Origin of the sequence: Streptomyces spectabilis (assembly GCF_008704795.1) — a bacterium.
Classification (GTDB): Bacteria; Actinomycetota; Actinomycetes; order Streptomycetales; family Streptomycetaceae; genus Streptomyces; species Streptomyces spectabilis.
Genome location: NZ_CP023690.1, coordinates 2,674,706 through 2,730,962, shown reverse-complemented (window position 1 = coordinate 2,730,962; position 56,257 = coordinate 2,674,706). Strand labels below are relative to the sequence as shown.

At 71.6% G+C, this 56,257-nt stretch carries 53 protein-coding genes and 1 tRNA gene (2 of these 54 cut by a window edge); 26 read left to right on the top strand and 28 right to left on the bottom strand.

Going from position 1 to position 56,257, the window contains the following annotated elements; all coding sequences use genetic code 11:
* Positions 1–132: the final stretch of a lysine N(6)-hydroxylase/L-ornithine N(5)-oxygenase family protein gene (locus tag CP982_RS11785; protein ID WP_150510474.1), read on the top strand. Its footprint begins 1,314 nt before the window's first position; 132 of the gene's 1,446 nt are visible here — the last part of the coding sequence; its start codon lies off the left edge, out of view; its stop codon occupies positions 130–132.
* 50 nt (positions 133–182) lie between these two features.
* Here the strand turns inward: CP982_RS11785 and CP982_RS11780 are convergent, their stop codons facing one another.
* Both CP982_RS11780 and CP982_RS11775 read right to left on the bottom strand, forming a co-directional pair.
* Positions 183–575 carry a hypothetical protein gene (locus CP982_RS11780; protein ID WP_150510473.1) on the bottom strand — a complete coding sequence of 131 codons (393 nt, stop codon included), beginning with the start codon at positions 573–575 and terminating at the stop codon, positions 183–185.
* Positions 576–592: 17 nt separating this feature from the next.
* Entirely contained in the window at positions 593–2,398 is a 1,806-nt protein-coding gene (locus CP982_RS11775) for a bifunctional metallophosphatase/5'-nucleotidase (RefSeq protein ID WP_150510472.1), read from the bottom strand.
* A 143-nt stretch (positions 2,399–2,541) separates the two neighbouring features.
* Between CP982_RS11775 and CP982_RS11770 the strand changes: the two genes are divergently transcribed.
* The gene (locus tag CP982_RS11770; protein WP_150510471.1) at positions 2,542–3,246 is read left to right on the top strand and encodes an SIMPL domain-containing protein; all 705 of its coding nucleotides are present in this window, start codon (positions 2,542–2,544) and stop codon (positions 3,244–3,246) included.
* A 152-nt stretch (positions 3,247–3,398) separates the two neighbouring features.
* Positions 3,399–4,829: a pyruvate kinase gene (gene pyk / locus CP982_RS11765; protein WP_150510470.1), complete on the top strand. Its 1,431-nt coding sequence runs from the start codon at positions 3,399–3,401 to the stop codon at positions 4,827–4,829.
* Between the two features lie 10 nt (positions 4,830–4,839).
* Here pyk and CP982_RS11760 read toward each other — a convergent pair whose 3' ends face one another.
* Together CP982_RS11760 and CP982_RS11755 are read right to left on the bottom strand one after the other, a co-directional pair.
* Positions 4,840–5,628, bottom strand: coding sequence for a helix-turn-helix domain-containing protein (locus CP982_RS11760; protein WP_150510469.1), 789 nt, complete (start codon positions 5,626–5,628; stop codon positions 4,840–4,842).
* An 82-nt stretch (positions 5,629–5,710) separates the two neighbouring features.
* Positions 5,711–5,794: transfer RNA gene (locus tag CP982_RS11755), tRNA-Leu, on the bottom strand.
* A gap of 101 nt (positions 5,795–5,895) precedes the next feature.
* Between CP982_RS11755 and CP982_RS11750 the strand changes: the two genes are divergently transcribed.
* Positions 5,896–6,549 (top strand): ANTAR domain-containing response regulator, encoded by a 654-nt coding sequence (locus CP982_RS11750; protein ID WP_150510468.1) that lies wholly within the window; start codon positions 5,896–5,898, stop codon positions 6,547–6,549.
* A gap of 133 nt (positions 6,550–6,682) precedes the next feature.
* Here the strand turns inward: CP982_RS11750 and CP982_RS11745 are convergent, their stop codons facing one another.
* The 7 genes from CP982_RS11745 to CP982_RS11715 all read right to left on the bottom strand — a co-directional run bounded on the left by CP982_RS11745 (position 6,683) and on the right by CP982_RS11715 (position 15,911).
* Positions 6,683–7,399 (bottom strand): ABC transporter ATP-binding protein, encoded by a 717-nt coding sequence (locus CP982_RS11745; protein WP_150510467.1) that lies wholly within the window; start codon positions 7,397–7,399, stop codon positions 6,683–6,685.
* Positions 7,396–8,334, bottom strand: a complete 939-nt coding sequence (locus CP982_RS11740; protein ID WP_150510466.1) for an ABC transporter ATP-binding protein — start codon at positions 8,332–8,334, stop codon at positions 7,396–7,398. Before CP982_RS11740 ends, CP982_RS11745 begins: the two co-directional genes overlap by 4 nt.
* Entirely contained in the window at positions 8,331–10,151 is a 1,821-nt protein-coding gene (locus CP982_RS11735) for a branched-chain amino acid ABC transporter permease (RefSeq protein WP_184924949.1), read from the bottom strand. Before CP982_RS11735 ends, CP982_RS11740 begins: the two co-directional genes overlap by 4 nt.
* Positions 10,152–10,156: 5 nt before the next feature.
* On the bottom strand, positions 10,157–11,086 hold the full coding sequence (locus CP982_RS11730; RefSeq protein ID WP_150510465.1) for a branched-chain amino acid ABC transporter permease: 930 nt from the start codon (positions 11,084–11,086) through the stop codon (positions 10,157–10,159).
* 96 nt (positions 11,087–11,182) lie between these two features.
* Positions 11,183–12,418 carry a branched-chain amino acid ABC transporter substrate-binding protein gene (locus CP982_RS11725; protein WP_150510464.1) on the bottom strand — a complete coding sequence of 412 codons (1,236 nt, stop codon included), beginning with the start codon at positions 12,416–12,418 and terminating at the stop codon, positions 11,183–11,185.
* Between the two features lie 682 nt (positions 12,419–13,100).
* The gene (locus CP982_RS11720) at positions 13,101–13,574 is read right to left on the bottom strand and encodes a PaaI family thioesterase (protein ID WP_144002873.1); all 474 of its coding nucleotides are present in this window, start codon (positions 13,572–13,574) and stop codon (positions 13,101–13,103) included.
* A gap of 57 nt (positions 13,575–13,631) precedes the next feature.
* A complete protein-coding gene (locus CP982_RS11715; protein WP_150510463.1) occupies positions 13,632–15,911 on the bottom strand; it encodes an FdhF/YdeP family oxidoreductase in 2,280 nt (759 codons plus the stop codon).
* 184 nt (positions 15,912–16,095) lie between these two features.
* On the opposite strand from CP982_RS11715, the gene polA reads away from it, so the two are divergent.
* The 4 genes from polA to pgfA all read left to right on the top strand — a co-directional run bounded on the left by polA (position 16,096) and on the right by pgfA (position 22,746).
* Positions 16,096–18,825 (top strand): DNA polymerase I, encoded by a 2,730-nt coding sequence (gene polA / locus CP982_RS11710; RefSeq protein ID WP_150510462.1) that lies wholly within the window; start codon positions 16,096–16,098, stop codon positions 18,823–18,825.
* Positions 18,826–19,599: 774 nt separating this feature from the next.
* Positions 19,600–21,387 (top strand): lytic murein transglycosylase, encoded by a 1,788-nt coding sequence (locus CP982_RS11705; RefSeq protein WP_150510461.1) that lies wholly within the window; start codon positions 19,600–19,602, stop codon positions 21,385–21,387.
* Between the two features lie 214 nt (positions 21,388–21,601).
* On the top strand, positions 21,602–21,736 hold the full coding sequence (locus CP982_RS11700; protein ID WP_150510460.1) for an SPW_0924 family protein: 135 nt from the start codon (positions 21,602–21,604) through the stop codon (positions 21,734–21,736).
* 11 nt (positions 21,737–21,747) lie between these two features.
* Positions 21,748–22,746, top strand: coding sequence for a cell envelope lipid trafficking protein PgfA (pgfA, locus tag CP982_RS11695; protein ID WP_150510459.1), 999 nt, complete (start codon positions 21,748–21,750; stop codon positions 22,744–22,746).
* 3 nt (positions 22,747–22,749) lie between these two features.
* Here pgfA and hrpB read toward each other — a convergent pair whose 3' ends face one another.
* Both hrpB and CP982_RS11685 read right to left on the bottom strand, forming a co-directional pair.
* Positions 22,750–25,299, bottom strand: a complete 2,550-nt coding sequence (gene hrpB, locus CP982_RS11690) for an ATP-dependent helicase HrpB (RefSeq protein ID WP_150510458.1) — start codon at positions 25,297–25,299, stop codon at positions 22,750–22,752.
* 52 nt (positions 25,300–25,351) lie between these two features.
* Positions 25,352–26,167, bottom strand: coding sequence for a class I SAM-dependent methyltransferase (locus CP982_RS11685; protein WP_150510457.1), 816 nt, complete (start codon positions 26,165–26,167; stop codon positions 25,352–25,354).
* A gap of 379 nt (positions 26,168–26,546) precedes the next feature.
* On the opposite strand from CP982_RS11685, the gene rpsA reads away from it, so the two are divergent.
* Positions 26,547–28,055: a 30S ribosomal protein S1 gene (gene rpsA / locus CP982_RS11680; protein WP_144002865.1), complete on the top strand. Its 1,509-nt coding sequence runs from the start codon at positions 26,547–26,549 to the stop codon at positions 28,053–28,055.
* Between the two features lie 138 nt (positions 28,056–28,193).
* Here the strand turns inward: rpsA and CP982_RS11675 are convergent, their stop codons facing one another.
* Positions 28,194–29,150, bottom strand: a complete 957-nt coding sequence (locus CP982_RS11675) for a right-handed parallel beta-helix repeat-containing protein (protein WP_150510456.1) — start codon at positions 29,148–29,150, stop codon at positions 28,194–28,196.
* Positions 29,151–29,518: 368 nt separating this feature from the next.
* On the opposite strand from CP982_RS11675, the gene CP982_RS11670 reads away from it, so the two are divergent.
* From CP982_RS11670 to CP982_RS11655, 4 genes are all read left to right on the top strand, one after another.
* Entirely contained in the window at positions 29,519–30,457 is a 939-nt protein-coding gene (locus CP982_RS11670; protein WP_150510455.1) for a PAC2 family protein, read from the top strand.
* A gap of 23 nt (positions 30,458–30,480) precedes the next feature.
* On the top strand, positions 30,481–31,083 hold the full coding sequence (gene coaE / locus CP982_RS11665; RefSeq protein ID WP_170316404.1) for a dephospho-CoA kinase: 603 nt from the start codon (positions 30,481–30,483) through the stop codon (positions 31,081–31,083).
* A gap of 121 nt (positions 31,084–31,204) precedes the next feature.
* Complete coding sequence (locus CP982_RS11660) at positions 31,205–31,585, top strand: DUF3592 domain-containing protein (protein ID WP_150510454.1); 381 nt, start codon at positions 31,205–31,207, stop codon at positions 31,583–31,585.
* Between the two features lie 86 nt (positions 31,586–31,671).
* A complete protein-coding gene (locus CP982_RS11655) occupies positions 31,672–32,067 on the top strand; it encodes a tetratricopeptide repeat protein (protein WP_150510453.1) in 396 nt (131 codons plus the stop codon).
* A 14-nt stretch (positions 32,068–32,081) separates the two neighbouring features.
* Here the strand turns inward: CP982_RS11655 and CP982_RS11650 are convergent, their stop codons facing one another.
* The gene (locus CP982_RS11650; RefSeq protein ID WP_030683194.1) at positions 32,082–32,339 is read right to left on the bottom strand and encodes a DUF6343 family protein; all 258 of its coding nucleotides are present in this window, start codon (positions 32,337–32,339) and stop codon (positions 32,082–32,084) included.
* Between the two features lie 172 nt (positions 32,340–32,511).
* On the opposite strand from CP982_RS11650, the gene CP982_RS11645 reads away from it, so the two are divergent.
* Positions 32,512–33,417 carry an acyltransferase domain-containing protein gene (locus CP982_RS11645; RefSeq protein ID WP_150515428.1) on the top strand — a complete coding sequence of 302 codons (906 nt, stop codon included), beginning with the start codon at positions 32,512–32,514 and terminating at the stop codon, positions 33,415–33,417.
* A gap of 11 nt (positions 33,418–33,428) precedes the next feature.
* Here the strand turns inward: CP982_RS11645 and CP982_RS11640 are convergent, their stop codons facing one another.
* On the bottom strand, positions 33,429–33,845 hold the full coding sequence (locus CP982_RS11640; RefSeq protein WP_150510452.1) for an RNA-binding S4 domain-containing protein: 417 nt from the start codon (positions 33,843–33,845) through the stop codon (positions 33,429–33,431).
* Between the two features lie 137 nt (positions 33,846–33,982).
* On the opposite strand from CP982_RS11640, the gene CP982_RS11635 reads away from it, so the two are divergent.
* The 3 genes from CP982_RS11635 (at position 33,983) to CP982_RS11625 (ending at position 38,016) form a co-directional block, all read left to right on the top strand.
* The gene (locus CP982_RS11635; protein WP_150510451.1) at positions 33,983–35,356 is read left to right on the top strand and encodes a M20/M25/M40 family metallo-hydrolase; all 1,374 of its coding nucleotides are present in this window, start codon (positions 33,983–33,985) and stop codon (positions 35,354–35,356) included.
* Positions 35,353–36,921, top strand: a complete 1,569-nt coding sequence (locus tag CP982_RS11630) for a YfcC family protein (RefSeq protein ID WP_150510450.1) — start codon at positions 35,353–35,355, stop codon at positions 36,919–36,921. The genes CP982_RS11635 and CP982_RS11630 overlap by 4 nt, the downstream gene beginning before the upstream one ends.
* A 123-nt stretch (positions 36,922–37,044) precedes the next feature.
* On the top strand, positions 37,045–38,016 hold the full coding sequence (locus tag CP982_RS11625) for a glycoside hydrolase family 6 protein (RefSeq protein WP_150510449.1): 972 nt from the start codon (positions 37,045–37,047) through the stop codon (positions 38,014–38,016).
* A gap of 50 nt (positions 38,017–38,066) precedes the next feature.
* Here the strand turns inward: CP982_RS11625 and CP982_RS11620 are convergent, their stop codons facing one another.
* The 5 genes from CP982_RS11620 to CP982_RS11600 are packed head-to-tail and all read right to left on the bottom strand — an operon-like array spanning position 38,067 to position 42,242.
* A complete protein-coding gene (locus CP982_RS11620) occupies positions 38,067–38,510 on the bottom strand; it encodes a GNAT family N-acetyltransferase (protein WP_150510448.1) in 444 nt (147 codons plus the stop codon).
* Positions 38,507–38,917: a RidA family protein gene (locus tag CP982_RS11615; protein ID WP_150510447.1), complete on the bottom strand. Its 411-nt coding sequence runs from the start codon at positions 38,915–38,917 to the stop codon at positions 38,507–38,509. Before CP982_RS11615 ends, CP982_RS11620 begins: the two co-directional genes overlap by 4 nt.
* Positions 38,918–38,969: 52 nt before the next feature.
* On the bottom strand, positions 38,970–39,980 hold the full coding sequence (locus CP982_RS11610) for a TolB-like translocation protein (RefSeq protein WP_150510446.1): 1,011 nt from the start codon (positions 39,978–39,980) through the stop codon (positions 38,970–38,972).
* 2 nt (positions 39,981–39,982) lie between these two features.
* Complete coding sequence (locus CP982_RS11605) at positions 39,983–41,257, bottom strand: MFS transporter (RefSeq protein WP_150510445.1); 1,275 nt, start codon at positions 41,255–41,257, stop codon at positions 39,983–39,985.
* 22 nt (positions 41,258–41,279) lie between these two features.
* Positions 41,280–42,242, bottom strand: coding sequence for a metallophosphoesterase family protein (locus tag CP982_RS11600; protein WP_150510444.1), 963 nt, complete (start codon positions 42,240–42,242; stop codon positions 41,280–41,282).
* A gap of 225 nt (positions 42,243–42,467) precedes the next feature.
* On the opposite strand from CP982_RS11600, the gene CP982_RS11595 reads away from it, so the two are divergent.
* Positions 42,468–42,884, top strand: coding sequence for a hypothetical protein (locus CP982_RS11595; protein WP_150510443.1), 417 nt, complete (start codon positions 42,468–42,470; stop codon positions 42,882–42,884).
* A gap of 59 nt (positions 42,885–42,943) precedes the next feature.
* Here CP982_RS11595 and CP982_RS11590 read toward each other — a convergent pair whose 3' ends face one another.
* Complete coding sequence (locus CP982_RS11590; protein WP_150510442.1) at positions 42,944–43,417, bottom strand: DUF3574 domain-containing protein; 474 nt, start codon at positions 43,415–43,417, stop codon at positions 42,944–42,946.
* A gap of 233 nt (positions 43,418–43,650) precedes the next feature.
* Here CP982_RS11590 and CP982_RS11585 point away from each other — a divergent pair, with 233 nt between their 5' ends.
* A complete protein-coding gene (locus CP982_RS11585; RefSeq protein WP_150510441.1) occupies positions 43,651–44,673 on the top strand; it encodes a phosphatidylinositol-specific phospholipase C domain-containing protein in 1,023 nt (340 codons plus the stop codon).
* 41 nt (positions 44,674–44,714) lie between these two features.
* On the opposite strand, the gene CP982_RS11580 is transcribed toward CP982_RS11585, so the two are convergent.
* Positions 44,715–45,680, bottom strand: coding sequence for an endonuclease/exonuclease/phosphatase family protein (locus tag CP982_RS11580; protein WP_150510440.1), 966 nt, complete (start codon positions 45,678–45,680; stop codon positions 44,715–44,717).
* 131 nt (positions 45,681–45,811) lie between these two features.
* Here CP982_RS11580 and CP982_RS11575 point away from each other — a divergent pair, with 131 nt between their 5' ends.
* The 4 genes from CP982_RS11575 to CP982_RS11560 all read left to right on the top strand — a co-directional run bounded on the left by CP982_RS11575 (position 45,812) and on the right by CP982_RS11560 (position 49,600).
* Positions 45,812–47,173 (top strand): amidohydrolase, encoded by a 1,362-nt coding sequence (locus tag CP982_RS11575; protein ID WP_150510439.1) that lies wholly within the window; start codon positions 45,812–45,814, stop codon positions 47,171–47,173.
* A gap of 87 nt (positions 47,174–47,260) precedes the next feature.
* The gene (locus CP982_RS11570; protein WP_150510438.1) at positions 47,261–48,499 is read left to right on the top strand and encodes a cytochrome P450 family protein; all 1,239 of its coding nucleotides are present in this window, start codon (positions 47,261–47,263) and stop codon (positions 48,497–48,499) included.
* Positions 48,500–48,572: 73 nt separating this feature from the next.
* A complete protein-coding gene (locus CP982_RS11565; RefSeq protein ID WP_150510437.1) occupies positions 48,573–49,274 on the top strand; it encodes a DUF899 domain-containing protein in 702 nt (233 codons plus the stop codon).
* A 146-nt stretch (positions 49,275–49,420) separates the two neighbouring features.
* Complete coding sequence (locus CP982_RS11560) at positions 49,421–49,600, top strand: hypothetical protein (protein WP_150515427.1); 180 nt, start codon at positions 49,421–49,423, stop codon at positions 49,598–49,600.
* Between the two features lie 58 nt (positions 49,601–49,658).
* Here CP982_RS11560 and CP982_RS11555 read toward each other — a convergent pair whose 3' ends face one another.
* Both CP982_RS11555 and CP982_RS11550 read right to left on the bottom strand, forming a co-directional pair.
* The gene (locus CP982_RS11555; protein ID WP_372503350.1) at positions 49,659–50,114 is read right to left on the bottom strand and encodes a hypothetical protein; all 456 of its coding nucleotides are present in this window, start codon (positions 50,112–50,114) and stop codon (positions 49,659–49,661) included.
* Positions 50,115–50,250: 136 nt separating this feature from the next.
* Positions 50,251–50,829 carry an ATP-binding protein gene (locus CP982_RS11550; RefSeq protein WP_150510436.1) on the bottom strand — a complete coding sequence of 193 codons (579 nt, stop codon included), beginning with the start codon at positions 50,827–50,829 and terminating at the stop codon, positions 50,251–50,253.
* Positions 50,830–51,027: 198 nt separating this feature from the next.
* On the opposite strand from CP982_RS11550, the gene CP982_RS11545 reads away from it, so the two are divergent.
* From CP982_RS11545 to CP982_RS11535, 3 genes are all read left to right on the top strand, one after another.
* Complete coding sequence (locus CP982_RS11545; RefSeq protein WP_150510435.1) at positions 51,028–51,888, top strand: helix-turn-helix domain-containing protein; 861 nt, start codon at positions 51,028–51,030, stop codon at positions 51,886–51,888.
* 99 nt (positions 51,889–51,987) lie between these two features.
* Complete coding sequence (locus CP982_RS11540) at positions 51,988–52,203, top strand: DUF397 domain-containing protein (RefSeq protein ID WP_051855567.1); 216 nt, start codon at positions 51,988–51,990, stop codon at positions 52,201–52,203.
* Between the two features lie 104 nt (positions 52,204–52,307).
* Complete coding sequence (locus CP982_RS11535; RefSeq protein WP_150515425.1) at positions 52,308–53,141, top strand: SAM-dependent methyltransferase; 834 nt, start codon at positions 52,308–52,310, stop codon at positions 53,139–53,141.
* Between the two features lie 83 nt (positions 53,142–53,224).
* Here CP982_RS11535 and CP982_RS11530 read toward each other — a convergent pair whose 3' ends face one another.
* From CP982_RS11530 to CP982_RS11520, 3 genes are all read right to left on the bottom strand, one after another.
* A complete protein-coding gene (locus tag CP982_RS11530) occupies positions 53,225–54,712 on the bottom strand; it encodes a glutamate synthase subunit beta (protein ID WP_150510434.1) in 1,488 nt (495 codons plus the stop codon).
* A 174-nt stretch (positions 54,713–54,886) separates the two neighbouring features.
* Positions 54,887–55,366 carry an anthrone oxygenase family protein gene (locus CP982_RS11525; RefSeq protein ID WP_150510433.1) on the bottom strand — a complete coding sequence of 160 codons (480 nt, stop codon included), beginning with the start codon at positions 55,364–55,366 and terminating at the stop codon, positions 54,887–54,889.
* Positions 55,367–55,574: 208 nt separating this feature from the next.
* Positions 55,575–56,257: the 3' portion of a DUF2293 domain-containing protein gene (locus CP982_RS11520; protein ID WP_150510432.1), read on the bottom strand. It continues 10 nt past the right edge of the window; the window shows 683 of its 693 coding nt (coding positions 11–693); the start codon falls outside the window, past its right edge; its stop codon occupies positions 55,575–55,577.

Here is a 56,257-nt window from a genome sequence, read left to right as displayed (position 1 = left end):
ACCGGCAAAGAGCCCTACCCCCAACCCCAGCGCACCGCCTTCACCCACTTCGGACTCACCAAGCCGGAACACCGCGCCACCCCCCGCCCCGGCGGAGAACAGCGCGGCACCCTCGTCCACCTGAAGAACTGACCCCCCCCGGGCCCCTCAGACCTCAGACCCCAGACCTCAGAACCCAGACCTCAACCACCCGCCACCTCCGCCAACGCACCCACCGGCGCCACCACCCGCCCCGACCGCGGACACGCCCACACCGCCACACTCCCGACCACCCGCGCACCCAACGGATGCCCCAGCGGATGGTCGGGACACTCCGGCCACGTCGCCGGCAACAACCGCGCCGCCAACGCCTCCACCGCCCAGTCCTTCACCTGCTCCGCCAACTCCACCACCTGCTCCGCCGGACCCACACCCACGGGCACCGAAACCCCCACCCCCGAACCATCCGGCTCATACAGCATCACCAACGGATCCCCGTCGAAATCCACCTCCTCACGCACCACCGGCTGCACCACACACGTCGCCGACAGATCACGCCGCACCACCGCGAGCGCGGCAGCCAGATCCCCATTCATCGCACCAGCCCCCACCCTCAGAACACCGGAGTCCCCGCACGCGTCAACCGCCAGTCCACCCGCGCGAACTCCGCCGGATCCACCACACCCTTCGCCTTCACCCACGAGATGATCGTGTTACGGATCTCATCCGAATTCACCCACACCTGCTTGGCCTTCGCCACATGCGGGAAATTCCCGCCACCACTCGCCCGATAATTGTTCACCGCCAACACGAACTCAGCCGCCGGATCCACCTCCTTGCCCTCGAACCGCAACCCCACGATCCGCGACCCCACCGGCTGCGCGATGTCCACGTCGTACGACACCCCGTACAACGCGTCATAGTTGTAATCCGGCACACCCTCCGCATTCGTCAACTTCGCCGGATCCACCGGCACACCCGGCGCCGTCCGCACGTAATACCGCGCCGAGAACTCCAGATAGTCCTTCAACTGCGCACCCGTCAGCACACGCGCCTCCAGCGTGTTCTCGAACGGATACAGACCCGCCGCATCCCGGATCGTCACCTCACCCGCCGGAATCTTCGCCGTACGCGAGAAACACGAAGCCTGCGACAACACCGGCAACTTCGCGTACGCCCCGCCCGCAAGAGCCGCCCTCACCGTCTCCGCCTGCACATGACTGATCAAATCAATGATCGGCACATCCTTGTACGGACCCTCAGCCGTACTCATCGCCGCCTTCGACGTACCGATCACCTGATTCACATACGCCACGACCTTCTCGTGCTCATCCCCGAGCAGCCGCACGATCCGCCCGTCCTCCGCCACCTCATTGGAGTTCAGGACCTTCGCCCCCACCCTCTCCACCCGCCAACGACCCTTCGACCACACCACATCGAAGTCGAACAACGTCAACCGCTGCCCCCACTTCAACGGCTCCGACAACACGACCTTCTTGCCCGTCGCCTTGTTCTCGACCACATACTCCGGAATCTCCGTATGCGCGTGCCCCACCAGAATCGCATCGATCCCCGGCACCTGCTGCGCCACCAACGCCGCCGCGTTCTCCACATACGGCAACTGATCCCCGTACGACGACGTACCGCTCGACCCCGAATGCGCCGACACGATCACCACGTCCGCCCCCATCGACCTCAGCCTCGGCACCCACTTCGCCGCCTGCTCCTCAAGGCCCGGAAACGTCATCTTGCCCTGCACATGCGCCTTGTCCCAGATCGCGATCCCCGGATTCGTCAACCCCAGAACCGCCACCCGCACATCCCGCCCGTGCGGCGTACGCAACCGATGCATGCTGTACGGCGGAAACGCCGGCCGCTGCGACTTCGCATCCAGCGCGTTCGCCCCGAGCAGCGGGAAATCACACTGCTCCTGGAACTTCCGCAACACCGGAATCCCATAATTGAACTCATGGTTCCCGAGCGCCGCCGCGTCATACCCGATCGCGTTCATCGCCCGAGCCATCGGATGCACCGGACCCCGCGCAGCGGTGATCGGATCGACCTTCGCGTAGTAGTACGACAACTGCGTACCCTGAATCGTGTCGCCCGCATCGATGAGCAGCGTATTGCGCCGACCCTTCTCCTCGCGGACCCGCGACACCAACGTGGAAATCTTCGCCAGCCCCACATCGTTGTGGTCCTTGTCGTCGAACTCCCGGTCCGTGAAGTAGTCCCAGTTGAAGACGTTCCCGTGCAGGTCCGTCGTGCCCATCACGGTGAACGAGTACCGCCTCGGGCGCTTGCCCGGCGCCGTCCCGGGCGCCGCGACGGCCGACGGGGCCACCGCGCCGCCCGCCAGCGCCACCCCCGCACCCGTGGCAGCGGAACGACCCAGGAACCCCCTGCGGTTCAACGGCATCTCGAACTCCTCCAGTACGTACAACACGAACGAACAGCGGTAACGCGCGTAGATTCTGACCTGTCCACGTCGCCCCGCGACAGACCCGCCGGGTTTCGATCCGGTGACTGTCCCGCGTCCGGCCGCGATGCGACAGTGACCCCATGACCACCGACGAAACCGCACCCACCAGCCCCTACGGCACCCCCCACGCCCCACGCGTAGCCGTCCGCGGTGAAGCCCACCTCGAAGTCGACCCCGAAATCGCCCGCATCGGCATCACCGTCAGCGCCCGCGGCACCGACCGCCGCGACGCCCTGAACGACCTCACCCGCCGCAACAACGACGTCATCACCCTCGTCAAGACCTACGGCGAAGCCGTCGAACGCATCGAGACCGGCGCCTTCTCCATCACCCCCGAACTCACCAAACGCGGCAAAGGCGAACGCGTCCGCACCTACCACGGCCGCGTCCACATCAGCGCCGAACTCACCGACTTCACCGCACTCGGCGAACTCACCACCCGCATCGCCGACCTCGACCTCACCCACGTCGACGGCCCCTACTGGTCCCTGCGCCCCACCTCACCCGCCCACCGCACCGCACGCCAACACGCCGTCAAAGAAGCAGTCCAACGCGCCCGCGAATACGCCGAAGCCCTCGGCACCACCCTCGACGCCCTCATCGAACTCGCCGACATCGGCGCCGACAACACCCCCTCATACGGCTACCCCGCACCCCCCGGAATGGCCCGCGCCGCCTTCGCCGGCGGCCCCGAAGCCGCCCCCGCACTCGACCTCGAACCCCAACGCCAGTCCGTCTACGCCCAAGTCAACGCACGCTTCACCATGAACCCACCGCAACTGTGAGCCCACCGACCCACCCCATCGACCCTTGAACATGCTCATCAGAGCACGCGCCCGCACACTTCAACAGTTGTCAAGAGCCTTTCATCCAACGGTTGTTGAGTAGTCACGCCCAACCAATCCGCTACCCGCCAGTAAGGCCTACTGTCGAAGACATGCGCCGAGCGAAAATCGTTTGCACCCTGGGACCCGCCACCGACACCTACGACCAGATCAAGACCCTGGTCGAAGCCGGAATGGACGTGGCACGCTTCAACCTCAGCCACGGCACCTACGCCGACCACGAGGACCGCTACCGGCGCGTGCGCAAGGCCGCCGACGAGACCGGCCGCAGCGTCGGCATCCTCGCCGACCTTCAAGGCCCGAAGATCCGCCTCGGCCGCTTCACCGAAGGCCCCGTACTCCTCGAACGCGGCGACGAGTTCACCATCACCGTCGAACCCGACGTCCAAGGCGACCGCCACATCTGCGGCACCACCTACACCGGCCTCGCCGACGACGTCACCACCGGCGAACGCATCCTCGTCGACGACGGCAAAGTCACCCTCGAAGTCACCGCCGTCAACGGCCCCCGCGTCACCACCACCGTCATCGAAGGCGGCATGGTCTCCGACCACAAGGGACTCAACCTCCCCGGCGTCGCCGTCTCCGTCCCCGCCCTCTCCGACAAGGACGAAGCCGACCTCCGCTGGGCCCTGAACACCGGCTTCGACGTCATCGCCCTCTCCTTCGTCCGCAGCGGCCGCGACATCGACGACGTCCACCGCATCATGGACGAGGAGAACCGCCGCCTCCCCGTCATCGCCAAGGTCGAAAAGCCCCAGGCCGTCGACAACATCGACGACATCGTCGCCGCCTTCGACGGCATCATGGTCGCCCGCGGCGACCTCGGCGTCGAAATGCCCCTGGAACAAGTCCCCATCGTCCAGAAGCGCGCCGTCAAACTCGCCAAGCGCAACGCCAAACCCGTCATCGTCGCCACCCAGATGCTCGACTCGATGATCGACAACTCCCGGCCCACCCGCGCCGAAGCCTCCGACGTCGCCAACGCCGTCATCGACGGCACCGACGCCGTCATGCTCTCCGGCGAGACCAGCGTCGGCAAATACCCCATCGAGACCGTCCGCACCATGGCCCGCATCGTCGAAGCCGCCGAGGAAGACATCCTGGCCAAGGGCCTCCCGCCCCTCACCGAACGCAACAAGCCCCGCACCCAGGGCGGCGCCGTCGCCCGCGCCGCCGCCGAAATGGGCGACTTCCTCGGCGCCAAGTTCCTCGTCGCCTTCACCCAGTCCGGCGACACCGTCAAGCGCCTCTCCCGCTACCGCTCCCCGATCCCCCTCCTCGCCTTCACCCCCGACCCGGCCACCCGCTCCCAGCTCAACCTCACCTGGGGCGTGGAGACCTTCCTCGGCCCGCACGTCGACTCCACCGACGCGATGGTCGCCCAGGTCGACGAGCACCTCCTCAAGATCGGCCGCTGCCGGCCGGGCGACACCGTCATCATCACCGCGGGCTCCCCGCCCGGAGTCTCCGGCTCCACCAACCTGGTCCGCGTCCACCACATCGGCGAGGCCTCCCGCTGAACCGGGGCACTCAGTGCTTCGGCCCCACGTACACGTCCATCAGCGCCACGGAGGCCTTGCGGGCGATGGATATGTTGAACGGGTCGCTGCCCCGAGCCAGGCTCGTCCACCCGACTCCCACCTTGTCGAGGGTCTCGGTGAAGAGCCTCCGGATGTCGTCGGACTTGTTGGTGAAGAAGTACCGGGGGTACTCGTAGCGCTTCCGCTCACCCGCGACGATCCGGGTGGTCCAGTTCGTGACCCGACACCCGTCGGAGTGGATGAGCCCCCGGATGAACTCCCAGGGATACGAGTCGACGATGTCCTGTTGCCAGGATTCGAGCGCGATGGTTCGTTCGTGTTTTCTGCCGGGGCCGTGCTGCGGGAACATGCACCACAGGTGGTTCGAGTACACCTTCACGTTGCTGCAGCCGGTCCTGCGAACGCGGCAGACGGAGTTGTCCGGAAAGACGGCGCGCATCGCCTGCTCGCACAGGTCCATGAGCCCGACCCACGATTCGGTACAGGTGATCATGAGGCTGGGTACCCGGTGCCCGGAGTACTGGATAATGTGCCCGTCGCCGAGGTAGAGGCCGAGTAGATACGCATACGCCGGTTCATCGAGAGCCACGCCGTCGCAGTGCGGGCATTTCGGCTCGTGTTTTCCGGGGCACTCTCCCCGTTTGGAGCGATCCATGTGCCACCAATAGCCGATGGTGCCGACCGGCACTTTCAGCTGACGTGCGACGTCGGCGTTCCTTGCTCCCCCGCGTAAGAGCGTCAGCGCCTTCTGTCGCACCTCTGTGCTGTGGAAGTTCATGCGGCTACTCTGCGCGACTGATCGTCTCCGTGCGCAGCAAAAAGCGGAGGTTCACGAGAACGTGATCCTCCGCTGCAAGATGTGCCGGGTACGGGATTCGAACCCGTATGTCCTTTCGGACAGATGTGTTTGAGACATCCGCGTAAGCCTATTCCGCCAACCCGGCCAGGGCGCTGCGCGCTCCCGGGAAGCATACCGGTTCACCTCGGGGCGCCGCAGCTAGGTACCCTGACGAGGCAGCGCACCTGCCAGGAACGAGGAGCCCCCGTGACCCCGCCCGAGTCGCCCAAGGCCGTAGACGCGTCCGACGACAAGTCGCACGTCCCGCCCCTGACGACCCGTGTCGTCATCGCCGAGGACGAGGCGCTGATCCGTCTCGACCTCAAGGAGATGCTGGAGGAGGAGGGCTACACGGTCGTCGGCGAGGCCGGTGACGGCGAGACCGCGATCGAGCTGGCCCGGGAGCACAAGCCGGACCTGGTGATCCTGGACGTGAAGATGCCCGTCCTGGACGGGATCTCCGCCGCGGAGAAGATCGCGGAGGAGTCGATCGCCCCGGTGCTGATGCTGACGGCGTTCTCGCAGCGCGACCTGGTCGAGCGCGCCCGGGACGCGGGCGCCATGGCGTACCTGGTGAAGCCGTTCAGCAAGAGTGACGTCGTACCGGCGATCGAGATGGCGGTGTCGCGGTTCACGGAGCTGAAGACGCTGGAGAAGGAGGTCGAGGACCTCACGCAGCGCCTGGAGACGCGGAAGCTGGTGGACCGGGCGAAGTCGATCCTGCAGACGGAGTACGGCCTGACGGAGCCGGCGGCGTTCCGGTGGATCCAGAAGACGTCGATGGACCGTCGGCTGTCGATGCAGCAGGTGGCGGAGGCGGTCATCGAGGACGCCGAGGAGAAGAAGGCGGCGAAGGGCTGAGAGCGGCCCGATAGGGGCGCGGGGAACTGCGCGCCCGGCCCCCACCGGCGGGAAGCCGGATGAGAAGCGCAGCGAGGGCGGTCACCCCACACCGGGGTGGCCGCCCTCGCTGCGTAGGGCCCAGGGGCCAGGCTCAGTCCTCGCCGAGGTAGGCCTTGCGTACGGATTCGTCGTGGAGGAGGTCCTGCCCTGTGCCGGAGAGGGCGATGCGGCCGACTTCCATGACGTGTCCGTGGTCGGCGAGGGAGAGCGCGGCTTGGGCGTTCTGCTCGACGAGCAGGATGGTGGTGCCCTGGGATTTGAGTTCGCTGATGGTCTGCATGATCTTCTGCATCATGATCGGGGAGAGGCCCATGGAGGGTTCGTCGAGCATGAGCAGTTTGGGGCGTGACATGAGGGCGCGGCCCATGGCGAGCATTTGCTGTTCGCCGCCGGAGAGGGTGCCGGCGGCTTGTTTGCGGCGTTCGCCGAGGATGGGGAAGAGTTCGTAGGCGCGTTGGATGTCTTTGTCGATTCCTTCTTTGTCGTCGCGGAGGTAGGCGCCGAGGAGGAGGTTTTCGACGATGGTGAGGCGGGGGAAGATGTGGCGGCCTTCGGGGGAGTGGGCGAGTCCGAGGGCGACGATCTTGTGGGCGGGGATGCCGTGGAGGGGCTTCCCGTCGAAGCTGATCTTTCCGGCGGAGGGTTTGAGGAGGCCGGAGAGGGTGCGGAGGGTGGTGGTCTTGCCGGCGCCGTTGGTGCCGATGAGGGTGACGACCTGTCCGGCTTCGACGGTGAAGGAGATGCCTTTGACGGCTTCGATCTTGCCGTAGGCGACCCTGAGGTCTTCGACCTCGAGTAGTGCGGTCACTTGGCTGTTCCTTCCGGGCCGGTGGCGCGGGGGGCGCTGTCTTCCTCGTCGTGGGGTGTGTCCGGCGGGGTGTCGCTGAGGGGGGTGGCGGCTTCCTGGTGGGCTTCGGCCGCTTCCACTTCGGCGACTTCGGCGGCGCCGGGTGCGCCTTCGAAGGGGGTGCCGAGGTAGGCGGCGATGACGCGTTCGTCGGCCTGGACGGTTTCGGAGCTGCCTTCGACGAGTTTTTCGCCCTGGACGAGGACGGCGACGCGGTCGCAGAGGTTGAAGATGAACCGCATGTCGTGCTCGATGACGAGGATGGCGATGCCTTGGTCGCGGATGGCGAAGACGAGTTCTTCGGCGGCGCGGGTCTCCTGGGGGTTCATGCCCGCGGTGGGTTCGTCGAGGAGGAGCAGTCCCGGTTCGCTGGCGAGGGCGCGTGCGATCTCCAGTTTCCGCTGTTCGCCGTAGGGGAGGTTTCTGGAGAGGTGGTCGGCTTTGTGGGCGAGGCCGACGAATTCCAGGAGTTCCATGGCGCGGGCGTGTGAGGCTGCTTCGGCCCTTTTGAAGCCGGGGCCGCGGAGCAGCGCTGACCAGAGGCCTTCCTTCGTCCTGGTGTGGCGTCCGACGAGGACGTTTTCGAGGACGGTCATGTTGGCGAAGAGCCGGATGTTCTGGAAGGTGCGGGCGATGCCTGCGTCGGTGACGAGGTGGGGTTTGGCGGGCAGGACGGTGCCTTTGTAGGCGACGGTGCCTTCGGTGGGGACGTAGAGGCCGGTGAGGCAGTTGAAGAAGGTGGTTTTTCCGGCGCCGTTGGGTCCGATGAGGCCGACGATTTCGCCGCTGTTGACGGTGAGGTCGACGGAGCGTACGGCGGTGAGGCCGCCGAAGCGCATGGTGACGCCGCTGGCTTGCAGGACGGTGGTCGTGGTGGTGGTCGTCATGGTGGTCACGCCCCCGCCTTGCTGACGCCGACGGTGCCTTCGGGGAGTTTCTGCTGGTCGGGTACGTCGAGTTGGTCGGTCTCGTGGTATTCGAGCTGGGCGCGCTTGTTGGCGACGAGGCCTTCGGGCCGGAAGCGCATGAGCAGGATGAGGGCGAGGCCGAAGAGGAGGAGTTGGTAGTCCTCGAGGAATTGGAGTTTGGCGGGGATGAGGTAGAGCAGGGCGGCGCCGATGAGGGGTCCGCTGATGGTGCCCATGCCGCCGAGGATGACGGCGGCGAGGAGGAAGGCGGAGTTCGGCGGCACGGTGTTGGCGAAGAGGTATTGCTCGGGGGTGATGCTGTAGGAGACGTGGGCTTGGACGGTGCCGGCGAATCCGGCGAGGGTGGCGCCGAGGGCGAAGGCGATGAGTTTGACGCGGAAGCCGTTGATGCCCATGGCGGTGGCGGCGGTTTCGTCTTCGCGGATGGCGACCCAGGCGCGGCCGATGCGGGATTCGCCGCTGCGGCGGAAGACGAGGACGACGATGGCGGTGAAGAAGAGCATCAGCAGGTAGTAGTTGGCGGGCCTGCTGAGGGTGAAGCCGAGGACGTCGTGTTCCGTGCCGAGGTTCCAGCCGAGGAGTTCGAGGTCGGGGATGTTGGGGATGCCTTGGGCGCCGTTGGTGAGGTCGGGTCCTGCGCTTCCGTTGAGGTTGTTCATGGTGATGCGGAAGATTTCGCCGAAGCCGAGGGTGACGATGGCGAGGTAGTCGCCGCGGAGTCGCAGGGTGGGGGCGCCGATGATGACGCCGAAGACGAGGGAGGCGGCGGCGCCGGTGAGGACGGCGGCCCAGAAGGGGAAGTGGACGTCGAAGGTGGAGGCGGGGGAGCCGGAGACGAGGGCCGCGGTGTAGGCGCCGACGCCGAGGAAGGCGACGTATCCGAGGTCGAGGAGTCCGGCGAGGCCGACGACGACGTTCAGGCCGAGGGCGACGGTGGCGAAGATGAGGATGTTGACGCCGATGAGGGCGTAGCTGGCGTCGCTCTGGGTGAAGGGGAAGAGGGCGGCGGCGACGATGGCCGCGGTGAAGGTGACGTTGCGGTGTTTGGCGGTGAGGGTGTTGAGGCGGGGGATGAGTCCGGCGCGGTGGAGTGCGGTGGCGCCGAATCCGGCGGTGATGAGGAAGCCGATGAAGAGTTCGGTGTACGCGTCGATGCCGTAGGCGAAGACGTAGAGGCCGATGCCGAAGGAGGCGGCGATGATGAGGATTTCGACGGCGTCGGGGAGTTGTTTGGCGCGTGGGGGCGGGGGTGCTTTGAAGCTGTGGCGGAGGCGTTGCCAGGGGTTGGTGGTTTCGGTGTCGGGGGTGTCGGAGGGCAGGCCGAGGGCGCCGATGGCGGCGATGAGGGCGCCGATGCCGGAGACCCAGGCGCCGGGTTCGAGGTTGACGATGCCGCCGAGGTGGTCGGAGATGGCGCCCATGGTGTAGCCGGTGGAGCCGAGGACGCCGAGGGTGAGGAGGAGGACGGGGCTGTTGGTGCCGCCGGGGAGGAGCCAGCCGAGTCCGGGTGGGCGGTATCCGGCGATGGTGAAGACGAGGGTGAGGGCGGCGCCGGTGAGGGTGATGAGTTGGAGGCCGCCGGGGTAGCCGGTGACGGTGAGGTCGCCGGGGAAGTCGGTGGTCCAGGTCCAGGCGAGGAAGGTGCCGATGAGGGCGGTGGTGGCGCCGATGAGGACGAGGACGCGGGCGATGTTTTCGGGGAGGGGCAGGGTGGAGACGGGGGTGCCGGTGGTGGTTTTGGCGAGCCGCGGGGTGTCCGGGGTGCTGGGGGTTTTCGTTGTCATGGGTATCACGCCCGATCCGCGACGCGTTCGCCTAGGAGCCCTTGGGGCCTGAGGAGGAGGACGAGGATGAGGAGGGCGAAGGCCCATACGTCCTTCCATGCGCCGCCGCCGAACTGTTCCATGCCGGGTACGTCGCCCATGTAGCCGGTGGCGAGGGCTTCGGCGACGCCGAGGACGATGCCGCCGAGCATGGCGCCGTAGATGTTGCCGATGCCGCCGAGTACGGCTGCGGTGAAGGCTTTGAGGCCCATGATGAAGCCCATTTTGAAGCCGACTTGGCCGTTGTGGAGGCCGTATCCGACGGCGGCGATGGCGGCGAACGCGGCGCCGATGGCGAAGGCCATGACGATGATGCGGTCGGTGTTGATGCCCATGAGCTTGGCGGTGTCGGGGTCTTGTGCGGTGGCCTGCATGCCGCGGCCCGAGCGGGTTTTGTTGACGTACCAGCCGAGGATGAGCATGCAGGCGGGGGCGGCGATGATGAGGAAGAAGTCGCCGCGTTGGATGTCGGCGCCGAAGACGTGGACGGGGTCGCCGCTGAATTGCGGGAAGGAGCGGTCCTTCTTGGCTTCGGGGTACCACTTCCATACGGCTTGCTGGAGCAGGATGGACAGGCCGATGGCGGTGATGAGGGGGGCGAGTCGTGGTGCTCCGCGCAGGGGGCGGTAGGCGAAGCGTTCGGCTGCGGTGCCGACGGCGACGGAGCATATGATGCCGCCGATGATCATGAGGGGGATCGCGGCGAGCAGCGAGAACCCGTCGGGGAGCCACAGGGAGACGGTGAGGGCGCCGAAGCCCCCGACCATGAAGATCTCGCCGTGGGCGAAGTTGATGAGCTGGACGATTCCGTAGACCATCGTGTAGCCGATCGCGATGAGACCGTACATCGCGCCGAGGATGAGTCCATTGGCCAGCTGTTGCGGCAGTTCGTTCACCGCAGGGCCTCCGTTGGATGGTTCGGATATGGCACCGCGCGGGAGCGCTGGTTAGCGCGTCCCGCGCGGTCTTGAGTCAATGGGGGTGGGGTCCGTTTAACGGGGCTTGTAGGCCTCGCTGAACTTGGATTCCCACTTGTTGCCCTTGTTGACCTGGTAGGCGGTCATCATGGTGTTCGTGGTGTCGCCGTACTGGTCGAAGGAGACATCGCCGGTGACGCCCTGGAACTTGACCTTGCTCATCGCTTCGAGGACCTTGACGCGGCCGTCGGAGGGGAGTTTGCCGTTGTTGCCTTCGACGGCGAGCTTTACGGCTTCGATGATCGACCAGGTGGCGTCGTAGGTGCCGCCGCCGTAGGTCTCCATGTTTTCTTTGTAGTTCTTGTTGTATTCCTCGATGAACTTCTTGGCGGAGGGCAGTTCTTCGACGGGCTTGCCGACGGAGGTGCCGAGGTCGCCGATGGCCTTCTTGTTGAGCTTGGGGAATTCTTCGCTCTTCATGCCGTCGCCGCCCATGAGCGGGATCTTGGCGCCGGATTCCTTGAGCTGCTGGCTGAGGGGGGCGGCTGCGGGGTATTCGCCGCCGTAGTAGACGGCTTCGGCGCCCTTGCCCTTGACCTGGGAGACGACGGACTTGAAGTCGCGGTCCTCGGGGTTGACGTGGTCCTGGCCGACGATCTTGCCGCCGAGGTCGGTGAAGGTGTCCTTGAAGGAGGCGGCGAGTCCGGCGCCGTAGGTCTTCTGGTCGTCGATCAGGTAGACCTTCTTGATCTTCGCCTTCTGGAACAGGTACTGGGCGGCGAACTGGCCCTGGACCTGGTCGGTGGTGGCGGTGCGGAAGAAGGTCTTGAACTGGCGCTTCTTGTCGCCCTTCTTCCAGCCGTCGCCCTGGGTCAGCTCGGTGCCGGTGTTGGCGGGCGAGATCTGGGTGAGGTTGGCGTCGTTGAAGGGCTTCTGCATCGACTGGGAGACGTTGGAGTTCAGCGGGCCGACGACGCCGAGGACGTCGCTGTCGCTGATGAACTTCTGGGCGTTCTGGCCGCCGACGGAGGGCTGGGCCTGGTCGTCGAGGGGCTGGAGCTTGAACTCGACCCCTTCGACGGTGTTCTCCTTGTTGGCGGTCTTGACCGCCAGTTCGGCGGAGTTGCGCATGCCGATGCCGAGGGCGGAGAGGTCACCGGTGAGGGGGGCGTCGAAGCCGATGACGACGGTCTTCTTGTCTCCGGAGCTGTTGTCGTCGCCCTTGTCCTTGTCGCGCGACCCGCAGGCGGTGAGGGTGAGTGCCCCGGTGGTCAACACCGTGGTGAGGATGAGCGCGGAACGGTTTCGCACGAGTGGTCCTTTCCCCAGGCGCGGCCCTCTGCTGAGGTGCCGTGAAGATCGCCGGGCCGTACTGGTGGTGGTACAGGGCCGTGCAATTCAGTTCGCGCCCGGCGGCGCGGTGACTGGCCGTGACTCTAAGGGCGCATTTGATCCTGGAGGAGTGGTCGGACCTAGGCTGTGACGCTCTTGTTATGCCACGGAGTATTCCGCGCTGGAACGCAGGGGGTGGTTGTGGCGGAATCTGCACGCTTCGGCGTATCCGGCGCGGGGAGAGAAGGCAGGACTGTTTCCCTGTTTCACTCATGACGCCGGTGTTCGGGGCAGGTGGCACCGGAATGATCTTTCGCGCGGGCGGCGGCGCTATTCGATCTTGATTTCTTGATCGCGTCCGGATTACGGAGTGTTACGCCAACAAAAGGGAGGCGGGCATTCCGTGGCATGTTTCCGCGTTCGCGAATGTGGCGGGTCAGGAGTGTTTTAGCGGAGCACTCCTGTTTTTCCGGTGAAGGGGGCGCCGGCCGCGGACCGTGCGCGACGCCCGCGTGAGCCGCCGCGCGAGCGGGTGTCTGCGGCCGTCGTCCGGTTGCTTGTTGCTCCTTGCTTCGCCGCTTCGCAACGAACCCCGCCCACCTGCCCCCAAATCCGGGGCGGGTGGGCGGGGTTGGGCAACCCTCGGTGACGGAGGAGCGGGTCAGGCCGTGGGCTCGGGCGCGGGGGCGTCGCGCAGGAGGCAGGTGAGGCGGGCGGTGCACACCCGCTTGCCGCTCTCCTCGCTCACCACGACCTCGTACGTGGTCGTGGACCGTCCCCGGTGCACGGGCGTGGCCACGCCCGTGACGAGCCCGGACCGCACGCCCCGGTGGTGCGTGCAGTTCAGGTCGACGCCCACGGCGATCTTCCGGCTGCCGCCGTGCAGCATCGCGCCGATGGACCCGAGCGTCTCCGCGAGCACCGCGGACGCGCCGCCGTGCAGCAGCCCGTACGGCTGTGTGTTGCCCTCCACGGGCATCGTGCCGACCACGCGCTCGGCGGAGGCCTCCAGGATCTGCACGCCCATGCGGTTGCCGAGGTTCCCGGCGGAGAACAGGGCGCGCAGGTCGACGCCGAGTCCGGCGTACTCGTCGATGACCTCTTGCGGGAACTTCGTTGGCTGCTGCTCGCCCATGGGGCCGGGCTCCGTTCGTCGTCGACGTCTGAAGGACAGCTGTGGCTGAGCGAACGCTCAGTCGGTGGTCGATTGTTCCAGGCGTACGACGACGGACTTGCTGGCGGGGGTGTTGCTGGTGTCGGCCGTGGCGTCCAGCGGTACGAGGACGTTGGTCTCCGGGTAGTACGCCGCCGCGCAGCCCCGGGCCGTGGGGTAGTGGACGACGCGGAAGCCGGGCGCGCGCCGCTCGACGCCGTCCTGCCACTCGCTGACGAGGTCCACGTAAGCGCCGTCGGCGACGCCGAGCGCCCGCGCGTCGGCGGCGTTGACGAGGACGACGCGGCGGCCGTTCTTGATGCCGCGGTAGCGGTCGTCGAGGCCGTAGATCGTGGTGTTGTACTGGTCGTGGGAGCGCAGTGTCTGGAGCAGCAGGCGGCCCTCGGGCAGCGCCGGGTACTCGACGGGTGCGGCGGTGAAGTTGGCCTTGCCGGTGGTGGTGGGGAAGCGGCGTTCGTCGCGCGGGGCGTGCGGCAGGGTGAAGCCGCCGGGGCGGGCCACGCGCGCGTTGAAGTCCTCGAAGCCGGGGATCACGCGCGCGATGCGGTCGCGGACGGTGGCGTAGTCCTTCTCGAACTCTTCCCAGGGGGTTGCCGACGCGGCGCCGAGGACGCGGCGTGCCAGGCGGCACACGATGGCGGGCTCGGACAGGAGGTCCCGGCTCGCGGGCTTGAGGCGGCCGTGGGAGGCGTGGACCATGCCCATGGAGTCCTCGACGGTCACGAACTGCTCGCCGCCGGCCTGGAGGTCGCGCTCGGTGCGGCCGAGCGTGGGCAGGATGAGGGCGCGGGCGCCGGTCACCACGTGCGAGCGGTTCAGCTTCGTGGAGACGTGCACGGTGAGGCGGGCGCGCCGCATGGCGGCTTCGGTGACGTCGGTGTCGGGGGAGGCGGAGACGAAGTTGCCGCCCATGGCGAAGAACACCTTCGCCTCGCCGTCGCGCAGGGCGCGGATGGCGCGGACGACGTCGAGGCCGTGGTGGCGCGGCGGCGCGAAGCCGAACTCCTTCTCCAGGGCGTCGAGGAAGGCGGGCGCGGGGCGCTCGAAGATGCCCATCGTGCGGTCGCCCTGCACGTTCGAGTGGCCGCGGACGGGGCAGACGCCCGCGCCGGGGCGGCCGATGTTGCCGCGCAGGAGGAGGAAGTTGACGACCTCGCGGATGGTGGGCACGGCGTGCTTGTGCTGGGTCAGGCCCATCGCCCAGCACACGACGGTCCGCTCGGAGGCGAGGACCATGCGCAGGGCGCGCTCGATGTCGTCGCGCTCCAGGCCGGTGGCGGTGAGCGTCTCGTCCCAGTCGGCGGCGCGCGCGGCGGCGGCGAAGTCCTCGTAGCCGTGGGTGTGTTCGCGGACGAAGTCCTCGTCGACGGCGCCTTCGGTCTCCAGGACGAGCTTGTTGAGGAGGCGGAAGAGGGCCTGGTCGCCGCCGAGGCGGATCTGCAGGAACAGGTCGGTGAGGGCGGTGCCCTGGAGCATGCCCTGGGCGGTCTGGGGGTTCTTGAAGCGCTCCAGGCCCGCTTCGGGCAGCGGGTTCACCGTGATGATCTTCGCGCCGCCGCGCTTGGCCTTCTCCAGGGCGGAGAGCATGCGCGGGTGGTTGGTGCCCGGGTTCTGCCCGGCGACGATGATCAGGTCCGCCTTGTAGAGGTCTTCCAGGAGGACGCTGCCCTTGCCGACGCCGAGGGTCTCGGTGAGGGCGGAACCGGACGACTCGTGGCACATGTTCGAACAGTCGGGGAGGTTGTTCGTGCCGAGTTCGCGGGCGAAGAGCTGGTAGAGGAACGCCGCCTCGTTGCTGGTGCGGCCCGAGGTGTAGAAGACGGCCTCGTCGGGGGAGGCGAGCGCGGTGAGTTCCTCGGCGATGATGCCGAAGGCGCGCTCCCACGGCACGGCTTCGTAGTGGTCGGCGCCGTCCGCCAGGTACATGGGGTGGGTGAGGCGGCCCTGCTGGCCGAGCCAGTACCCGCTGCGGGTGGCGAGGTCGGACACGGGGTGCGCGGCGAAGAACTCGGGGGTGACGCGGCGCAGTGTGGCTTCCTCGGCGACCGCCTTCGCGCCGTTCTCGCAGAACTCGGCCTTGTGCCGGTGGTCGGGCTCGGGCCAGGCGCAGCCGGGGCAGTCGAAGCCGTCCTTCTGGTTGACGCGAAGGAGGGTCAGCGCGGTGCGCCGCACGCCCATCTGCTGCTGTGCGATGCGCAGCGTGTGGCCGATGGCGGGCAGTCCGGCGGCGGCGTGCTGCGCGTCCGAGACCTGCGGGGCGTCCTGGACCGGGTCACCTTTGGGCGGCTTGGTCGCCATGGCCTGCTCCTCTTCGAGCGCATGTGCGTGCGGTGTGCCTCTGATCCTCCCACGCGCCACTGACGGCGCCAGTGAGCGGGGGCGACCTGGGGAGGTGCCCGACGGGCGGCCCCGCGCCCGACACCGGGGCGGCCGGCGGCCCGGGCGGGGCCGAGTGTCAGTGGGGCGTGGCAGGATCGGGGGCGTGGCAGAGAAAGCATCGAAGAAGACCGAGAAGACGACCGCCGGCGATCGGCCGCGCCTGCTCCTGATGGACGGGCACTCCCTGGCCTACCGGGCGTTCTTCGCGCTGCCCGTGGAGAACTTCACGACGGCGACGGGCCAGCCGACGAACGCGATCTACGGCTTCGCGTCGATGCTGGCGAACACCCTGCGTGACGAGGCGCCCACGCACTTCGCGGTCGCGTTCGACGTGTCGCGCAAGACGTGGCGCTCGCAGGAGTTCGCGGAGTACAAGGCGAACCGCTCGAAGACCCCGGACGAGTTCAAGGGCCAGGTCGAGCTGATCGGCGAGCTCCTTGACGCGATGAGCGCGGTGCGGTTCGCGGTGGACGGCTTCGAGGCGGACGACGTCATCGCGACGCTCGCCACGCAGGCCGAGGCGGCGGGCTTCGAGGTCCTCATCGTCACGGGCGACCGGGACTCCTTCCAGTTGATCACCGACCACGTGACGGTGCTGTATCCGACGAAGGGCGTCTCGGAGCTGACCCGCTTCACCCCGGAGAAGGTTCAGGAGAAGTACGGCCTCACCCCGAGCCAGTACCCGGACTTCGCGGCGCTGCGCGGCGACCCCTCGGACAACCTCCCGGGGATCCCCGGCGTCGGCGAGAAGACGGCCGCGAAGTGGATCAATCAGTTCGGTTCCTTCGCGGAGCTCGTGGAGCGCGCCGAGGAGGTCAAGGGCAAGGCGGGGCAGAATTTCCGCGACCACCTGGACGCCGTGAAGCTGAACCGCCGCCTCACGGAGATGGTGCGCGACGTCGAGCTGTCCAAGACGGTCGCCGAGCTGGAGCGCGCTCCGTATGACCGCAAGGCGGTCGCGCTGGTCCTGGACACCCTGGAGATCCGCAATCCGTCGCTGCGGGAGCGTCTGCTCGCGGTGGACCCGGGCGCGGAGGAGGCCGAGCCGGCCCCCGTCGTGGAGGGCGTGGAGCTCGACGGGTCGGTGCTCGGCACGGGCGAGGTGGCGCCGTGGCTGGCCGAGCACGGCAAGGCGGTCCTCGGTCTGGCGACGGTCGACTCCTGGTCGCTCGGCACGGGTTCGGTCACCGAGGTGGCGCTGGCCGCGGCCGGCGGGGCGGCCGCCTGGTTCGACCCGGCGCAGCTGGACGAGGCCGACGAGAAGGCGTTCGCGTCCTGGCTGGCCGACGGCGGGAAGCCGAAGGTGGTGAACAACGCGAAGGGGGTGATGCGCGTCTTCGCCGAGCACGGCTGGAGCGTCGAGGGCGTCACCATGGACACCGCGCTCGCCGCGTATCTGGTGAAGCCCGGCCGCCGCTCCTTCGATCTGGACGCGCTGTCCCTGGAGTATCTGGGTCGTGAGCTGGTGCCCGCCGCCGAGTCCGACGGTCAGCTCGCCTTCGGCACGGAGGACGACGAGCAGGCCGAGGCCGAGACCCTGATGGTGCGGGCCCGCACGATCCTGGATCTGGGCACGGCGTTCGGCGAGAAGCTGCCGGAGGTCGGGGCGGCCGGGCTGCTGACCGACGTGGAGCTGCCGACGTCCGCGCTGCTCGCCCGTCTGGAGCGGCACGGCATCGCGGCGGACCGCGCGCATCTGGAGTCGATGGAGCAGCAGTTCGCGGGCGCCGTGCAGCAGGCGGTGAAGGAAGCGCACGCGGCGGCGGGCCACGAGTTCAACCTGGGCTCGCCCAAGCAGCTCCAGGAGGTCCTCTTCGGCGAGCTGGGCCTGCCCAAGACCAAGAAGACGAAGACCGGGTACACCACGGACGCCGACGCCCTCGCCTGGCTCGCCGCCCAGACGGACAACGAACTGCCGGTCGTCATGCTCCGCCACCGCGAGCAGGCGAAGCTGCGCGTCACCGTCGAGGGCCTGGTCAAGACGATCGCCGCGGACGGCCGCATCCACACGACGTACAACCAGACGGTGGCCGCCACCGGCCGGCTCTCGTCGACGGACCCGAATCTGCAGAACATCCCGGTGCGCACGGACGAGGGCCGGGCGATCCGCCGCGGCTTCGTCGTGGGCGAGGGCTTCGAGTCCCTGATGACGGCGGACTACAGCCAGATCGAACTGCGCGTGATGGCGCACCTGTCGGAGGACGAGGGCCTCATCGAGGCGTTCACCTCCGGCGAGGACCTGCACACCACGGTCGCCTCGCAGGTCTTCGGCGTGGACGGCAAGGACGTCGACGCGGAGATGCGCCGCAAGATCAAGGCGATGTCGTACGGCCTGGCGTACGGCCTGTCGGCGTTCGGCCTGTCCCAGCAGCTGAACATCGAGGCGGGGGAGGCCCGCGCCCTGATGGACACGTACTTCGAGCGGTTCGGCGGGGTGCGCGACTATCTGCGCCGCGTCGTCGACGACGCCCGCGCCACGGGGTATACGGAGACGATGCTGGGCCGCCGCCGCTATCTGCCGGACCTCAACAGCGACAACCGGCAGCGCCGTGAGATGGCCGAGCGGATGGCGTTGAACGCGCCGATCCAGGGCACCGCGGCGGACATCGTCAAGGTCGCGATGCTGAACGTGGACCGGGCGCTGACGCAGGCGGAGCTCACCTCGCGGATGCTGCTCCAGGTCCACGACGAAATCGTCCTGGAGATCGCGCCGGGCGAGCGGGAGGCCGTCGAGGAGCTGGTGCGCCGCGAGATGGCAGGCGCGGTGTCGCTGCGAGCGCCGCTCGACGTGTCGGTGGGTGTGGGCCCCGACTGGGAGTCCGCCGCGCACTAGCCTCCGGCTCGGCCGGGGTGGTGGCCCGGGCCCCCTCACCCGCGCGGGGGCGGGCCGCCCCCGCGTGCCGGGTGGCCGTTCGCCACCCTGCGGGGCTCGCGACTCGGACGGGTCCGCTCCGCGCGGCGGCGGGCGGAGGTGCCCTCAAAATGCGGGACGGGCCCGGTTCTCCGCGTCGCGTGGGCCCGGTTCCGCATGCTGGCCGGGACCGCTCCCCAGGCTCGTCGGACCCGGTTCTGCGTGCCGGGCGGACGCGCCTTCGCGTCGGGCGGGACTGTTCCCCGCCGAGGGCGGACGCGCCCCAAGCCGTCGGCCGGGTCGAGTTCTGCGTGTCGGGGGGGCGACCTCCGCTCCGGGCGGGCCCGTTCCGTGCGTCGGGCGCGACGGCTCTCCGCGTTGGGCGGACCCGCCCCCAAGCTGTCGGGCGGGTCCGGTTCTCCCCGTCGAGCGGGACGAGTCTCCGCTCCGGGCGGACGCGCCCCCCAGGACGTCGGGCCGGGTACGGTTCTTCGCGGCGGGCGGGACCGGTCTTCACTTCGGGCGGGCCGTCCCCGGCCGCGGGAGGGCGTGGGGCTTTCGGTACGGGAAGTGAACGGTCGCGGGCCGGTGGGAGAACCGGCACAGGGTCGTGACTGGCCAATCAGACAAAATCGGACGCGAACAGGTGTCTCGGCTCCGAGAGTTGTCGTAGTGTCGCCTGAGCCGTCCCCCGAGGGCGCGCGCGTGGGCGCCGGGGCGGCACGAGCAGGTCGTCAAGGGGAGGGATTCACGGACATGGCGCCGGTATTCGGCAAGCGGCTGCGCAAGGCGACGGTGACCACCGCGGTCGCCGCCGCGGCGGTGGCGGCCCTGGCCGCCTCGCAGGCCCCGGGCGTGGCGACGACGACGGACCAGCCGCGTGACGAGTGGGCCGCCGACACCGCGCCGCCGCCGGACGGCGACTCCGCGACCGGCAACTCGCCGTACTACACGGACCTGCCGCCCCTCGAAAGCCCGGTGCCGCCCAGCGGCAAGCCCGGCGGCGGGGCCAAGGGCGACGCGGAGGCGGGCCTGCCGGCCACGGTCCTGGACGCGTACAAGAAGGCCGAGACGGCCGTGCGCACGGCGAAGCCGGGCTGCAACCTCCCCTGGCAGCTGCTCGCCGCGATCGGCAAGGTCGAGTCGGGCCAGGCCCGCGGCGGCCGCGTCGACGACGACGGCACCACGCTCACGCCGATCCTCGGCCCGGTCCTCGACGGCAACGGCTTCGCGAAGATCACGGACACCGACGGCGGCGCCTTCGACGGCGACACCACCCACGACCGTGCCGTGGGCCCCATGCAGTTCATCCCCTCGACCTGGGCGTCCTCCGGCAAGGACGGCAACGGCGACGGCAAGAAGGACCCGAACAACATCTACGACGCCGCGCTCGCCGCCGCGCACTACCTGTGCGGGAACGGCCGCGACCTCGCCGTCAAGGCCGACCTGAACGCCGCGATCCTCAGCTACAACCAGTCCACGGAGTATCTGAACACGGTCCTGTCGTGGCTGGAGTACTACCGCAAGGGCACCCACGAGATCCCCGACGGCACCGGTCAGCTGCCGGGCGACCGCAGCGACAACCGGCCGCAGCGCCCCGGCCCGTCCACGCCGCCCTCCACGCTGCCCGACACGTCGACCCCGGTGGAGCGCGAGGGCAAGTACACCCCGCCGGCGCGGGGCGGCTCCGAGAAGCCCGGCGACGGCGGCTCGCAGAAGCCGGGGCCGCAGAAGCCGAAGCCGCCCAAGCCGCCCAAGCCGCCGAAGCCGTCCCCGCAGGACCAGGTCGCCGGCCTGGAGAACGCGGGCCCGAAGAAGCTCACCGCGACCGCGGGCGACGCCTTCGAGCGGCGCGCGGTGGTGCGCGCCGAGGACCGTTCCGGCCGCGGCGTGCCCAAGGCGAAGATCCGGTTCACGATCAGCGGCAAGACGGACACGCGCTTCGAGGGCGGTGTCCGCAGCGTCACCGTCACCACGAACGCCGAGGGCAAGGCCGTCTCGCCGACCCTGAAGGCGGGCGAGACGACGGGCGAGTTCACCGTCCGCGCCCTGGTGGTGAGCCGCTACCTCGACCAGGTCAACGTGGGCGGCGAGGTCACCGCCCGCCAGGCCGACGCGGTCGTGCGCACCAGCGACAAGCCGCTGACCTGCGTGGCCGGGCAGGCCTTCGCCGAGCGGGTCGAGGTCGAGGCGACGTACAAGGACAAGCCCGCGGCCGGCGTCGCGGCCACCGCCACGATGGTCAAGTCGAAGGACGGCCCGCTCGCCAACGACAAGGGCCCCTACTTCAAGGACGCCGCCGGAAAGCCGGTCCGCACCCTGAAGGGCCTGAAGACGGACGCCGACGGCAAGCTGCTGCTTCCGAAGATGTACGCCGACGACGCGGCGGGCACGTATCTGCTGCGCATCGTCACCGAGGGCGGCGGCACGCTCCTCGTCGAGCTGAAGGTGACGGCGCCCGCCACCGATGAGCCCTCTGAGTCGCCGTCGTCCACCCCGTCCGGCTCCGCGTCGCCGTCGACCTCCGCGTCGCCGAGCGCCTGACCGAACCGCCCCCGGCACACCGCCGAGTCCGCCCCCGCGCCCCTCACGGCGCGGGGGCGGTCCGCGTTTCCGGGCGGTCCGTCCGCAGCCCCGGTCCGCGCGACCTGTTCTCATCTCACCCGCGCGTTGCTACGGTGCCCCCGCTCTGACGAACTGTCAGTTACGGCCGGGCGGTTCCGTCGCGTCCGGCCCCGAGCCCGCCCGGGAGGCCCGTATGCGCGCCCTCATCGCCGCCGCCACCGGCCTTGCCGTCGCCCTCGCCCTGGTCCTCACCGTCACGGCCGTCGGCGCCCCGTCCGGCGAGACCTCGCCGAAGCCGCTGCTCACCACCGTCCCCGAGCACCCCTAGGGAGGGCCGCGATGCGCCGCAAGGCCGGTCTGGTCCTGCTCGCCCTCGCCGTGTTCTTCGCGACCACGGCCCCGCTCCTTCGCTGGTACGCCTTCCCGCGCCTGGTCAAGATCCCGCCCGACCGGTACGAGACGATGGTCCTGGAGGCGAAGCCCGCGACCCTCATCGACTACGGCACGATGAAGGCCAAGAAGGTCCCCGAGGTCACCATCGTGCAGACGCTCAAGGGCAACGTGGAGGCCTCCGAGAAGATCGAGAAGAGCGCCGACCGCGACGTCGTGGTCTGGGACGCGCTGTCGTACGTCCAGGGGCCCGACGGCAAGATGGTCTCCAAGATCCCCGAGCGCTACATCTTCGACGCCCACAGCCAGGAACCCGTCCACGCCACCGGTGAGATGGTCGACGGCGACCCGGTGCGGCGCGAGGGCATCGAGTTCAAATGGCCGTTCCTGACGGAGAAACGGGACTACGAGTACTTCGACGCGCAGGCCCGCGTCACCAAGCCCATCCACTACAAGGGCACCCGCACCTTCCGGGGCGTCGAGGTCTACTACTTCGAGCAGACCATCCCCTGGACCAAGGTCCCCATGCCCAAGACGCTCCCGGTCAAGGGCATCACGCCCGAGTCCATCGCCAAGACGGGCACCACGCGCTGGTACACCACGGTCCGCAAGTTCTGGGTGGAGCCGACCACCGGGGCGCCCGTGTACGGCGAGGAGATCCACAAGGAGGAGCTGCGCGGCGGCACCCTGCTCGGCGACCGCGACAAGGTCACCGCGTTCTCCGGGCACGTGAAGATGCGCGAGGACTACATCCGCCACACCGTGGACCTGGTCAAGTCCCAGCGCGTCCTCGTCCTCCTCATGACCTCGTACCTGCCGTGGGGGTTCCTCGGCCTCGGCGTGCTCCTGCTGGCCCTCGCCCTGTGGCTCGAGGCGCGCGGCCGCACCCCCGGCGACCCGGAGCCGACGGGGGAGCCCGAGCCCCGGCCGCAGCCGGTGAACGCCTGACCGTCAGGCCCGCTCGGAGCGCTCCTGGCGGGCCTTGGTGTACCGGGTGGGCGTGGCCCGCGCCGGGTCCTCGGGCCACGGGTGCTTCGGATAGCGGCCGCGCAGCTCCGCCCGCACCGAGCGGTAGCCGTCGCGCCAGAACGAGGCGAGGTCCGCGGTGACCGCCGCCGGGCGCCCCGCGGGCGAGAGCAGATGCACGAGGAGCGGCACCCCGGCCACCCGGGGCGTGTCGTCGAGCCCGAACATCTCCTGCAGCTTCACCGCCAGGACCGGCCGTTCCGGATCGGTGTAGTCCACCCGGATCCGGGAGCCGCTCGGCACCTCCACGCGCTCCGGCGCCAGCTCGTCCAGGCGGACGGCCTCGCCGCCCGCCCACGGAAGGAGCCGCGTCAGTGCCTGCCCGGCCTCGATCCGGGCCAGATCCGCGCGGCGCCGGGCCCGGCCCAGCTCCGGTTCGAGCCACGCGTCGGGCTCCGCGAGCAGCGCCGCGTCGCCCACGTCGGGCCACGGCTCGCCGAGGTGCAGCCGCAGGAACCGGAGGCGGTCCCGGAGCGCGGCGGCGTCCTTGCTCCAGCGCAGCAGCGCCACGCCCTCCCGCCGCAACCCGTCGAGCAGCGCCTCCCGTACGAGCCCGGGGTCGGGGTTCCGCAGCGGCCGCACGGTGAGCTCCACCGCGCCGAGCCGTTCCACGTGCCGGGCGACCACGTCCCCCTCGGCCCAGGCGACCTCGTCCCCTTCCGCGTACAGGGAGGAGGCGGCGGCCCGCGCGGCGTCCTCGTCGACGACCGCGCCGAGCCGCACGCGCGCGTGCCCCGCGCCGACGGGCCGGTCGGCCACCGCCACGGCCACCCAGGGCGCCCCGCCGAGGCCGGATCCGGGGCCCGCCTCCGCCCGGGTGCCGCCCGCCATCAGATACGTCCCGTCCGCCGCGCGCCGGGCGACGCGCTCGGGGAAGGCGAGCGCGGCCACGAGGCCGACGACGGCGTCGTCGCCGAGCGCCTTCGCCGCCGTGCCGCCGGAGGGCGGCCGGGGAGCCCCGGAGCCCGCGGCGGCCGTAAGGCGGGACACCTCGGCGCGCCACCGGGCGGCGTACCCGTCGCCTCCGCGCCGGGCGCCCCGCAGGGCGGCGGCGAGGTCGTCCCCGTACTCCCGCGGCGGCTCCTCGCTCAGCAGCGCCACCGCCTCCGCGGCGCGGCGGGCGCCGACCCGCGGCGCGGCGTCCAGGAGAGCGCGCGCGAGGCGTGGATGCACCCCCACCCGGGAGAGGCCGAGGCCCCGCTCCGTGGCGCGGCCCGTGCGCGCGTCCACCGCCCCGACGGCCGTCAGGACCTCGCGCGCGGCCGCCATCGCGCCGCCGGGCGGCGGATCGAGCAGCGCGAGCCCGGTCGCGCCGGGGTCGCCCCAGCACGCCGTCTGGAGGGCGAAGGCCGTCAGGTCCGCGACCTTGATCTCCGGGGCGGGGAAGCGGGGCAGGCGCGCGTCCTCCGCCTCCGCCCAGCAGCGGTACACCGCGCCGGGCGCCTCACGCCCGGCGCGTCCCGCCCGCTGCCGCCCCGCCGCCTGCGAGGCCCGGACCGTCGTCAGGGAGCTGAGCCCGCGCGCATGGTCCACGCGCGGCTCCCGGGCAAGCCCCGAGTCGACCACGACCCGCACCCCCGGCACCGTCAGGGACGACTCGGCCACCGACGTCGCGAGCACCACGCGCCGCCGCTCGCCCCCGGCGAGGACCGCGTCCTGGACCTCGGCGGGGGCGCGCCCGTGCACCTGGAGGACCTCCACGTCCGCCAGGCCGGCGAGCTGCCCGGCCACGCGGCCGATCTCGCCGACCCCCGGCAGGAAGCACAGCACGTCGCCCTCGCGCTCGCGCAGCGCCCGCCGCACCACCGCGGCGACGTGGGTGAGCAGCGAGGGGTCCACGCGCATGCCGTGCGGCGGCCGCACCGGGTCCTTCGGCGGCGCCCACACGACCTCCACGGGGTGCGCGACGCCCGCCGCCTCCACCACCGGCGCGTCCCCGAGGACGCGGGCCCAGCCCTCCGCGTCCGTCGTCGCGGACGCCGCGACCAGCTTCAGGTCTGGGCGCAGCGCCTCGCGCACGTCGATCAGGAAGGCCGCCACGGTGTCCGCGTCCAGATGCCGCTCGTGACACTCGTCGATGATCACGACATCGACCCCGCCGCCGCCCGCCAGCTCCTGGTCGCGCTGCAGCCGCTGGAGCAGGACGCCGGTCGTGACGACCTCCACCCGCGTGTGCGGGCCCACCACGCGCTCGCCGCGCACCGTGTAGCCGACGGTCCGGCCGACCTTCTCGCCCAGCAGCCAGGCCATCCGCCGGGCGGCGGCACGGGCCGCGATGCGGCGGGGCTCGGCGACGACCACACGACGCACCGGACCGTCACTCTCCGTGAGCCCCGCGAGGGCCAGTGGCACCAGGGTGGTCTTGCCCGTGCCGGGCGGCGCGCACAGCACGGCGGCTCCCGGCCCGTCGAGGGCGGCGCGCAGCGCGGGCAGTGCCTCGCGGACGGGCAGGTTCAGGGCGGCGTCACGGATCACGCCCCCAGTGTCGTACGGTCCCGGCGGCGGCCCGCCGGGACCCCGCGGAACGTCAGTCCCGCTCGCACACGAAGATCGCGGTTCCCGGGATCAGGCCGCCGCGCAGCGGGGACCAGCCGCCCCACTCCTGGGTGTTCCACGCGGGCCACTCCGGCTCCACCAGGTCCACCAGGCGGAGCCCGCCCGCGACGACGTCCCGCACCCGGTCGCCGACCGTCCTGTGGTGCTCGACGTACACCGCGCGGCCGCTGTCGTCCTGCTCGACGTACGGCGTCCGGTCGAAGTACGAGGCGGCCACCGACAGGCCCTCGGGGCCCGGCTCGTCCGGGAACGCCCAGCGGATCGGATGCGTCACGGAGAACACGAACCGGCCGCCGGGCCGCAGTACCCGCCGCACCTCGCGCAGCACCCGCACCGGGTCCGCGACGAACGGCAGCGCCCCGTAGGCGGAGCAGGCGAGGTCGAAGGAGCCGTCCGCGAAGGGCAGCGCGCCCGCGTCCGCCTCCACCAGCGGCACCCGGCCGCCGTCGATCCGCAGCGCGTGCTGGAGCTGGCGGTGCGAGAGGTCGAGCGCGACGGGCCGGGCGCCCTGCCCCGCCAGCCAGCGGGAGCACTGGGCCGCGCCCGCGCCGATCTCCAGGACGTCCTTGCCCTTCAGGTCCTCCGCGGGGCCGAGCAGCTCGGCCTCGACCTCGTCGAGCCCCTCGGGGCCCCAGACGAAGCGGTCGTCGCCGAGGAACGTGCCGTGCTCGACCTGGTACTCGTCGGCGTTCCGGTCCCACCAGCCCCGATTGGCGCGCACACTCTCGGTGACGTCGGCGGCACGCCGGGTGGCCTCGGGCTCGGGTGCGTCGGGCTCTTGGATGATCTGCTCCCTCGTCGGTACGCTGCCGGGCGCCGCCGTCCGGGGGGCGACGCGGCAGAGCGCGCTGCGGCCGGTGTGGCCTCATGGAACTGGATTTGTGCCGGGTATGCGGCGTTCCGCCCCGGGTGTGCGCCTTCGCGCATTGACCCTGTCGGGCGGCCCCCGTATGCTACAAGTTGCGCTGCGAGCTTGCGTTCCTCAGACATAGCAGGCTGCGCTCGCATCTGTATGTATGTCCCCTCGGTTGTCGGGGCGCTTTCCGTTTCCTTCGGGATCCGCGGAGTACGGCGTCTCCTTAGCTGTCCGGCTTCTGCAGAGCGAAACGGGCTCCGGCGTATGCAGTACCTACGACTTCAATGTCCGTACCGGAGCCCTTTCCCACATGACGAGCAGCACCGAGACCACCGCCACCACCCCGCAGGTTGCGGTCAACGACATCGGTAACGAGGAAGCCTTCCTCGCCGCGATCGACGAGACGATCAAGTACTTCAACGACGGCGACATCGTCGACGGCGTCATCGTGAAGGTCGACCGGGACGAGGTCCTGCTCGACATCGGTTACAAGACCGAAGGCGTCATCCCGAGCCGCGAGCTCTCCATCAAGCACGACGTCGACCCGAACGAGGTCGTCGCCGTCGGTGACGAGATCGAGGCCCTTGTTCTCCAGAAGGAGGACAAGGAAGGTCGCCTGATCCTCTCGAAGAAGCGCGCCCAGTACGAGCGTGCCTGGGGCACCATCGAGAAGATCAAGGAAGAGGACGGGATCGTCACCGGTACCGTCATCGAGGTCGTCAAGGGTGGTCTCATCCTCGACATCGGCCTCCGCGGCTTCCTCCCGGCCTCCCTGGTCGAGATGCGCCGTGTTCGCGACCTCCAGCCCTACGTGGGCAAGGAGCTCGAGGCGAAGATCATCGAGCTGGACAAGAACCGCAACAACGTGGTCCTGTCCCGCCGCGCCTGGCTCGAGCAGACCCAGTCCGAGGTTCGCCAGACGTTCCTCACCACCCTGCAGAAGGGTCAGGTCCGCTCCGGCGTCGTCTCCTCCATCGTCAACTTCGGTGCCTTCGTGGACCTGGGTGGCGTCGACGGTCTCGTCCACGTCTCCGAGCTGTCCTGGAAGCACATCGACCACCCCTCCGAGGTCGTCGAGGTCGGCCAGGAGGTCACGGTCGAGGTCCTGGACGTCGACATGGACCGCGAGCGCGTCTCCCTGTCGCTCAAGGCGACCCAGGAAGACCCGTGGCAGCAGTTCGCCCGCACCCACCAGATCGGCCAGGTCGTGCCCGGCAAGGTCACGAAGCTGGTTCCGTTCGGTGCGTTCGTCCGCGTGGACGAGGGCATCGAGGGTCTGGTCCACATCTCCGAGCTGGCCGAGCGCCACGTGGAGATCCCGGAGCAGGTCGTCCAGGTCAACGACGAGATCTTCGTCAAGGTCATCGACATCGACCTCGAGCGTCGCCGGATCTCGCTGTCCCTGAAGCAGGCCAACGAGTCCTTCGGTGCCGACCCGGCGTCGGTCGAGTTCGACCCGACCCTGTACGGCATGGCCGCGTCCTACGACGACCAGGGCAACTACATCTACCCCGAGGGCTTCGACCCGGAGACCAACGACTGGCTCGAGGGCTTCGACGCCCAGCGCGAGACGTGGGAGACGCAGTACGCCGAGGCCCAGCAGCGCTTCGAGCAGCACCAGGCGCAGGTCATCAAGTCCCGCGAGGCCGACGCCCAGGCGGAGGCCGAGGGCGGCGACGCCGCGGCTGCGGCTCCGGCCGCTTCCGGCGGTGGCGGCGGCGGTTCGTACTCCTCCGAGGGTGCGGACAACTCCGGCGCGCTGGCTTCGGACGAGGCGCTTGCCGCGCTTCGTGAGAAGCTCGCGGGTGGCCAGAGCTGAGCTCCTAGCTACCGCTAGCTGAAACGGCGGGCCGCACCCCGACTGGGGTGCGGCCCGCCGTGCGTTTTCCGTCCGCGGGCCGTGGGGGTTGGGTGCGCAGTTCCCCGCGCCCCTTCGGGCCGCTTCTGCGGGGTGCTGTTACGGGGTGACCGGGATGTTCGTCAGGCCCTTGCCGCCCTTCACCGTGTTGCTCGCGTGGACCGTCGTTCGGCAGGACGCGCTCTGGTTCGTCACGTTGATCGCCAGCTGTTTGTCGCCCGTCGCGCCGGTCAGGTCGGCCGTGTTGGCGCGGAAGACCGTGCCGCAGCCCCAGCCGGACTGCTGGGTGTGCGTCTCGAAGCCGTTGTTCGTGGTGTTCTTGCCGGTGTTGCCCTCGATGACGTAGCCGTTGCCCTTCACGTCGATCCACGAGTCGTCGTAGTTGTTGCCCGTCAGGCCCCTGCCGTCGAACGTGTTGCCCGCGACCCGGCCGTTCCGGGTGCCCTCCTTGAGGTCGACGGCCTCGCCGCCGACGTCAGGGCCGATGACGTTGTCGAGGATCGACACGTTGTCGCTCTTGTCGGAGAGGGTGTTCGCGGAGCCCACGTACACGCCCTCGCCCATGCCCCGGCCGTCGTTGCCGGTGTCGTAGACGCGGGAGTTCTTGATGACGCCGTCGGGGCTCGACTTGCGGAAGTGCACGCCTTCCATGTCCAGGCCGTGGACCGTCACGCCGTCGACCACGACGCCGCGCGCGGAGTCGATCATGATGCCCTTCTGGCCGCCGGTGACGGTGACGCCCTTGACCGTCCAGTACGAGGCCCCGTCGAGGTGCAGGCCGTAGCCGCCGCCCGCCCTCAGGACCGCCTTGGGGGAGCCGGTCAGGGTGATGCGGGCGCCGGAGCTCGCGGCGGTCGTGGTCGTGAAGTTCCCGGAGTACGTGCCGTCGGCGAGGTGGATCGTGTCGCCGGGCGACGCGGCGGTGAGGGCCGCCTTGAGCCCGGCGGCAGTGGAGACCTCGATGGTCTCCGCGGGCCGCGCGTGCGCGGTGAGGGCGAGCCCGCCCGTGGCGGTGACGGCGGCCAGTGCGGAGGCGAGCAGGGTGCGCGTGCGCATGGGGGGTCCCTTCCCGTGGACGGACGAAGCAGGTTCGTGTACGTGAATACTGGGCGGGATACTGAACGCCGAACTGCTTCGAGACGGTAGAGGCGAGGCATGTGCGCGTCAAGGTCTGCACCAAGGGTGAGTGCACTGGCGCATGTGGGCAGGCGGAAATCGATGAACTGGGCCTCTTCCGGGCCTAGTTCACGGATACGAACCGCCGCGCGCTCCGTGCGCGCCTCCGGGCGGTGGCCCGTGCGATGCGGCGCGGCGACCCGACGGACGGACCCCAGCTGCTCAGGTGTTCACGCGATCGCCGTCGGCGGGAATGCCCGCCTTCCAGGGCGCGTTCTGCTCTATGAACACGAGGAGGAGCGGTCACTGTGCTTGATCCGCAGGGTTTGTACGCGTGGGAGCCCAAGGGGCTCGCGGTCGTCGACATGGCGCTTGCCCAGGAGTCGGCCGGTCTTGTCATGCTCTACCACTTCGACGGCTACATCGACGCGGGCGAGACCGGCGACCAGATCGTCGAGCGGCTCGTGGACAGCCTGCCCGGGCAGGTCGTGGCCCGCTTCGACCACGACCGGCTCGTCGACTACCGCGCACGGCGCCCGCTGCTGACCTTCCGTCGGGACAAGTGGAGCGACTACGAGGAGCCCACCCTCGACGTGCGGCTGCTCCAGGACGCCACCGGCGCGCCCTTCCTGCTGCTCTCCGGGCCGGAGCCGGACATCGAGTGGGAACGCTTCGCCGCCGCCGTCAAGGAGATCGTCGAGCGGCTCGGCGTCCGGCTCTCGGTGAACTTCCACGGCATCCCGATGGGCGTCCCGCACACCCGCCCCGTCGGACTGACCCCGCACGGCAACCGCACCGACCTGGTGCCCGGCCACACCAGCCCCTTCGACGAGGCGCAGGTGCCCGGCAGCGCGGAGTCGCTGGTCGAGTACCGCCTGGCGCAGGCGGGCCACGACGTGCTCGGCGTCGCCGCGCACGTGCCGCACTACGTGGCGCGCTCCTCGTACCCGGACGCGGCCCTGACCGTCCTGGAGGCGATCACCGCCGCCACCGGTCTCGTACTGCCCTCGGCCGCGCACGCGCTGCGCACGGAGGCTCACCGCACCCAGACCGAGATCGACCGGCAGATCCAGGAGGGCGACGAGGAACTGGTCGCGCTCGTCCAGGGACTTGAGCACCAGTACGACGCGGCCGCGGGCGCGGAGTCGCGGGGCAACATGCTCGCCGAGCCCGCGGACATCCCGTCGGCGGACGAGATCGGCCGCGAGTTCGAGCGCTTCCTCGCGGAGCGGGAGGGCGACGGCTGACGCCAGGGCCTAAGCTGCCGGTCATGCTGAAGGTGGGTTTGACCGGCGGTATCGGCGCCGGCAAGAGCGAGGTGTCGCGGCTGCTCGTCGCGTCCGGAGCCGTGTTGATCGACGCCGACCGCATCGCGCGCGAGGTGGTGGCGCCCGGCACGGACGGGCTCGCCGAGGTCGTCCGGGCGTTCGGCGCGGACGTCCTCGCCCCGGACGGTTCCCTGGACCGGCCGAAGCTCGGCGCGATCGTCTTCTCCGACGCCGCGAAGCTGGCCACGCTCAACGGCATCGTGCACCCCCGGGTGGGCGCGCGCTCCGCGGAGTTGGAGCGGGCCGCGGCCCCGGACGCGGTGGTCGTGCACGACGTGCCGCTGCTCACCGAGAACGGCCTCGCTCCGCTGTACGACCTGGTGATCGTCGTCGACGCAAGCCCCGCGACCCAGCTGGACCGGCTGGTGCGGCTGCGCGGCATGACCGAGGACGACGCCCGCGCCCGGATGGCGGCCCAGGCCACGCGCGAGAAGCGCCTAGAGATCGCCGACATCGTGATCGACAACGACGGCCCCCTCGACGACCTGGCCCCACGCGTGGCATCCGTCTGGCAGACCCTCAGCGACCGGGCGCGGACGACCTGAGAGGAGGCGCGCCCGGTAGGGGCGCGGGGAACTGCGCGACAAGCCACAGCGGACCCGCAGGCGATCGACGGCATGGCGCGACAATCCCAGCGAAGCGCCGACGCACAGGAAGGGCGGGCCCATGGCCGTAATGGCGGCGTTCACGGTAGTGGGCGGACTCGTGGCGCTGCTCGCGGGCGCCTACGGCCTCCAGCGGACCCGGAGCCTCACCGAGGCCGGTGAGCTGACGGAGGCGCTCGTCAAGGCGGTGCGGCAGGGCGCGGACCGGCCCGCGCTCCAGTTCGAGACGGCGGACGGACGGGTCATGGAGGTCGTCTCGCCGGTGCCGGCGAGCCGCCGCCGGCCGCTGCGGGCGGGGGAGCGGGTGCCGATCGCGTACGACGCCGACGACCCCCGCGAGGTGGTGCTGCTCGGGCGCGAACGGCGCGGCCTGGACTGGACGTTCGTGGGAGCGGGCGCGGGCCTGGTGGTGGCGGGGCTCGCCCTCGCGCTCACCGCGTGACACCGTCGTCGGCCGCGGGCAGTCGTACCGGAATATGCGCACGCGCCCGGGGCGTTAACCAGAAGAGGCGAGGGAAGGAGTCCGGCGTGCCCGAACGCAGTCCGGAGAGTCATGTCATCGACTTCCGCGCGGCGGAGCAGCTCCTCGCCGCACGGGATCCTCGGGGTGCGGTGAAGCTCCTCGACACGGTCATCGCCGCGCACCCGGAGAACACGGCGGCGCGGCTGCTGCGCGCCCGCGCCTTCTTCGCGTCCGCCCAACTGCGGGCCGCCGAGCTGGAGTTCAGCATCGTCCTGGAGCGCGAGCCGGACAACGCGTTCGCGCACTTCGCACTCGCCCGCACCTATGAGCGCGCCCTGCGGCCCGACCAGGCGCGCCGCCACTTCCGGCTCGCGGCGGCGCTCGACCCGCAGCCGGAGTATCTGGCGGCGGCGCGGTTCGACCCCCCTGACGACACGGGCGGCACCAGCGGCCGCGCGTGAGGGTCGCGGCGCGCTCAGGCCTTCGGCGGCTCGTACGGCGGCACGTCGCGCCCCGGCTGGAAGTGCGGCCCCTGCCGGATGTGGCGCAGGACGAGCGCCATGTCCACGGTGATCACCACCCACAGCACGCCGCACGCCGCGGCCCAGCCGGGGCGCCCGGCAAGCGCGAAGGCCACCGTGCCCGCGGTCGCCCAGATCAGGCCCCATACGCTGAACCAGAAGCGCATGCGCAAGGGGCTGCGTGCCGTGACCGGTTCACTGCCTGTGCGCATCGGACGTCATCTCCTCCTTCCAGGGTCCACCCGGCGCGGGCGGAGCGGAAGGGGCGACCGAGAGGTGGGTGGGGCTGTGCTGGACGTGCTGCGGGCCGCGGCGGAGAGTGACGAGGGGCTCGCCGCGTGGCTGAAGGAGCTGGCGGACGCGGGGGAGCCGTCGGCCGCCGCCGTGCTGCCGGAGGCCGACGAGCTGACCGAGGCCCTCCTCGATCTGGCCGTGCCCCACGAGGACGTCAACGCGCTCGTGGCCCTGCGCGCGCACGTGCTCGGGCACGACGACACCCGGTGGCTCCTCGGGGCTTGCGTCGACGCGCTCGTGCGCGATCTGGGCGAGCCCGGGGCGCAGCCCCGCATGCCGGTCCTGCCGGAGGAACTGGGCGAGCTGGGCAGCTGCTTCTACGTGTACGTGTTCCTCGCCGCGCTGCCGTACGTGCGCGCGTACCACCGCCGCCACGGCATACCCGAGGGCGTCGCCCGCCGCACCCTCGCCGATCTGGGGCGGCACATGGCCGTCCACCGCAGGGGGCACGGGGGCCGCGGCGTGCCGGTGCCCTCCTGGCACGCCCTGCACTTCCGGGGCGAGCTCTACCAGCTGGGGCGCCTGCAGTTCCAGCGGGCGCGGCTCGGAGCGCGCATGGCCGAGTCCGTCACGCGGGCCGGGCTGCGCCTCGGCCCCCAGGACCTCTGTCTGAGCGTGCACATACCCGACTTCCACGGGCCGCTGTCACCCGAGGCGTGCGACCGCTCGGTGGCGCTCGCCCGGGAGTTCTTCCCGCGCCACTTCCCCGAAGAGCGCCACGCGGTCGCGGTGTGCCACTCGTGGCTGCTCGACCCGCAGTTGAAGCGGTATCTGCCCGCCGACGCGAACATCGTGCGCTTCCAGGACCGCTTCCGGCTCGCCACGACGTACGGCGACGAGGAGCCCGACGACACCGTGCCGATCGGCTTCGTCTTCGGCGACCGGGACCTGCCGGTGGCCCGGCTGCCGCGCCGCACCCGGGTGGAGCGGGCCGTCGGCGACCATCTGCGGGCGGGCGGCCACTGGTACGGCGGCCACGGCTGGTTCCTGCTGTAGCCGCGACGGGGCTACGGCGTCGGCGGCTGGCCCAGGACGCCGCGCAGGCGCTCCATCTCGCGGCGGTCGCGCTTGGTGGGGCGGCCCGTGCCGCGGTCGCGGATGCCGGCCGGGGCCACCGCCTCGCGGGGCGGCGGGGGCGGGCTGTTGTCCGCGTAGCACTCGACGGCCACCGGTGCGCCGACCCGCTTGCGGATCACGCGCTTGACGATCACGATCCGCTCGCGGCCCTCGGCCTGGCGCAGCCGGACCTCGTCGCCCGGCTTCACGCCGTGCGACGGCTTCACGCGCTCGCCGTTGACCCGCACGTGCCCGCCCTTGCAGGCGGCCGCGCCCATCGAGCGGCTCTTGACCAGGCGCACCGACCAGATCCAGCTGTCGACGCGCACGGTCCCCGTCGCGTCGCCTCCCGAAGTCTCCGAAGCCATGGGTCGACCTTAATGCGGCATCGGTGCGGGCGGCCCCGACGTACGGCGAGCCGTCCGGAATCCGCGAGCCGCCGCACCCAATAATTCGGGCTTATCACGGCAAAACACTCATGACGGCTGATCCCGAGGTGCTGCCCATGACGCCCGAAGAGCTCGCAACCACGGTCGACGGCCTGATGGACGGCTTGCGCGCCGACCTCGTACGGCTGTCGTCGATCCCCTCGATCGCCTTCCCCGGGTTCCCGGGCGGGCCCGTGGAGGAGGCCCACGACCTGGTCGCCGCGCTGCTGCGGGACGCCGGTGTGCCCACCGTCGAGCGCATCGACCTGCCCGACACCGCTCCGGTCGTCTACGGCGAGATCCCGCCGCCCGACCCGGCGGCCCCGACCGTCCTGCTGTACGGCCACTACGACGTGCAGCCGCCCGGCGACGAGAAGCTGTGGCGGTCGCCGCCCTTCGAACCGACGCCCGTCGAGGGGGGCCTGCGGGCCCGGGGCATCGCCGACGACAAGTCCAACGTCATCGCGCACCTCGGGATGCTCCGCGCCTACGGGGGCCGCCCGCCCGTCGGAGTGAAGATCGTCGTCGAGGGCCAGGAGGAGTACGGCAGCGCCTTCGACGGCTATCCGCCCACCGACCCCGGCCGCTTCGCCTGCGACGCCATGGTCATCGCCGACCTCGGCAACCTCCGCCCCGGCACCCCCACCCTCACCACGGGGCTTCGCGGTGCCGCCGAGGTCGTCGTCGAGGCGCGCACGCTCGAGGAGCCGCGCCACAGCGGCGAGTTCGGCGGCGCCGCGCCCGACGCCCTGCTCGTCCTGCTCAAGGCCCTCGCCACCCTCCACGACGTCCACGGCGACGTGGCCGTGGCGGGCCTGCGCCGCGAGGAGTGGACCGGCACCTCGTACACCGAGGAGGAGTTCCGCGACCTGGCGGGCGTGCGCGACGGGGTGCCCCTGATCGGCAGCGGCAGCCTCGGCGAGCGGCTGTGGAGCGGGCCCGCGATCACCGTGATCGGCCTGGACGCGCCCGGTGTGGAGCACGCCGCCTCCGCGGTCGTGCCGCAGGCGAGGGCGAAGCTGAACCTGCGCTTCCATCCACGCCAGGACCCGCGCGAGGCGCAGGCCCGGCTCGTGGAGCACCTGCGGTCCCTGCGCCCCTTCGGCGTCCCGCTGACCGTCACGCCCGGCGACACCGGGCCGGGCTACGAGGCGACGACCGGCGGCCCCGCCTACCGCGCCGCGCTCGCCGCCCTCAAGGAGGCCTGGGGCACGGACGCGTCGTACGTGGCGACGGGCGGCTCGATCCCGCTGGTCAACGGCCTTGCCGCGGCGGCGCCCGGCGCGGAGGTGCTCCTCTTCGGCGCGCAGGACAGCATGTGCAATCTGCACGCCCCGAACGAGCGCGTCCTCTTCTCCGAGCTGCGCAACACCGTCGTGGCCATGGGCGCCTTCGTGCGCGCGTACGCGGACGGCTTCCGCGCCGGTGACCGGACGGGAGGCGAGGCATGAGCGCGTCCCCGCCTCCGCCCGTTCCCCCTCCTCCCGCTCCCGCTCCTGCTCCCGGGCCCGAAGAGCCCGCCGCGAAGCGGAAGTTCACCTTCCCCAGCGCGCTCACCGTGCTCGTCGTCGTCACCGTGGCCGTGTGGCTGCTCGCCTTCCTGATCCCGTCCGGCGAGTACGACCGCAACGACAAGGGCGCCCCCGTCCAGGGCAGTTACCACCGCGTTTCCGGCGAGCAGTCCTTCGTCGACCGCCTCAACGACCTCTTCCTCGCGCCTGTCAACGGTCTGTACGGCATCCAGGACGCCGAGTCGGGCCGGGTCGGACCCGATCTCTCCGGGGATCTCTACGGCAGCGCGGGCGTGTTCCTCTTCGTGCTCGCGATCGGCGCGTTCATCACCGTCGTCTTCGCCACCGGCGCCCTCGACCAGGGCATCGGCCGGCTCGCCCACCGGCTGCGCGAGCGCGGCGCGCTGCTCATCGCGGGCGTCATGGTGGTGTTCTCCGTCCTCGGCACGGTCGAGGGCTTCGCCGAGGAGACGCTCGGCTTCTACGGTCTGATCGTGCCGCTGATGCTGGCCCTCGGCTACGACCGCATGACCGCCGTCGGCGCGATCATCCTGGGCGCGGGCATCGGCGTGCTGTGCTCCACGGTCAACCCCTTCGCGACGGGCGTGGCCTCGTCGGCGGCGGACATCTCCCTCGGCGACGGCATCGTGCTGCGGTTCGCGATGTGGCTGGTGCTCACGGGCGTGACGGTCGCGTACGTCGTCTGGTACGCGCGGCGCGTGCGCAAGGACCCCGAGCGCTCGCTCAGCGGATTCCTGCCGGGCGATCGCGAGCAGGCGGCGGGCGCGGGACGGGCGGAATCCGAGGCGCCGGAGCTGACCCGGCTGCACAAGACGATCCTGGTCGTCGTCGCCCTGGTCTTCGCCTTCATGATCTTCTCGGTGGTGCCGTGGTCGAGCGCGCTCACCGGGGACGCGGACGCCGAGCCGTACGGCTTCGAACTCGACTGGTCCTTCCCGCAGCTGGCCGCCCTGTTCCTGTGCGCCGCGGTGCTCGTGGGCCTGGTCGCGCGGATGGGGGAGCAGCGGCTCAGCGCGACCGTCGTCCAGGGCGCGGCCGACTTCATCTCGCCCGCCCTGGTGATCGTGCTCGCCCGGGGCGTCACCGTGATCATGAACAACTCACAGGTCACGGACACGGTCCTGCACTCGATCGAGGGCGTGGTCAAGGGGACGTCGTCCGGGGTGTTCGCGGTGATCGTGTTCGTGGTGAACCTGCCGCTCGCGTTCCTGATCCCGTCCACGTCCGGGCACGCCACGCTCGCCATGCCGATCCTCGCCCCGCTCGCGGACTTCGCCGGGGTGTCGCGGTCGGTCGTCGTCACCGCCTGGGCGGCGGCCAGCGGGTGGATGAACCTGTGGGTGCCGACCACCGCCGTGACCATCGGCGGGGTGGCCCTGGCGAAGGTGGGCTACGACCGCTATCTGCGGTTCGTGTGGCCTCTGCTGGCGATTCTGTCCGTGCTGATCTGCGGGTTCGTGGCGTTGGGGGCGGCGGTGACGTGACGGGCCTCTCTCCCCCGACCCGCCCCTTCCCGAAGCCGGGGCTCCGCCCCCTGGACCCCCGTTCGTCGGCCTTCGGCCTCGTCCTCACACGCCGGACGGGCTGAATCTCTCCCGGGAGCTCGCATGCCGTCCTTGGCCATCGTCCGCCGTGTCCTCGTCGCCGCGCTCGGCTTGTGCGCGCTCGCCGCCGTCCCGGCGCCCGCCTCTCAGGCACCGCGCGCCGACGTCTCCTTCTGGGTGAACCCGGACACGAGCGCCGCGCGGCAGGCCGCCGCGTGGATGGGGCAGGGGCGGTTCACCGACGCCTGGGCGCTGGCCCGGATCGCGGTGCGGCCGCAGGCCGAGTGGCTGAGCAAGGACGGGCCCGAGCCGGTGGTGCGCTCGTTCGTGGAGCGGGCGGCCGCGGCGGGGCGCACCGCCGTGCTCGTCACGTACTTCGTCCCGGACCGCGACTGCGGCGCCTACTCGGCGGGCGGCGCGCGCGACGCGGACCACTACCGGACGTGGATCGACGACTTCGCGGCCGGGCTCGGCACGCGCGGCGCGTACGTGATCGTCGAACCGGACGCCGTGGCCCTCGCGGTGGCGGGCTGCGCGGGCGTCGACACCGCCGAGCGGTACGAGCTGCTCGCCTACGCCGTGGACCGGCTCAAGCGGCAGCCGGGCACCAAGGTGTACGTCGACGCGGGCAACGCCACCTGGATCCCGCAGGTGCGGCGGCTCGTCGCCCCGCTGCGGCGCGCGGGCGTCGACCGCGCCGACGGCTTCGCCCTGAACGTGTCCAACTTCCACACCGACGCGGTGAGCGCGGCGTACGGGCACCGGCTCGCGCGGGCGCTCGGCGGCACCGCGCACTTCGTCATCGACACCAGCCGCAACGGCAACGGCCCGTACGCGGGCGTCGAACCGTGGTGCAACCCGCCGGGCCGTGCCCTCGGCACGGCCCCCACCACCCGCACCGGCGACCCCGCCGTCGACGCCTATCTGTGGGTGAAGCGCCCCGGCGAGTCCGACGGCACCTGTCGGGGCGGGCCCGAGGCCGGGGCCTTGTGGCCGCGGTACGCGCTGGAACTCGCGCGCAACAGCCGCGTCTGACGGCGCGGGACGGCCGGTCGGCGGCGGCGGGGTGGCGGCCGGCCGGCGGTTCAGGGCCGCCAGTCGTAGCGCACGTCCGGCTCGCCCTCCTCGTTGTCGCCGTCCGTCCACCGGGCGGCGGTGAAGCCGTGGCGTTCGTAGAACCGCCGGGCGGGCGCGTTGACCTGGAACGTCCACAGGGTCAGACCGTCCGGCCCGCGCTCCTTGGCGAGCGCGACGAAACGGTCGCCGATGCCGTGGCCGCGCCAGGCGGGGGCGAGGTAGAGCTGGTCGAGCCGCTCGCCGTCCAGGACCATCATCCCGACGACGGAGCCCGCCGCCTCCGCCACCCACGTCGTGCCGCGGGGCAGCACCACGTCCCGGATGAAGTCCCGGACCTCGTCGTCGGTGTGGGCCCGGCGCACGGTCGGAAGGGCGGCGTCGTACGAGCGCAGATAGACCTCCGCCACGGCGGCGCCGTCCCCGGCGGTGGCGGCCCGCAGGGTGACGCTCACGCGCCGGGCACCACGGCCGTGGCGGTGATCTCCACGAGCTGGCCCGGATAGCCGAGCACGGTCACGCCGAGCAGCGTGGAGGTGTGCGGCTCGGTGGCGAGCAGGCCCGAGGCGCGGACGACCTCCCAGGCCTCGGTCAGCACGCCGGGCTCGTGCCCGACGACGTACACGGTGCTCGCCACGACCTGCGACAGGTCGCTGCCGATGGCGCGCAGGGCCTCGTCGAGGTTGGCGACGACCTGCCGCGTCTGCGCCACGACGTCGCCTTCGCCGACCAGGGCGCCCTCGGCGTCCAGGGGTACGGAACCCGCCATGAAGGCGAGTCGCGTACCGGCTTCGACGACGGCGGCGTGGGCGTATCCGGGGGGCGGGAAGAGGGACGGGACGACGGTGCGATGAGTGGTCATGGGGGCATCGTGCGAGGAGTCCGGGGGCGGGCGCACCTCAATTTCCCCGGCGTCAGCGCACCGCCGCGGGTGAACTGCCGCCCGGTATCCGCAGTTCGGGGCGGCCGGAGCCGTCGGCGGGCACCGTCCAGACGTCCTGTTTCCGCCCCTCGCGGCCCGGCAGGGCGTACGCCAGGGTGTCGTCGTCGAGCCACGCCGCCTGGTCGTCGACGGAGTGGTGCTCGGCGAGCGGGCGCTCGCGCATCGTGCGCAGGTCGAGGACGTACAGGCGCCACGGGTCCGAGGTGCCCCCGCGCACCCGCTTCTTGAAGGCCAGGCGCGTGTTGTCGGGGGACAGCGACGGGCACTCGACGTTCTCGCGCAGCGCCGTCGCCGCCCACTTCCGCAGGTCGCCGCGGACGAGGTACGTCTTCCCCCGCGTCGAGACGGTGGCGTAGAAGCGGTTGTCGTCGGGGGCGAAGGTGACGCCCCAGTAGTTGACGTCGGGGGAGTGGTGGCGGCGGCCGTCGAGGGTGAGCGGGATCTCCTCCATGTTCTTGATCAGATAGCCGGTGCGGGTGTCCAGGATCGAAGTGCGCGTGGAGAAGGAGCCGCCCCCGCCCGAGTAGGAGTCGCCGGTGGTGAACATGGTCCACGAAAGGATGCGCCCGGACGCCGAGACCCGTGCCCGGTTCGGGATGCCGGGCAGGGCGATGCGCCGCTTCTCGCGCAGCTTGCCGTCGAGCACGACGGCGTACGCCTTGGGCGGGATGCCCGGGCGGCGCAGCAGGCACAGGCCGGTGCCCCCGGCCGCGTGGAAGCGCTCGCAGGTGGGGCCGCCGGTGGTGCGCGGGCCCCGGCCCCCGAGCGGGAGCCGGGCGACCCGCCCCGCTCCCGCCTGGGTCGAGCGGAAGTACAACTGGCCCTTGTCCAGGGCGAACTCGGAGGTGGTGACGGTGGGCGGCGCCTCGTGCGCCGCCCGCACGGTGTAGGTGACGGCGACGGTGGTGAGGACGGCGGCGGCCACGGCGACGGCGAGGACGCGGGGCCGGGTGGTCAGGGACGTCGGGCGCGGGCGGGTCATGGTCAGGTCGTCCTCCGTCGGAGCGTGCCGTGGGGTTCCGCGGCGCGGGGCAGCAGCGCCGCCGCGCCCGCGATCGCGGCCGTGAGCGCGAGGGCCGCGCAGGTCAGCGCGGTGCCGATGCCCCACAGCGTCCACGCGGCGCCGAAGCCCGCGGCGGCGACGAGCCTGCTGAGCGCCTGGCCGGTCTGTACCACGGCCATGCCGCTGGCCCGTTGGTCCGGCGGTACGAAGGGGGCCACGAGTGCCATGAGGACGCCGTCGGTCGCGGCGTAGAACACCCCGAGGGCGAGCACCACCCCCACGAGCAGCGGCCGGCCGCCGGTGGGCAGGAGCAGCAGGGCGTACGCGACGAGGAGCGCGGCGTGGCCCGCGAGGAACGGTCCGCGCCGTCCGAACCGGTCGGCGAGCCGGCCCGCGGGCACGGCGAGCAGCAGATAGACGGCGGCGGTGCCGAGCGGAAGCAGCGGGAACCAGCTCTCCGCGAAGTCCAGGCGCCGCTGGAGCAGCAGGTAGAGGAAGGCGTCGCCGACCGTGGCGGCCCCGAGCAGCGCGGCGGCGCCGCAGACCCGCCGGAACGCCGCGTGGCGGAGCAGCGCGAGGGCGAGGCGCGGAGCCGAGGGCCCGCGCGCCCGCCGCCGGGCCGGTGGCGGCTCCTCCCGCCCCGGTACGAACGCGACGAGCAGCAGCACCCCGAAGAGCCCGCAGCAGAAGCTGACCATGAACACGGCGTCGTAGGCGTCCGCGGTCACCCACAGCAGCGCGAACGCCGCGAGCGGGCCGAGGAGCGCGCCGGTGGTGTCCATCGCCCGGTGCACGCCGAAGGCGCGGCCGAGCTGGTCCGGCGGGCTGTGCAGGGAGATCAGCGCGTCGCGGGGCGCGGTCCGCACGCCCTTGCCGAGCCGGTCCGCCGCGATGGCGGCGCCGATCCCGGCGGTGGCCCCGCCCGCGAGCAGCAGGCCGAGCCGGGACAGGGCGGAGAGGAGGTAGCCGGAGCCCGCGACGAGCTTGTGCCGCCCGCCGCGGTCGGCGGCGTACCCGCCGAGCAGCCGCACGAAGGCGGTGACGCCGTTGTAGAGCCCGTCGAGGAAGCCGAACGCGAGCGGGGAGAGCCCGAGCCCGAGGACGAAGTACAGGGGCAGCACGGCGGTGACCATCTCCGAGGAGATGTCGGTGACGAGGCTGACCGCGCCGAGCGCGAGGACGGGACCGGTGACGCGGCCGCGCGAGCGGCGGCCGTCGGTGGCCGTGGCGACCGCGTCGGTGGTTGCCAGATACATGGGCGGGGCACCAGGTCCGGCGTCAGTGGCAGGAGTACGCCGGGCTGCTGTCCTTCGTGGAACCGTCGGTCCCGATGAGCTTCCACGAGAACCCGTCGTCCGCGAAGTCGAACTTCACCACGCCGTAGGTGTTGGTGATCCGCTTCTGGCTGTGCGGCTGCACCTCCTCGATCTTGTACGGGTTGGCGCCGCCGGTCCCGGCGATGACCTCGACGATCCCCTTCGAGGCGTCGGCGTCGCCGTCCGCGGTCTGCGGCGCGAACCGCTCGTAGTGGTGGTCGTGCCCGCCGAGCACCAGTTCCGTCTTCGCGCCCTGGAGCAGCTTCCAGACGGGCTTGCTGACGGGGTTGTTGCCGTGCTCGCCGGAGGAGAACAGCGGGTGGTGGAAGTACGCCGCCACGCACTTCTTGCCGTTGGCGGCGAGGTCGCGCTTGAGCCAGTCGATCTGCGCCCGGTCGTCGAAGCTGTTGGAGTCCAGGGCGACGAAGTGCCAGTTGCCCTGGTCGAAGCTGTAGTAGCTCTTGCCGTCGGGGTAGGCGACGTCCCCGAAGTAGGACTTGTAGCCCTTGAGGGCGCCCGCCGGGTCGTAGGTCTCGTGGTTGCCGGGCACCGGCTTCGTCTTGTTCTTGAAGGCGCCCCAGGTGGTCGCGTAGTACTTCTGGAAGTCCTTCAGACGGGCGTCGTCGTACTGGTTGTCGCCCATCGTCATCACGAAGTTCGGGTCGAGCCGCTGCACGAGCGCCGCGGTCTTCGGGTGCGCGCACTTGCTGTCGCTCTTGGTGCACTGCTCGGCGATGTCGCCCACGGCGACCGCGGAGAACGCGGCCCGTCCGATCCCGTCGTTCTCGGCGGCTCCGGCGGGCGACCAGAGCAGCAGGCCGCCGGTGGCGGCGAGGGCGGTGGTGGCGGCCGCGGGCACGAGCCAACGGGCTCGTCCGGCGCGGCGGTTGGCGTTCCGGTTTTCGGCACGGGGGGTCTGCGGCATGTCCGTCTCCTGGCGAATGGGGGGTGCGGGAGGGGCCGTGCCAGGAATGGTGGCGAGGTGGACATGTGCGCGTCAATATCGCGGCGGAGAATTGTTAGGAAACTTTCCTACCGAAGAAGCCTCAGCTCCGCCGCAGCCAACTCCCGTGCTCCCGGCTACCGTTGGCCCCGGCTACCGTTGGCCCCGAAGCGAAAGGGCTTGCCTGACCGTCACGAAGGAGACCCGATGGACGCAGAGCTGGCCGCCCTCGCCGGGGCCGGGGCCACCGCGCTCGTGCAGGCGATGGCGGGGGACGGATGGGCCGCGGCGCGCGGCCGGGTCGTGGCCTTCCTCGGGCGGCGGCGCGGCGCGGAGGAAGGCCGGGTCGGCGGTGAACTCGACGAATCGCGCGACGAGTTGCTCGCCGCGCGGGACGCGGGCGACACCGAGGCCGAGGCCGACGCGCGGGCCGAGTGGCGCAACCGGATGCGGCGCGTCCTGCGGGCGGACCCGGAGGCCGCGGCGGAGCTGCGCCTGCTCCTCGACGAGCTGGGCCGCGGCGGCGACGACCGGGGCGGGACCGTGCACAACACCATCAGCGGCGGAGTGCAGCGCGGGAACGTCATTCAGGCCCACACCGTGGGGGACGTGCACCTCGGGTAGGTGCCGCGTCGCTCGGTGGCGGGCCTGCCACCGAGCGGGCGGTGTTCAGTGACCGGTGTTCAGAAGTCGACCCGCGCCCGGTCGTCGAGGCGGCCCACCGAGTCCTGGGCGAACTTCTTCTCGTAGTCGGAGCGGATCTCCTCGATCAGCTTGTCGCTCTTCTTCGCGTCGGCCGTCGGGTACAGCAGGATCAGCTCGTAGCTGCGCTCGCGCTCGATCCTGCCGTTGCTGTCCTTCCACTGGCCGCGGCCCTGCTGGATGGTCAGGCCGTCGGGGAAGCCGGGGGTCACCTCGGTGTCGATGAACTTCATGAACTGCTTGTCCGTCACGGCCGGGCCGCCGTCGGGGCGCTCGGTGCCGAAGAACAGGTGCGTCTCGACGAAGGGCTTGCCGCGCGCCGCGGCCGAGGCGGCGGGCGGCTGCGCCGGGCCGCCGTCGAGGGCCGCGTACGCCGTCGGCGCGCCGATCGCGAGGACCGCGGCCGCCGCGGCGACGGCAAGGCGGGGACCGGTGAGCGTGAGGGTGAGCGCCATGTGAGGGGGCCTTTCGCAGCGGGGCACGACCGGACACGGTCGCCAGGTCCGATCTTCGACGGTCGACAAGATAAGGGGGCGGTGGCCCGCGCATCGGCAGCGCCACGAGGTGTGGCCGTAAGTCGCCGTCTTCCGCGACGTCACATGAATCCCGTACGTTTCCCCGGACTTGACCGGTGCGGTGGAAGGGGACGGCGGTGCGCGTGGTGGCGGTGCGAAGGGTGATACGCGGGATGGTGGCGGGGAGCGTCGTCGTCGCGGCCTCGTTCACGGGGGCTGCGGTGGCCGCGGAGCCCACGGCCACCGGGAGCGACGCCTCCTACGGCACCACCACCGGCGTCGGCGTCCACAACGCGTACGAGAAGGCCAAGTACCCCTACTTCGCCGACGCGCTCGACTCCGGCGCGGCCATGCTCGAACTCGACGTGTGGACCAACGTCTTCGGCGGCGGCTGGCGCGTCTCGCACAGCAACCCGATCGGCAACGACAACAACTGCGAGAACGCGCAGCGCCCCGAGGAGCTGCGCACCAAGGCGCGCGACCAGCGCCTCGACGGCTGCCTCGCCGACCTGAAGGCCTGGCACGACGCCCACCCCGGACACCGGCCCGTGCTCCTCAAGGTCGAGCTGAAGGACGGCTTCCAGGCGCGCAACGGACGCGGGCCCGCCGACCTCGACGCCCTCCTCAAGGCCAAGCTCGGGGACGCCCTGTACCGGCCCGGCGACCTCGCCACCGGCGGGGCCACGCTCGACGAGGCCGTGCGGGCGAAGGGCTGGCCCGGCAGGGCCGCGCTCGCGGGCAAGTTCGTCGTCGAGCTGATCCCCGGCACCGTCGAGCAGAACAACCCCGCCGACACCCTGTGGACCGACCGCGAGTACGCGACCCATCTGCGCGACCTGGCCGCCGCGGGCAGGACCGGCGACGCCGCCGCCTTCCCCGCCGTGCTCGGCGCCGCGTCCGGCGACCCGCGCACGCGGTACGCGGACGCCTCGATCCGGCCCTGGTTCGTGGTCTTCGACGGCGACTCCTCGGTGTACGCGGGCGGGTCCGTCGACACCAAGTGGTACGCCGACCGCGGCTATCTGGTCGTCATGACCGACGCCCACAAGGTGGCGCCCGCCATCGACGGCACCCGGCCGACCGAGGCCCAGGCCCGCGACCGGGTCGCGCTGCTCGCGAAGCGGCACGCCAGCGTCGTCTCGGCCGACTGGTATCCGCTGCCGCAGGTGCTCGGCGCGGTGCTGCCGCGCGGCTAGCCGTCCGGGGGCCGGGCCGTGCCGTGCAGGGGCTCAGCCGGTCACGGGCGGAACCGGATCCACACCGGCGCGTGGTCCGAGCCCGCCGCGCCCTGCCGCTCGGCCGGGTCCGCGCCCACCGATGGCAGGCCGAGCGCCCCGGGCCCGCCCGGGAGCCCCGTGCCCGCCGAGCCCTCGCGCACGACCCGGCCCACCAGGCGGTGGCTCAGGAGCACGTGGTCGATCAGCTCGCGACGGCCGAAGCTGACGCGGGAGAAGCGGCGCTCCGCCGGGATCAGCGGCGCCACGTTCCACAGCCGCACCGCGTCGCCCCGGTCCGGCGTCGCGAACCCCGGCGTGCCCAGCTCGGAGCCGGGCGGGCCGAGCAGGATCTGGGTGGTGGCCGCCATCACCTCGTCGTTGAGGTCGCCGAGGACCACCACGTCCCGCTGCCGCCCGTCCCCGCCGAGGAGTTCGTCGGCCAGCGCCCGCAGCGTGGCCGCCTCCGCCGTGCGCCGGTAGAGCGCGTACGCCCCGACGCGCGCCCGCTCGCCCTCGTCCCGCGGCTGGAACCGGTCGCCGGGGTAACTCAGGAGCTTCGACTTCAGATGGCAGACGGCCGCGTCGAGGACGAGCGCGCGGCTCGCCACCCGTATCGCGAACAGGCCGCGGCCCGTCGCGGCGGCCACCGCGCCCGCGTCGTCGCGCTGCACGGGCCGCAGCTGCGGCGGGAACGCCTCGACGTCGGCCACGACCTCCGGCTCCAGACGGCTCAGGAACCCCACCCGGATGCCCCGGTCGTCCGCGTGCCGCGACACGGCCGTGTGCCAGGTGCCGTCGAGCAGCCCGGCCAGGTCGTCCAGGGCCGCGGGGTCGCCGACCTCCTGCACCCCGAGCAGGCTCGGGTCGAGCGCGCGGACCGTCGCCGCGAGCGAGGACAGCTTCGCCTCGTACGCCGCCTTGTCCTTCGGCCCGAAGGGGCCGCCGGGACGGTAGAGGTTCTCCAGGTTCCAGGTGGCGAGGAGCATGACGGCTCCCTCCCGGTGCGGGGCGGCGACGGACACGGCGCGCCCGGCGGTCAGTTCACGCCAGGGTGCCCGCGGAACCCGCCCGTCGGCAGAGGGCCGACACGGATGCGCAGGCGCCGTACCGTGAACGGATGACCCAGCGTCCCGCGCCCGGCCCCGCCGACCTCGTCATCACCGGCTGCACGGCCCTCGTCCACGATCCGGCGGAGCGCGTCGGCTTCGCCGAGGACGCCGCGATCGTCGTCCGCGACGGGGTGATCACCGATGTCACCACGGCCGCGGCGGCCGCGGACCTCGACGCCGCCGAACGCCTCGACGCGCGCGGCCAGGCCGCCCTGCCCGGCCTGATCAACTGCCATACGCACGCCCCGATGGTGGCCCTGCGCGGCATCGCGGAGGACCTGCCGGTGGAGGAGTGGTTCAACGACCACGTGTGGCCCATCGAGTCCAACCTCGAAGCACGCGACGTGGAGCTGGGCGCGCGGCTCGCCTGCGCCGAGCTGATCCGCGGCGGCGTCACCACCTTCGCCGACCACTACTTCGCCATGGACACCGTCGCCGACGTCGTCGCGGAGACCGGCCTGCGCGCCCTCCTCGGCCAGGCCTACTTCTCCTCGCAGGGGCCCGAGGGACGCGAGGCGTCCCTCGACTTCGCGCTCCGCCGCGCGGGCGCCGCCGACGGCCGCGTCACCACCTGCCTCGCCCCGCACGCCCCGTACACCGTCGACGACGCCGACCTCGCCGCGACCGCGGGGCTCGCGCGGGACCACGGCCTCCTGGTGCATCTGCACGCCGCCGAGAGCCGCGCGCAGAGCCTGCACAGCATCGCCCGGCACGGCCTCACGCCCATCGAGGTCCTGCGCCGCGCCGGCCTGCTCGACGTCGACGTCCTCATCGCCCACGGCACCGGAATCCTGGACCGGGACACCGCCGCCCTGCGCGCCGCCACCGGCCGCGTCGCCGTCGCCAGCGCCCCGCGCGGCTATCTGAAGTTCGCCTGGGGCCCCACCCCGCTACGGCTGCTCGCGGACCTCGGCATCCCGGTGGGCCTCGCCACGGACGGCGCGGCGTCCAACAACTCCCTGGACGTGTGGGAGTCCATGGCGCTCACCGCGCTCGTCCAGAAGTCCGCCACCGGCGACCCGCGCTGGCTGACCTCCCGTCAGGCGCTGCACCACGCCACGCTGCAGAGCGCCCGGGCCGTCGGCCTCGGCGAACGGATCGGCAGCCTCGCGCCGGGGCGCCGGGCCGACATCGTCCTCGTCGACCTCACCGGGCCGCACACCCAGCCCGTGCACGACCTCGCCGCGACCCTGGTGCACAGCGCCCGCAGCGGCGACGTCCGCACGACGATCGTCGACGGGCGCGTCCTGATGCGCGACCGGGAGCTGCTGACCGTCGACGTCCCCGCCGTGACACGGGAGTTGGCCCAGCGGCTGCCCGCGCTCGTCGAGCGCGGACACGGCAGGAGGATCCAGGAGTACGACGCCTGAACGGCCCGGCACGGGGGCGGGCCGAACCGTCCCTCGCGCCCCGGCCCGCCGGGCAGCCGCCGGCCGGCACTCCTTAGGGTGAGACCCATGGCGACACCCGCGACTCCCGAAGCGCTCGACGGCCTCACCCACGACCCGTACGCCACGTACGCCCTCCTGCGCGAGAGCGCGCCCGTGCGCCGCGTCACCGGCACCGACGGCAACGCCGCCTGGCTCGTCACCCGCTACGCCGACGTCCGCGACGCCCTCGCCGACCCGCGCCTTTCCCTGGACAAGGCGCACGCCCTGCCCGGCAACTACAGCGGCTTCGCGCTGCCGCCCGCCCTGGACGCCAACCTCCTGAACATGGACCCGCCGGACCACACCCGCGTCCGGCGCCTGGTCGTCAAGGCGTTCACGCCCGGCCGCACGGAACGCCTTCGCGAGCCGGTGCGGCGCGCCGCCGACGAACTCCTCGACGCCGTCGAGGAGGCGGGCGGCGGCGACCTCGTGGCCGCGTACGCCGCCCCGCTGCCCGTCGCCGTCATCTGCGACCTGCTCGGCGTCCCCGCCACCCGCAGGCCCGACTTCCGCACCTGGACCGACGCGCTCGTCGCCCCCGATCCGGCCCGGCCCCACCGCGCCAAGGAGGCGGTCGTGGGCCTGCTCGGCTACTTCACCGCGCTCATCGCCGAGAAGCGTGAGCGGCCCGGCGACGACCTGCTGTCCGACCTGATCGCGGTGCGGGACGAGGACGGCGGCGGACGGCTCAGCGAGGACGAGCTGATGTCGCTCGCCTTCCTGATCCTGTTCGCCGGGTACGAGAACGTGGTGCAGCTCATCGGCACCGCCGTGCTCGGCCTGCTGCGCCACCCCGAGCAGCTCGCCGCGGTGCGCGCGGACCCGGCCCTGCTGCCCGGCGCCGTCGAGGAGTTCATGCGCCACGAGGGCCCGGTGCTGCTCGCCATCCGCCGCTTCCCCGTGGAGGACGTCACGATCGGCGGCGTCCGCGTGCCCAAGGGGGAGACCGTGCTGCTCTCGCCCGGCTCCGCTGGCCGCGACCCCGACCGGTTCGCCGACCCCGACCGGCTCGACGTCACCCGCGACGCCGGCGGCCACCTCGCGCTCGGCCACGGCATCCACTACTGCCTGGGCGCCCCGCTCGCCCGCATGGAGACGACGACGGCGCTCGCCGCGCTCATCGAGCGCTTCCCCGGCCTCGCGCTCGCCGTACCCGAGGAGGAACTGCGGTGGCGCCCCTCGATGCGCGCCCGTGGCCTGCTCGAACTCCCGGTCGTGTGCCGAGTCGGCGAGAAATCTCCAAAGAATCCCCTCCGCGACCGATGAGTTCCGGTGAGACCCCCGGTCCACCCTCCTGAGAACGCCCGAGAACCGTGGATCGCGACCGGAGGAAAGCGCCATGGGACTTCCGCACATCGTCACGCGCGCGGAGTGGCAGGCCGCGCGCGAGGAGCTGCTCGCCAAGGAGAAGGCCGCCACGCGTGCCCGCGACGCGCTGAACGCCGAGCGGCGCGAGCTCCCGATGGTGGAGATCGACAAGGAGTACGTGTTCGACGGCGCCGACGGCAAGGCGACGCTGCTCGACCTGTTCGCCGGACGCGCCCAGCTCATCGTCTACCACTTCATGTTCGCCCCCGAGTGGGACGCGGGCTGCCGCAGCTGCTCGGCCTTCCTCGACCAGATCGGGCACCTCGCCCATCTGCGGGCCCGGGGCACGACGTTCGTCGCGGCGTCGCGCGCCCCCTTCACCCGCATCCTGCCGTTCAAGGCCCGCATGGGCTGGGTGGTGCCCTGGTACTCCACCTGCGGCCCGGAGTTCAACCGCGACTTCACCGCGACGTACGCCGATCCGGCGGGACGGCTCCTGGACCGCCCCGGCATCAGCTGCTTCCTGCGGGACGGCGACCGCGTCTTCCACACGTACGCGACGTTCGACCGCGGACTCGACGGCCTCGGCTCCACGACGAGCCTGCTCGACCTCACCGCGCTCGGCCGCCAGGAGGAGTGGGAGGAGCCCAAGGGGCGCGCGTCGGAGCTCGGCGCGCCCGCGGGCAGCGCCCGGGTGCGGTACCACGACGAGTACGACGAATATCTGTACTGAGCCGTCGACAGCGGTGCCCCGAGTGCCCCAACTCGGTGTCAGATCGGTCACGTTGCGAGTCCTCGGGGGTGCTCCGCGCGTTGTACTCGGTGCGGAGCCTTCGCTCCGCACCGAGTACGACGGGGGACACGGGGGATCAGGACATGATGAACGGACGAGTGGTGCTGGAGCGCTTTCCCGCGGGCGGACCGCGCGGATCGTGGCCGGCGGAGGAGTTCGCGCGGGCCCGGCGCAGCGAGGGTCAGCACGCGGAGGTCGTGATGGACCTGGCGACCGACGCCTTCCTGGTGATCGTGCGGGAGTGCCGCGAGCGCGCCGCCGCCTGAGTGGAGTCGGGCCGGGGGCCAGCCGTCCCCGGCCCGGCGCTCAAGGGGTCCCGGCCGCTCAGGCGCGGACCGGACCTGCCCACCCGGGGACGGCCCCGGACATCCGGCACAGGGCCAAGTACAGCGGAATGGGCGGCGTATAGGGGACCGGGCCCTCCGGCTGGTGGACGAGGACCGGCTCCCGCACCGTGTCCGGCACCAGGGCGCCCGGCGAGTAGAACGCCGCCGGCGGCCACTCCAGGGCCACGTCGGAGTCGGCGGGCACGATCCACCACCAGCGCGGTCCGTCCTCGTACACGCATCCCACCCGGGGCAGCCGGTCGAGGAGCCGCGGACCGAACTCCGCGGGCATCGCGACCGCGTCGCAGCCGAGGGGCTGCCCCATTCCGGCGGGGACGGCGAGCCGTGCCACTGGCTGCACACTCACGGCTCGCCGTCCGACCGCCCGCTCCCGCTCGCGCGAGAGCCGTACCAAGGTGTCAAGGCCGAACAGTCGTGATGTCCCCGCGCTCACTTATCCCCCGACCGCATCGCTGTCGCACTCGCATCCCCGTCACGTCGGCCTAAAGGCCGCCGGTGGCGCTCTGGTCCATTCGGTGGCGGGTGTCGCCGGTCAGGCCCCTGCCGTGGCCGTCCGTGACGACGTCGCCCTAGTCGTCGAAGTTGTCCAAATCCAGCCCCATGCCGCCGAACGCGGCGGCGCCGAAGGCCGGTTCCGTGAGGGCGCCGAACGCGCCCCCGTCGGGCGGGCAACCGGCTATCGGTAGCTCCGCCCACACCGAAAGGCCGGTTCCGGAGTCCTGGACACCCCATGCGTTGCTCACGGCGCTCACGAGAAGCAACCCCCTCCCGTGCTCCTCGTCAGGCCCGCGCAGGCCGGTCGGGCGTGGAACCCCCGAACCACAGCCCTCGTCGCGGATGGCTATCCGCACGGTGTCGGCTTCCGTGCGGATCTCGCAGACGACGGTCCGGCTTGCGGTGTGCACGATGGCGTTGGTGACCAGCTCCGATACGACGAGCGCTGCCGTGTCGCAGGCGTCGTCGCCGACCGCGAGGGAACTGAGCCGGTCACGCGTCAACCGCCTGGCGCGGCCGACGGAACTCGGCAGCGCGGCCAGGGTGAAGGTGACGCAGGGCTCGGCGGCCGCCGCCCGGTCCTCGGCGCACACGCCAAGTCGGGGATCGGTGGCTTCAGTTCCTAACGATGCGGGCGGAGTCACGCTCTCCACTATCGCCCCGGCGCGAACACCTTGGCAAGGGCCACTCTGAAATGTGCACAGTGGCGTGTTCCTTTGAGACGCCGCATGGCACACTTCTCGCAACGCCTCACCGTGCGGCGTGAGTTGGTGCGACGCGTGACTACGGAGAGTGACGCGAAGTGGCAAGATCCGATGCAGAGAGTGACGCGTAGTGGGTGGAGGTAAGACGTGAGCGAACCGCGGTCGGCGCCGACCGTCGGACAGGTCGTTCTCGGTCGTCGCCTGCAGGACCTGCGTGAGCGCGCGGGGCTCAAGCGTGACGAGGCCGCGCGGATCCTGCGTGTGGCCCCGGCCACGGTGCGCCGCATGGAGACCGCCGAGGTCGCGCTGAAGATCCCGTATCTGCAGCTCCTCCTGAAGGCGTACGGCATCCCGGACGAAGAGGCCGAGGCGTTCGTCGCCCTCGCCGAGGAGGCGAACAAGCCGGGCTGGTGGCAGCGTTTCCACGACATCCTGCCGGGCTGGTTCAGCATGTACGTCAGCCTGGAGGGGGCCGCGAGCCTCATCAGGTCGTACGAACCGCACTTCATGCCCGGTCTCCTCCAGACCGAGGACTACGCGCGCGGCGTCCTGCTTTCCGGAGCCATCGGCCAGACCCGGCCGGAGGACATCGAGCGCTATGTCGCCCTGCGCATGGAGCGGCAGACGCTGCTGAGCCGTGAGGACGCGCCGCGCCTGTGGGTCGTGATGGACGAGACGGCGCTGCGCCGCCCCGTCGGCGGACCCGAGGTGATGCGTGCGCAGATAGACCGGTTGCTTGAGGCCACTGAAATGCCTCGGGTGACCTTGCAGGTCGCGCCGTTCGCGGCGGGCCCGCACCCGGGCACGTTCGGACCGTTCGTGCTCTTCCGCTTCGCCATGGCGGAGCTGCCGGACATGGTCTACAGCGAGTACCTCACCGGCGCCGTCTATCTGGACGCGCGCGCCGAGGTGGCGACGCATCTGGAGGTCATGGATCGCATGGCGGCCCAGGCCGCGACCGCACAACGCACGAAGGAGATCCTCCGGGATGTCCGCAAGGAGCTGTGAATGGACCGAGATCGACATCGAGCGGGCACGGGCCCCTCGTCACGGCCCGACACCCGCGCCGATTCCCGGCCCCCCGGATCCTCCCGGATCTACAACGGCATGCCCGCCCGCGAGCTCGGCAGCGAGGGCTGGCACAAGCCGTGGAGCGGTGGCAACGGCGGCAACTGCCTGGAAGCCATGAAGCTGGACGACGGGCGCGTCGCCGTGCGCCAGTCCTCCGACCCGGACGGCCCCGCGCTCATCTACACCGATGGCGAGATCCGGGCGTTCATACAGGGAGCGAAGGCCGGGGAGGCCGACTTCCTGCTGTCGTGACGCGCGTAGCGACCGCGGTCGCCCCGCGCGCGGAACCGGCGTGATCCGTACGTTGTCGAAGCGTTGCCGAACGGGCGAGGGAGCCGCAGTTGACCGGGACCGGCATGGGCGGGCGGGGAGCCGCGGAGGAGTCCGCGTCGGCGTCTCCGTCGCCGTACATAGACACCAGCAAGCCGCATCCGGCGCGGATGTACGACTGGTGGCTCGGCGGCAAGGACAACTACCCGGTCGACGAGGAGATGGGCCGTCAGCTCGTCGCCATGGACCCCCGGATCCCGGGCATCGCACGGGCCAACCGGGCGTTCATGCAGCGCGCCACGCGGTGGCTCGCGGCGTCCGGGGTCCGCCAGTTCCTGGACATCGGCTCCGGCATCCCGACCGAGCCCAATCTGCACCAGATCGCGCAGGGCACCGCCCCCGACGCGCGCGTGGTGTACTGCGACAACGACCCCATCGTGCTCGCCCACGCGGAGGCCCTGCTGCGCTCGACGCCGCAGGGCGCCACCGAGTACATCCAGGCGGACGTGCGGGAACCGGCCGCGATCCTCGAACAAGCCCGCCAGACCCTCGACTTCTCCCGGCCCGTCGCCCTCTCCCTGATCGCCCTGCTCCACTTCGTCCCGGACGAGCACGGCCCCTACGACCTGGTGGAGCGGCTGATGTCCGCGCTGCCGCCCGGCAGCTGGCTGATGCTGTCCCACGGCACCGGCGAGTTCACCCCCGACCGGGCCCGGGTCGCGGGCGACCTGTACGAGTCCCGCGCCCTCAGCCTCGCCCTGCGCGACCGCGTGGACGTCCTGCGCTTCTTCGACGGTCTCGACCTGGCCGCGCCGGGCGTGACGGTGGTCGACGCGTGGCATCCGGAACTGGGAGAGCGGGTTCCGGTGGCGGGGGAGGGGCCGGTGCCGATCTTCGGCGGGGTGGCGCGGAAGGGGTGAGACGGGGCTGGCCTTTAGGTCCTCGGGGGCCTCTGAGGGGCTTGGGGGTCCTGGGGGTCTTGTGTGTGTGGGGCGCCGCGATGTCATGGCGTGAGGGGGCGGTCGTGGGCCCCCACCGGTGACGGCAGCCGCGTGCTGCCCATCAGCCAGCGGTCCACGGCCGCCGCGGCGGCCCGGCCCTCCGCGATCGCCCACACCACCAGGGACTGACCGCGGCCCGCGTCCCCGGCGACGAACACCCCCGGCACGTCCGTCGCGTACGCGGCATCACGGACCACGGCCCCGCTCGGCGCCACGGACACGCCCAGCTCCCCGACCGCGCCACCCGCCACCTCCGGCCCCCGGAACCCCAGCGCGAGCAGCACCAGATCGGCGCGCAGCACCCGCTCCGCGCCGGGCACCGGCCGCCGGCCCTCGTCAACGCCCGCCAGGTGAACGGCCCGCACCCGCCCCGCCGCGTCCCCGGCGAACCGCAGCGTGGCCGCCGCGAAGAGCCGGGCGTCCGCGTCGGGGCGCTGCCCGAACCCCAGCTCCCCGGCCTCCTCGTGCGCGGGCGACACCCGGTACACGTGCGGGTACGTCGGCCACGGCTCCGCCGTCCCGTCCCGCTCGGCCCCCGGCAGCGGGCGGATGTCCACCTGTGTGACCGACGCCGCGCCCTCCCGCACCGCCGTGCCCAGGCAGTCCGCGCCGGTGTCGCCGCCGCCCACGATCACCACGTGCCGCCCGGCCGCCGACAGGGGCGAGGCGTCGAGGTCCCCCTCGCACACGCGGTTGGCGAGCGGCAGGTACTCCATCGCCTGCCGGACCCCGGCGAGCTCGCGGCCCGGCACCGGAAGCTCCCGCCACGCCGTGGCTCCGACGGCGAGGACCACCGCGTCGTGCCGGGCGAGCAGCGCCACCGCGCTCACGTCCCGCCCGACGTGCGTCGACGTACGGAACCGGGTGCCCTCGGCGGACAACTGCGCGAGCCGCCGCTCCAGGTGCCGCTTCTCCATCTTGAACGCGGGGATCCCGTAGCGCAGCAGCCCGCCCGCGCGGTCCTCGCGCTCGTACACCACCACCGTGTGCCCCGCGCGCGTCAGCTGCTGCGCCGCCGCGAGACCCGCCGGGCCCGAGCCGACGACGCCGACGCTCTTGCCGGTGAGCCGCTCAGGCGGCCGCGGCGGCGCGAGGCCGTCCGCCCAGACGCGGTCGGCGATGGCGGCCTCGACGTTCTTGATCGTCACCGCGGGCTGGTTGATCGCGAGCACGCAGCCCGCCTCGCACGGGGCGGGACACAGCCGCCCGGTGAACTCGGGGAAGTTGTTCGTGGCGTGCAGCCGCTCGGCCGCCGCGTGCCAGTCGGCGCGCGAGACGAGTTCGTTCCACTCCGGTACGAGGTTCCCCAGCGGGCACGCCTCGTGGCAGAACGGCACCCCGCAGTCCATGCACCGGTCCGCCTGCCCCACCACGAGCGGAAGCAGTCCGTCCGGCTCGTACACCTCGTCCCAGTCCTTGACCCGGTCGCCGACCGCCCGCCGCGGCCACTCCGCGCGCGGCACCCTGAGGAACCCTTTGGGGTCGGCCATGGCCGTCTCCCTACGTCTCCCCGCCCGCGATACGCGTCCTTCGAGTCACGGTACGTCGCGGGGGCGGGGCGGGCATGCCGGGAGCCGGGCGGGGCCGTCGGGCGGTCCGGTCGGCCTGGTCAGGCCTGGTCAGGGCAGGGCAGGCCAGATCAGGGCCGATCAGACCAGGCCAGGTCAGGTCAGGCCGAGGACGAAGGCCACCGAGGCCGCGGTGGCCGCCACGGTGCGGACGTGGTTCCACATCGTCCACTCCGTCACATACGTGCGCCAGTACGCGGCCCCGCGCTCCGACCCCGCGTCGACCTTCGCCAGCGCGTCGTTGCGCGGCACGTTCGCCGCCACGGTGACGCCGAAGCAGCCCACCAGATACAGCGCGCAGCCGAGCAGCAGCTCCACCGTGCCCTCGTCCGGCCACAGCACGAACGTCACCACGGCGAGCACCGCGCACACGCCCGTCGCCCCCATGAACACCGCCATGAACGCCGGAGTGACCGCCGTGACGTTGATCGCGTTCATCGCCGCAATGCCCTGGGCCGGGGGCAGCGCCGCGAGGCCCTTCATCACGAACGTGGAGAAGCCGATGAACACCCCCGCGACAAGGCCGCAGGAGACCGCACCGAGGACGGTGAGCACGAAGTAGGGTCCCTCGATCATGGCAACTCCCTGAGTGGGTCCGGCCTCTGGACGATCGGCTCCCTCGGGGCTTCCCGCGGGGGGACCGGGCCTGGGGGCGGTCGGCGCGCCGCGCAAGATCCTGCACGGTGTGGTGTGTCTACGACAAGTCAAATGCCACGACGCGCCCCCGGCCATACGCCGTTCCCGCACCTCCATGCGCCACCGTCTCGCCACCGGCGTGCGCTGCTCAGCTCGTCCCTCGTCCCCAGGCCCGCAGCGTCTCCTCCACGCCCCGGGCGATGCGGCGCCTGGCCTCGCCCCGGGGGATCCCGCGCATCAGCAGGGCGTCGTACTCCGTCTCCGTGTGGCGCACCGCCGCGATCACGGCCGCCGTCACCGCGCGCGGGGTGAGGGCCTGCCCGGCCGCGCTGCGGCCCACCCGGCCGCTGCCGCGCACCGAGGCGTGCGCGGCGATCCGCCCGGCCCGCTCCGGCGGGCACCGGGGGAAGAGCCGTAGGATCTCCTCCGCGAACGCCGCCGCGAACCGCTCGTCCCGGGCCGCACGGCGCACGGCGTCCCGCGCGCGCCGCCGCGCCCGTGCCTCCGCGTCCGCCAGGCACCGCTGCTCGGCCAGGGCGAGCGCCGCCTCCTCGACCAGGACGCCTTGGCGTTCGTACCGGCTCTTGCGCCGGTTGAAGCGGACCACCACCGCCGAGAGCGCGCTGCCTTCCCGCGACCGCCTGGTGAGTGCCGTGTCGCCGCGCGGAAGATACACGAGGTGCCCGAGGTCCGCGCAGTCCAGACAGCGCGGCCCCCCACCCTCCAGGGTGAGCAGCGACAACGGCCCGGCCCCGCACTCCGCGCACCGCTTGCGCTTGAGCGGCTGGAAGACGACGAGGCCGGTGCCGACGGCGGGAGTCGTGGAGCGGG

Bases quoted from the DNA above. Each gene is read 5' to 3' on its own strand.
- CP982_RS11780 (WP_150510473.1), bottom strand. From the start codon at position 575: ATGAATGGGGATCTGGCTGCCGCGCTCGCGGTGGTGCGGCGTGATCTG.
- CP982_RS11775 (WP_150510472.1), bottom strand. From the start codon at position 2,398: ATGCCGTTGAACCGCAGGGGGTTCCTGGGTCGTTCCGCTGCCACGGGT.
- CP982_RS11770 (WP_150510471.1), top strand. From the start codon at position 2,542: ATGACCACCGACGAAACCGCACCCACCAGCCCCTACGGCACCCCCCAC.
- pyk (WP_150510470.1), top strand. From the start codon at position 3,399: ATGCGCCGAGCGAAAATCGTTTGCACCCTGGGACCCGCCACCGACACC.
- CP982_RS11760 (WP_150510469.1), bottom strand. From the start codon at position 5,628: ATGAACTTCCACAGCACAGAGGTGCGACAGAAGGCGCTGACGCTCTTA.
- CP982_RS11735 (WP_184924949.1), bottom strand. From the start codon at position 10,151: ATGACAACGAAAACCCCCAGCACCCCGGACACCCCGCGGCTCGCCAAA.
- CP982_RS11720 (WP_144002873.1), bottom strand. From the start codon at position 13,574: ATGGGCGAGCAGCAGCCAACGAAGTTCCCGCAAGAGGTCATCGACGAG.
- CP982_RS11715 (WP_150510463.1), bottom strand. From the start codon at position 15,911: ATGGCGACCAAGCCGCCCAAAGGTGACCCGGTCCAGGACGCCCCGCAG.
- CP982_RS11705 (WP_150510461.1), top strand. From the start codon at position 19,600: ATGGCGCCGGTATTCGGCAAGCGGCTGCGCAAGGCGACGGTGACCACC.
- CP982_RS11700 (WP_150510460.1), top strand. From the start codon at position 21,602: ATGCGCGCCCTCATCGCCGCCGCCACCGGCCTTGCCGTCGCCCTCGCC.
- pgfA (WP_150510459.1), top strand. From the start codon at position 21,748: ATGCGCCGCAAGGCCGGTCTGGTCCTGCTCGCCCTCGCCGTGTTCTTC.
- rpsA (WP_144002865.1), top strand. From the start codon at position 26,547: ATGACGAGCAGCACCGAGACCACCGCCACCACCCCGCAGGTTGCGGTC.
- CP982_RS11675 (WP_150510456.1), bottom strand. From the start codon at position 29,150: ATGCGCACGCGCACCCTGCTCGCCTCCGCACTGGCCGCCGTCACCGCC.
- coaE (WP_170316404.1), top strand. From the start codon at position 30,481: ATGCTGAAGGTGGGTTTGACCGGCGGTATCGGCGCCGGCAAGAGCGAG.
- CP982_RS11660 (WP_150510454.1), top strand. From the start codon at position 31,205: ATGGCCGTAATGGCGGCGTTCACGGTAGTGGGCGGACTCGTGGCGCTG.
- CP982_RS11650 (WP_030683194.1), bottom strand. From the start codon at position 32,339: ATGCGCACAGGCAGTGAACCGGTCACGGCACGCAGCCCCTTGCGCATG.
- CP982_RS11640 (WP_150510452.1), bottom strand. From the start codon at position 33,845: ATGGCTTCGGAGACTTCGGGAGGCGACGCGACGGGGACCGTGCGCGTC.
- CP982_RS11635 (WP_150510451.1), top strand. From the start codon at position 33,983: ATGACGCCCGAAGAGCTCGCAACCACGGTCGACGGCCTGATGGACGGC.
- CP982_RS11630 (WP_150510450.1), top strand. From the start codon at position 35,353: ATGAGCGCGTCCCCGCCTCCGCCCGTTCCCCCTCCTCCCGCTCCCGCT.
- CP982_RS11625 (WP_150510449.1), top strand. From the start codon at position 37,045: ATGCCGTCCTTGGCCATCGTCCGCCGTGTCCTCGTCGCCGCGCTCGGC.
- CP982_RS11615 (WP_150510447.1), bottom strand. From the start codon at position 38,917: ATGACCACTCATCGCACCGTCGTCCCGTCCCTCTTCCCGCCCCCCGGA.
- CP982_RS11610 (WP_150510446.1), bottom strand. From the start codon at position 39,980: ATGACCCGCCCGCGCCCGACGTCCCTGACCACCCGGCCCCGCGTCCTC.
- CP982_RS11605 (WP_150510445.1), bottom strand. From the start codon at position 41,257: ATGTATCTGGCAACCACCGACGCGGTCGCCACGGCCACCGACGGCCGC.
- CP982_RS11600 (WP_150510444.1), bottom strand. From the start codon at position 42,242: ATGCCGCAGACCCCCCGTGCCGAAAACCGGAACGCCAACCGCCGCGCC.
- CP982_RS11595 (WP_150510443.1), top strand. From the start codon at position 42,468: ATGGACGCAGAGCTGGCCGCCCTCGCCGGGGCCGGGGCCACCGCGCTC.
- CP982_RS11590 (WP_150510442.1), bottom strand. From the start codon at position 43,417: ATGGCGCTCACCCTCACGCTCACCGGTCCCCGCCTTGCCGTCGCCGCG.
- CP982_RS11585 (WP_150510441.1), top strand. From the start codon at position 43,651: ATGGTGGCGGGGAGCGTCGTCGTCGCGGCCTCGTTCACGGGGGCTGCG.
- CP982_RS11580 (WP_150510440.1), bottom strand. From the start codon at position 45,680: ATGCTCCTCGCCACCTGGAACCTGGAGAACCTCTACCGTCCCGGCGGC.
- CP982_RS11575 (WP_150510439.1), top strand. From the start codon at position 45,812: ATGACCCAGCGTCCCGCGCCCGGCCCCGCCGACCTCGTCATCACCGGC.
- CP982_RS11570 (WP_150510438.1), top strand. From the start codon at position 47,261: ATGGCGACACCCGCGACTCCCGAAGCGCTCGACGGCCTCACCCACGAC.
- CP982_RS11565 (WP_150510437.1), top strand. From the start codon at position 48,573: ATGGGACTTCCGCACATCGTCACGCGCGCGGAGTGGCAGGCCGCGCGC.
- CP982_RS11560 (WP_150515427.1), top strand. From the start codon at position 49,421: ATGAACGGACGAGTGGTGCTGGAGCGCTTTCCCGCGGGCGGACCGCGC.
- CP982_RS11540 (WP_051855567.1), top strand. From the start codon at position 51,988: ATGCCCGCCCGCGAGCTCGGCAGCGAGGGCTGGCACAAGCCGTGGAGC.
- CP982_RS11535 (WP_150515425.1), top strand. From the start codon at position 52,308: ATGGGCGGGCGGGGAGCCGCGGAGGAGTCCGCGTCGGCGTCTCCGTCG.
- CP982_RS11530 (WP_150510434.1), bottom strand. From the start codon at position 54,712: ATGGCCGACCCCAAAGGGTTCCTCAGGGTGCCGCGCGCGGAGTGGCCG.
- CP982_RS11525 (WP_150510433.1), bottom strand. From the start codon at position 55,366: ATGATCGAGGGACCCTACTTCGTGCTCACCGTCCTCGGTGCGGTCTCC.